This is a genomic window from Antrihabitans stalactiti, assembly GCF_012932915.1.
Lineage (GTDB): Bacteria > Actinomycetota > Actinomycetes > Mycobacteriales > Mycobacteriaceae > Antrihabitans > Antrihabitans stalactiti.
The window spans coordinates 337,012-394,180 of the sequence record NZ_VCQU01000001.1 but is presented as its reverse complement, the minus strand read 5'-3'; the positions used below and the strand labels follow the sequence as shown (position 1 = coordinate 394,180).

Here is a 57,169-nt window from a genome sequence, read left to right as displayed (position 1 = left end):
AGCAGCGCAAGCGCAGCGTCGAATGCCGCACGTGCAGCATCGATGTCGCCGCGAGCACCGAGTAGGCGACCGCGGGCGCACCCGAGGCGAGCTTGGGCGGAGCGATGACCTCGGACCGCAACGCGCGCTTCGTGCTTAGTGAGAAAACTGTCGGCATCGGCGAGCCGTCCCTCTTGGACGAGTGCGTTCGCATAGACATCGGGCCATGGCCAGAATCCGGGTTCGGCGATGTCGTTGCCCGCCCAGGGCTCGGTCAGCGGCGCAAGCGCTCTGATGACAGCGGCGTAGTCCGCGCGCGCCTCGGCGATCGCGGCGTGCGCCAAAGCCGATGGCACGCGCATGATCTCGTAGTCCCGGGCGCCTGCGTTGCCGAGCCGGGCGCTGTCCGCCGCAGCATCCCAATCGCCCCGCAAGGCGTGAATTTGCGTCGCCGTCCATTGGAGCAAGGGGCGGATCAACGCGGCTCCGGACCGCTCGACCAGGTCGGCGCCCTCCGCTACCAGGCGAAGGGCGTCGTTCCATTCGCCGGTGACGAAGTAGGTCCGGGCCAACCAGGCACGCGCCCAGAGGGATATTCGCGTCGACCCGCCCAGAAAGTCTGTAGGCAACGCCGATTCGAGCTCGGCACGAGCCAGTTCGACGTCGTCGGTTGCGAGATGAAGCCAGCCCGCGCCCATCTGTACGCGCTGCCCAACCGCACCCGTGCTCGCGTGGCCCCACAGGTCGCGATAGCTGGCCAAAGCCTCGGTGACGCGTCCCGTTCCGCCGAGTCCCAACCCGCGAATTGCTTGCGCTTCTACGGCAGTCGCGTTGTCGGCACCGACCAGCTCGACCGCCCGGTCCGCCCAGCGCACAAGGTTTTCACCGTCACAGCGGGCGAGGTTGTGCAGTACTTGACGATGGCAGATCACCGCAGCGACATCGGGCTCGTGCCTGGCCCGCACCAACTGCCACGCGCGCTCCAGACGCGCATTCGCCTCCTGCGGACGCCCGCGCAGTATTGCCAGATATCCCAAGACGGCGTTGCGCATCGGAGTCTCACGCAGGCTTTCGATTTCGGCCACATGACCGGCCGCCGTACGAACATCGCCCGCACCGATCATGGCGTCGACAGCGCGGATCATCATGTCTTGACGCTGATGTGGCTCGATGGCCGACCGACTCGAAAGCTCGAACAGTCTTGCAGCAGTAGCCCATTCGCCATGCGCGGCCCGCTCACCTGCCAGGGTGGCCAGCCTGCCGGACAGGGCGGAGTCAGGTAGCGGCTCCGCGTCTGCGATGTGCGCCAACACGTCGGCAGGATCCTCGAGAACCGCTGCCGCGTCCCGATGCAACTGCGCGCGGTCCGACCGGCTCATGGTCGCCAGGACGGCAGCCCGAGCCATCGGATCAGGTGTGTCGAGTACGGTTGCCGACGATTGCCGTTGCACCACAACAAGACCGAGTTGCTCGACGATGTCGACGACCGGCCACGGATCCCGGATGTCGGCAATCGCACAGACGATCGGGAGCGCGCAGGCACTGCCGAGCACAGCGACGGTGCACACAAGTCTGCGGGCGTCGTCGTCGCAGTTCGCGAGCGTGGCGCGGACAGCCGCGTCGACGAAAGCCGGTGCAGGCAGGTCCGGACGCACGCCTTTCCACGTATCACGTGGCAGCTCGTCGAGGAGGGCGAGGACATGCCGAGGCAGTCCGCCGGTGTGGCGGGTCAGTTCTCCCGCTGCCGACGGCGACAACACGACTCCACGACCGGCCGCCAGTTCGGCGACCTCGGTGATGGTCAGCGGACCGATGTGGACCGTTCGGTCGGCAGCGCGATCGAGGACCTCGTGAGCGCGGACGTCACCGTCGGGCCGGGGACGGCGTGCACAGACCACTGCCACGTCGTCGCTGCGATGATGGCGAATCAGCGAGGCGAGGGCCTTCAACGATTGCGCGTCGACGTCGTGGGCGTCGTCGAGAAGAATCACCGTACTTTGCTCGGTCTGCCGTAGCGCTCCGGCGATCGCGGCCGCGAGGGTCTCGTAATCCTGTTCTGCATCAACGGTATTCACTGTCGGCAGCAACTGCCGAAGCGCACCGAACGGCACCGACGATTCCCACGGAACTCCGGAAGCGTGCTGAATTCGTATGTCCGGGTTGACATCCTGCAATCGAAGCGCCAACTGCTCGAGCGTCGACGTTCGCCCAACTCCGGGCACACCGTCGACGACGACGAAGCTTGCCGCCACGCCGCTGACGGCGCCGACCAGTTCGGCCAGCACCGAAGCGCGACCGACCGGCGGAAGAACGTTCGTCACACCATCACGGTAGCGGTCCGCTAGCCCGTGTCGCCGCCGGCGACCGGAAGGATCGTGCCGGTGATGTAGGACGCCTCGTCGGAGGCTAGGAAGCAGATCGCCGCGGCCTGTTCGTCGAGCGTGCCGTACCGCTTGAGCAGGGACGACTCGACGGTCTGGTCGACGATGGCCTGGTACCAGTCTTTCTCCTGGTCCGTGGCGGGCGCGGGTCCACGAGCGACGCGACGAGGCGGGGCGTCCGTCCCGCCCGGTGCGGTCGCCACAACGCGGATTCCGTGGGGCGCGGCTTCCAACGCCAACGCCGAGGTGATCGCGTTGACACCGCCTTTGGCTGCGGCGTAAGGGACGCGGTGGACTCCGCGAGTCGCGACCGACGAGACATTGACGATGGTGCCGCCGCCGTTCTCGATCATGTGGGGGAGTACCGCCCGGCACGACCAGAGGGTCGGGAACAACGATCGCGAGATCTCCTTCTCGATCTGATCCGGTGGGTATTCGGCGAACGGTTTGGCCCAGATGGTGCCGCCGACAACGTGGATCGAGACGTCGATCCGGCCGTGGGCTGCCATTGCGGTTTCGACGGCGGCCGACGCGCCCTCCCAGGTCTCGAGGTCCGCCAACACACTGGTCGTGCTGACGGTGTCGTTGCCGAGTTCCTCTGCCAGTGAGTCGACGAGTTCCGAACGGTCGGCCAGGATCAGGCTGCCGCCCTCGGCGGCGATCCGGCGAGCGACACATTCGCCGATGCCTTGTGCTGCACCGGTGATCAGGACGGACTTGCCGGCGAACCGACCTGGACTGACGAACTTCGGGCGCTTGCTCGCAACCGTCTCCTGCATTGCCCGTTTCATCGTGATCTTCGACCGCTCCGCGTGGTCGGCGATGAGCGTCCTCGCTCGCTCCCGGTCCTGTGCCTCGAATGCGTCGACGATGTCCAGATGATCTTGCGCGCAACGAGGTTCGCACCACGTTGCGTTGCGCAACGCGTCGGCCATCGCTGCTTTGACGCCGAGTGCTTGATACGCGCGCAGCAGATGCTCGTTGCCGGTCTGGCTGAACAGGTAGTCGTGAAACGCTGCGTTCGTCTCGGTGTAGGCGGCTGCATCGACAAACCGGTCGCCCTCGACGTACCGCGTTGTCGCCTCGGCGAGTAACCGGTAGCCGGCGATCTGGCGTGAGGACAACCGGCCGATGACCAATTCCAATGCGCCCAGTTCGAGTGCTCGGCGCGCCTCGAAGACGGCGTCGGATTCGTGCACGGACGGATGCTCTTCGCCGATCTCGTAGCCATCGGAGGTCGACACTGCCTGCGCAACAACCTCGGCGCGGGGTGCGATCAGCGGCGCGATCTCTCGTTCGGTCCAGATGCATTGCCCGGCAACGGCTCGAGCATCGGGCGCTTCGACGACCCCGGCACCACGATCGAGCGGGGTCGCTTCGGCATCCGAACCGGGCTTGGCGACGCGTTGCCCGGCGATGGCTCGCATCGACGCCAATTCCTCGGTACGCGAAGCAGGTGCGCCAACGCCAGCGAGGCCGGCATAGTCGCGCCGGTCGAAGATCACGCGTCCGAACAGCGTGCGTTTCTCTGCGGAAACTGTTGTAGCGATGGGTGATTCGACGGTAGCTGGTTCGACAGTCTCGACGGCCTCTGGTGCCGCTTCCGGCTCCTCGACCTCGGTGATCGCCGCAACGGTGGTTGCTGCGGCAGGCGCGAATTTCTCGTAGTAGAAGCCGGTCGGCTCGACGCCCTGGTCGGCGAAGTAGGTGCGGACGGACTCCACCATCGGAGGCGGACCGCACAGATACACGGCCACGTCGCCGCCGTTGAGATGTTCTGGGCGAACAAGACTCGTGACGTAACCCTTGTTGGACGCCGAGGACGCGGGATCGGAAACGCAGTAGTCCCACGTGAAGGAGTCGAGAGTTTTGGCGAGGCCGGCGATGGTGTCGAGTTCGACAACGTCGTCGTCGGTACTTACGCCGTACACGAGATGGACCGGTCGAGTGCTCGAATCCTGTTCCAGCTTGCGAAGTATCGACAGGATCGGCGCCAGTCCCGTACCGCCCGCCAGTAGTAGCGCGGGACGTTCGGCCTCGCGCAGGAAGAAGCTGCCGTGCGGCCCGGTGAAGGTGACAGCCGAGCCGACCTTCGCGTGCTCGGACAAGTAGGTGGACATCAGGCCACCTGGCGTCAGCTTGATCAGGAAGTCCAGCTCGTCCGATCCCGGCGCACTGCTGAACGAATACGACCGAGTCTGGTCGCCGCCGGGGATGGTGATGTTGACGTATTGGCCTGGCAGGAACGTCAGCCCGTCCGACGGCGCCTTCACCGCGAGGCGCATCGTCGTCGGCGACAGCGTTTCGACAGCGGTCACAGTTGTCGTGTGCGACGCAGCTTTGGTCTTCGCCACTGCGGACGTACTCGCGATCTGCAACACCAGGTCCGAGCGCGGAGTCATGCTGCACGGCAGGCAATATCCGCTCGCGGCTTCATTCGCGGTGAGTGCGTCGTCGATGTAGTTTCCACCGTCGAAGTCTCCCGATTCGCACATCGCTTTGCAGGTTCCGCACGCGCCGTCGCGGCAGTCGAGCGGAATATTGATGCGTGACCGGTACGCCGCATCGGCGACGGTCTGGCCGTCGTTGCAGTCGATGAAACGAGTGACGCCGTCTTCGAAGGACAGTGCTACGCGGTGAGTCATGGGAGCTCCTCTCTCGGTGACGGCGAGGCGGTCAGAAGTGATAGATGTCGACGACATGGTGGATGTAGTCGTTCTTGAGCACGACGGTCTTGCGGCGAATCAGCGGGGTCTGCCCGGAGAAGTCGATCGTGTAGAACGAGGTGCCGTAGTACGGGTCGATCGTCTTGTATCGGAAATACATTGTGTGCCAGTTGAAACGGACATCGACGATATCGCCGCGGCGCTCGATGACCTCGACGTTGTTGATGTTGTGGCTTGTCCGAGGTTCCGGAATCGATGTGGCGCTGGACCGTTCGGTCCGGATTCGGAACACCCGGTCCTCCAGGCCACCCTTGTTCTCGTAGTAGATCAGCGAGATGTCGGTTTGTGGGTCTTCGGTGAGCAGATCGTCGTCGCCCCAGCTCGGCATCCAGTACTCGACGTCGTCGGCGTAGCAGGTCAGCCACATCTCGAACTCGCGGTCGTCGAGGTAGCGGGCCTCGCGGTAGAGGAACTGCTCGATCGTCGTCTGATCTATTACGGCCGAACGCTTTTCGGCGGTGCTCGCGGTCATCGGACAACCTCTTTCGAGTTCACGTTGTTCGTCTCCGCGGTGCGCTGCCGTTCCACGGCGTCGAGAAGTGTTCTGCGCCAATACCCGTGCTGAACGGTGAACAGCCCTTCGTCCTCGTTCTTGACGCCAGCGGAGATCACCTTGTGCATGTCGAGAGCCTCTGCAACGGGGTCGGGTCCGGTGAGCCAGTGCTCGGCGCCGCGGCTCATGTCGTTCCACGGTGCGTTGGTCGCCTGGAACGTGAGCTGGCACGAGCGGAACTCTTCGAGGTCGTCCGGCGTCGCCATACCTGATGCGTTGAAGAAGTCCTCGTACTGCCGGATCCGGTGCGAGCGTGCCGCTTTGCTCTCACCTTTCGGCGCGATGCAGTAGATGGTGACTTCGGTCTTGTTCGGCGCGATCGGGCGGAAATGCCTTATCTGTGTGCTGAATTGGTCCATCAGATACACGTTCGGATAGATGCACAGGTTGCGGGAGCCCTTGACCATGAACTCGCCTTTGGCGTCGCCGAACTTCTCTTTCAGCGCGTCCATCTGATCCCACAGCGGGCGGTCCTGCGGATTAGCCGCCCAGGTCCAGAGGCACAGGTGTCCGTTGGGGTAGGACCAGTAGCCGCCGCCGGACTTGCCCCAGCCGCCGGCGTCGAGCGCCTTGGTTGTGTTCTTCGACTGCCCGTCGTTGCGACGCGACGTCGTCGCCGCGTAGTTCCAGTGGGTTGCGGTGACGTGGTACCCGTCCGCGCCGTTCTCGGCTTGGACCTTCCAGTTGCCGTCGAAGGTGTACGAGGAGGCGCCGCGTAGAACTTCCAAACCGTCTGGCGACTGGTCGACCAGCATGTCGATGACCTTGGTGGAGTCGCCGAGATGATCCTCGAGTGACGACACATCCGGGTTCAAGCTGCCGAAGAGGAAGCCGCGGTAGCTCTCGAAGCGCGGCACCTTGGTCAGGTTGTGCGATCCTTCGACATCGAAGGTCTCCGGGTAGCCTGCGCCGTCGGGGTCCTTCACCTTGAGCAGAGTGCCGTCGTTGCGGAAAGTCCACCCATGGAACGGGCAGGTGAGGGTGGTCCGATTGTCGGTCTTTCGGCGGCAGATCATCGCGCCCCGGTGTGCACAGGCGTTGATCAGGCAGTGCAGGTCACCGTCCTTGTCGCGAGTGATCACGACAGGCTGACGACCCATGTAGACGGTGAAATAGTCGCCGGGATTGGCAAGCTGACTCTCGTGCGCGAGGTAGATCCAGTTGCCCTCGAAGATGTGCTTCATCTCGAGTTCGAAGACCTCTTCGTCCGTGAAGATGCTTCTGTTCGCACGGTAGATACCAGCGTCGGCATCCTCGATGACGGCGTTGTCGAGGGTGGCTTGTACGTGATCCAAGGTTCCGGTCATCAGGTCCTCCACAGGGGCTGTATTGCTCTTCGAACCAGCCTTACAGCCAGTGGCGACCATCACACCAGGTGTATCGCTAGGCCTTACCTAGGTCTTTATTGATTGCTGCTGCTTATCAATAGATAGGCACTACATCATTGTCAGTGATGTAACTGGCGCATACTGTGAAGCGTCATGGAACTGCGACACCTCGAGCATTTCGTCGCCGTCGCCGAAGAACTGCACTTCGGGCGGGCTGCGGCGAGACTGCGCTTGGCTCAGCCGGCATTGTCGCAATCGGTCCGCCAGCTCGAAGCAGAACTCGGCGTCACGCTCCTCGCGCGAACCACCCGCCAGGTCAGCCTGACGCCCTCTGGCGAATTCTTCTACCGCGAAACGGTCCGCAACCTGGAGAGCCTCGAGTCGAGCGCACGCGCAGTCCGCCGCATCTCCGACGGCCGAGCCGGGCTGATTCGGATCGGCTTCACCGGCACCGCATCCTTCGACCGGCTGCCGATCATCGCCCGCGCGACGAAACAACGTCTTCCTGGTGTTGCCCTCGAAATACACGGCGACCTTTTGACGCCGGGTCTGGTCGAGGGATTGCGTACGAACCACCTGGACCTCGCTGTCCTGCGACCACCTGTCGCCGGCGACGACATCGTCGTCCGGAACATTGCGACGGAGAAGCTCGTTCTGGCACTGCCGATCGACCACCGACTCAGCACGGAACCAGCCCTCGAGGTCAGCGACCTCGCCTACGACGATTTCGTCATGTACTCCGATACTCATTCCGCAGTCAACGATGTGGTGACAAGGAGTTGCCGCGCAGCGGGTTTCACTCCGCGCCGCGAGCACGAAGCCCCCGGCACGTCGGTACTGCTGGCACTGGTCGCAGCAGGGCTCGGTATCGCGCTGGTCCCTGAATCGGTGCGGGCACTGACCTTGGCCGGCGTTGTGTTCCGCGATATCAGCGGGGCCGAGACGATCGATTTGGCCTTGGCGTGGAACCGAAACCAACCGTCGACGTTGGTCGAAACACTGCTCGGTGCACTGGACGAGGCAAATGTGTTCCCGTTCTGATCGCTCGGACCAGATTTCGTGACGATGCGGCATCAAAAGCGCAGGAAAGTGTTGGAATAGGTGGGTGACGGATCCCAGTGCAACAGGAACGATCGAGATAGCCGGGCCCGCCGCGGCGGTCTACGCGGTGGTGAGTGACCCGGCGCAACTGGTCAGCGTCGCCGAAGAGACGACCAAGATCGTCCATCGGCGCGCCAAGGTTGGGCAGGTCGGCGCGCGCTTCATGGGCATCAACCGTCGGGGCTGGCATGTGTGGCCCACGTTGAGCAAGGTCACCGATGCCGACCCAGGTACCCGGTTCGCGTTCGAGGTGGGGGAGTTCGGGATCCCGGTCTCTCGATGGCAGTTCGACATCGAGCCGACTGCCACCGGGTGCCGGGTCACCGAAAGTACGTGGGATCGACGGCCGAACTGGTTCAAACCGGTCACCGCGCCGTTCACCGGGGTCAAGGATCGCCCCTCCGTGAACGAGGAGAACATCGCGAAGACCCTCGAGAGACTGAAGGCTCGGGTCGAGTCTCGAGCCTAGGCAGATGGCAAGTGCCACAACACCTGCCAGCTATTCAGCCCCGGAGTTCCTGGGCGGCGCGCAGTTCTTCGAGTTGTTTTTCCACTTCGACGAGCCGGCGGTACAGGGCCTGAATGCTGGCGATGCACACGCCGTTTGCGTCGACGGCTGAAATGGTCTTCGTCGACGAACCGAGGCCGAACGCTTCCGCGAAGTCTTGTGCCATCGGGCCTAGATGCCTGACCGACTGATGTTCGAAGCCGTATGTCCACGCGCTGACCGGTAGTTCGGCAAGGCGTTCCAAGACCTCGTTGGCGCCCGTCGGTACGGGCCTGGCGTCCGGAGCTTGGCGTCTGAGAACTCGCGATTTCGCCCACGCTGCCGGGTGCAGAAGTGTTGCCCGAATGCGTACTCGCTTGCGGTCGGGTAGTCCGTCGACGCGAGACATGAACTCAGCTCATTCAGTGAGTTCGACGATGTCGTGTTTCACCGACCTGTCACTGATCAGCAACCCGAGACCTGTCGCGAACGCGCCGATTCCCAATCCGACGATGGTGCCTGCGAAACCGATTCCGAGCCCGATAATTGTTCCGATCATGGTTTTCTCCGAGTGATTATTTGACGACTATCGGAAGCCACCCCGGCATAACTTCCGATCAATAGGACTGTTCCAGCGTCCTCCTCGCACAGCGGAGCCACAACCCTTACCCGAGGTGCAATTTCGAGAAGGTCAGCCTTCGCGGGGCCAGGGGTTGTTCTCGAGGGATTCGATCGACTGGTTGAACTTCGCGATCATGTCGTGCAGAAGGGAGACGTCGGCGTCGGACCATTCGTGCACGACGGTGCCAACGTTCTGCCTGCCGCGATCGCGGTCGTCGCGGACCATCTGCCGGCCATGCTCGGTCGCGCGGATTTTGCGAGCCACGCCACCGTCGGGGTCGGGGACACGCTCGACCAATCCGGTCCGCCGCATTGCCGCGACCTGACGGTTCAGCGTCGATACGTCGAGTCGGAACGCTTCCGCCAGTTCCTTCAAGCTCAGCGCATCGTTCTCGCCGAGGCGAATCAGGATGAGGTAGGCCGAGCGGTCCAGCTGTTGCCCGCTGCGGTGTGCGAGCGCGGAAAGGTAGTGGCGGGACAGCAGCGTCAGCTCGTGTTCGAGCCCGGCGAGCTGGTCGGTGACTGTGGTCTGCGTCGCTTTCATCGCCCACCATTATGCATGATGCACATCATGTGTATCGTACACATCGTGACTTCAGTCGACACTCACGACCAACCCGACCTGACGGTGACCGCTCGGCCTGCCGCGGTGCTCGTCGCCGTTCTGGCCGGGTGCGGCATCGTCGTCTCGCTCATGCAGACGCTGGTCATCCCGATCATCCCGTCGCTGCCGTCGTTCCTGAATACCTCGGCCGGGAATGCGTCGTGGGTGATCACGGCGACGCTGCTCGCCGGTGCCGTCGCAACCCCGATCAGTGGACGACTGGGCGACATGTTCGGCAAGCGCCGGATCCTGCTCGCAAGCTTGGCGGCCCTCGTTCTGGGTTCGCTTGTCTGCGCGATGTTTTCATCGCTGGTGCCGATGATTGTCGGACGTGCGCTGCAGGGTCTTGCGGTCGGCGCGATTCCGCTCGGCATCAGCATCCTGCGCGACGAATTGCCGCCCGAGCGCGTCGGATCCGCCATCGCGATGATGAGCGCAACTCTCGGTGTCGGCGGTGCGGTCGGCCTTCCGTTCGCCGCGGTGATCGCGCAGAACGCCGACTGGCACGTCCTCTTCTGGACCTCGGCGGGTCTCGGCGCGGTCCTTGCGGCCGTCGTCTTCGGGCTCGTGCCCGAATCTCCGGTCCGGACGCCGGGCCGATTCGATTTCCTCGGCGCCATCGGCCTGTCGATTGCTTTGACGTCGTTGTTGCTCGCGATCAGCAAGGGCACCGATTGGGGCTGGTCCAGCCCGTCGATCCTCGGCCTGTTTGCCACGGCGGTCGTGGTGCTTCTCGTCTGGGGTGCGTGGGAGCTGCGAACACGGTCGCCGTTGGTCGATCTCGCTGTCTCGTCCCGGCCGCGCGTGCTGCTCACCAATATCGCGTCCATCGCGGTCGGTTTCGCGATGTACGGCATGTCCCTTGTGGTGCCGCAGCTACTGCAAGCGCCGGAAGCGACCGGTTACGGACTCGGCCAGTCGATGGTCGCGGCGGGCCTCATCCTCGCGCCCGGCGGCTTGATGATGATGCTGCTCTCGCCGGTGTCGGCGCGGCTCACCGCAGCGCGCGGACCGAAGGTGACGCTGATCGTCGGTTGCGTCGTCATCGCAGCGGGCTACGTCACGGCGTTCCTGCTGATGAACAACCGCTGGGAAGTGATGATCGCGTCGATGATCATCGCCGGCGGAATCGGCATCGCCTACGCGGCCATGCCCGCTCTGATCATGGGTGGTGTCCCGCTGAGCGAGACCGCGGCCGCCAACGGGCTCAACGCATTGATGCGCTCGATCGGCACGTCCACGTCTGCCGCGGTCATGAGCGTGGTGCTCGCCCACATGACCATGTCACTCGATGGCCACCAACTGCCCACGCGCGACGCCTTTCACACGGCATTCGGCATCTCGATCGTCGCCGCGTTGGTCGCCATCGGCGTGACCGCATGCATCCCTATGCGGGCGAGAGAGTCTCGCGTCTAAATGGCGGGAGTGAATTCCACCAGCAAGCGCCCTCGTGAGTCTTTTTGGAGTCCCTGGACTCCAAAAAGACTCACGAGTCAGTGGCAAGATGAATTGATGGCTGGCCCGACGATTCGAGGACGCGGACGACCGCCGGGTTCGCAGGTCCAGCCCGAGCAGCGCCGCGACGAACTACTCGATGCTGCCGAGCGCAGCTTGCGTGCGCGTGGTCCGAAGTTGTCGCTCGTCGAGGTCGCGCGCGAGGCGGGTTTGACGCGGTCGGCGGTCTATGCCGCATTTCCGGACAAGGATGCGCTGGTAGCTGCGCTTGCTCGGCGGCAGACGCGTCGCATCATCGACGACGTCGCGAAAGTCGTCGGCTCTGAGGGCGACCCCCGAGCTCAGACCCGCGCGGCGGTCGATTGCCTGTGCCGGTGGGTGGACGACGAGCCGAATGTGTCCGCAGCACTTGCCTCGAGCATGCGATCAGGAGCGGTCGTCGACGATTTGGCGAACTGGCTCGAAATCGTGCTGACTGTCGGGTTCGACCAATTGGGCGGTAACCCGCGGGCGGCCGGGCCGTGGGCGCGAGCGGTGCTGGGCGCGATATCGACCGCTGTCTTCTGGTGGGCGCGGGAACGAACAATGTCTCGCGACGAGTTGGTCGACCACTTGACCGCGTTGATCTGGTCCGGCTTCGCGGGGGCGGGCGGGGCGAGCCTTGCGATGCCGATCGACGCCCCGCCGCCGGAGTAGTTGACGCGTCGCCAATAAATAGACAGACTGTCTATTATGAGCTCCGTTGAAGACTGGCCGCGTCCGCCGGAGCATTCCGGTGCGACCAACTGGGCAGAGGTTCGTCGGCACAATCCGGCTGTGGTCGACCGGTTGGCCATCAACATGTATCGCAGCGACGACGCAGCCGACCGCGCTGCCGCAGATCTGCTGGCCATCCCAGGTGGTTGGCGGCTCCTCGACCACGTGCTGAGCGATGTGCACAAGAATTGGTCCGAGGCGCCGGAATCGTTGCAGCAGTTGCTCGCTCCGCTGATCGACCCGCCGTCGTGGTATGCGCCCGAGGTCGTCGATTCAGGCGCTAGAGCATGGTGGCGGTTCGGCTCCGTGCAGGCGATCACGCTGTACCAGTCGTTGCTGTACGGCTATCAGTCGCCGGGTCTGAGCAGGCCGCTTGCGTTGACCGGGCGCCTGACCTCGGGAACCAGCGACCGGCTCGCAGAAACCGGACGCTGGATCGTCAGCGCAACCTCGCCCGGCGGCATGGCTCCTGGCGCGCGCGGTTGGGCGGCGAGCGTCCGAATCAGGATGGTGCACGCGCTCGTTCGCCGACATCTGCTGACCGCTGAGGGCTGGGACCAGCAAAGCTGGGGCGTTCCGATCAATCAGAGCTACAGCGCACTGACGATCAGCGGCGGCTTCCTCGTCCTGCCGCTTGTCGTCGCCGCAGATCTCGGGATTTCGTACTCCTCGGCGGAACTCGAAGCGATCGCCCATCAATGGCGGTGGATCGGATTCGTCATGGGTGTGCCCGATGAGCTACTCCCGCACAACTACCGCGAGGCGCAGGAGATGTTCGACATCGCTGGCCGCCTCGAGATCGCCTCCGACAGCAACTCACACGCTTTGACCGATGCTCTACTGCGCGAGGGCTATTCGTTCGATGCTCTGCCGGGTCCCGCTGCGCGCATCCTGAAAGCGATTGCCACGCCGGTACTCGCGTCGTTATTCGCGAGTGTATCGACGCGCTGGGTGCCGCCGAATGCCGCAAAGGGACTGGGGCTACGGCGAACTCCTGCGCATCATCTTGTCGTTCTCGCGCGACAAGTAGTCCGACTCCGCGAGGCCACGCGAACACTCGGCATCTTGGGTTCGGAAGACCGGCTGGCGGACCGAGAGTTGCGGTTCGTCGTCGCAAGTCTGGGCAGGTTCAGCACGAAACAGGCGCCACTTTCTCCGGAAGCTGCAGCCTGATGGGCGATTCGATCGTGCTGCGCCAGCGAGTCGCAGCGCCGCCCGCAGTGGTGTGGGAATTGCTGACCGACCCGGGCCGCATGAACGAGTGGTCGACGGCACGGATCGAGCTGATCGACGCCGGGGACGGCGGTCGTCCTGACGGCGTCGGTACCTTGCGTCGCGTGCACCTGCCTGGGCCCGGTTCGACCCGGTTGACCGAGGTGGTCCACGAATCCGAGCCGCCACATCGATTCGGATACACAGTCTTTCGTGGCGCGGCAGTCTTACGCGAACACCGAGGGGACATCACCATCGCAGCTGTTGACGGCGGTGCCGCGTCGGAAATCCGGTGGGAAGTGTTGATGCGCTTCGCAATTCCCGGAGTTGGGATAGCAGCTCGTCAATTGATCGGGGTGGAATTGGCACGGTCGTTGAAGCGGCTGGCCGACATTGCGGGAGGCTGTCGCGAGGCAGATCTGCCCGTGCCCCGGCGTATCGATGCTGTGGACCTTGCCCCTCTGCGTGCTGAGGCGGCGGCGATTCTCGCGGAGCAACGGGCAATCGCAGACCGGCTTGCCGACGCCGACGATCCGAAGCAATGGTTCGCGCGGGTGTATCAGTTCGTCACCGAAGAGCAACTCGCACACCTGGAATCGGGGCGCGTGAGCAATCCGGAGTGGGTGTTGCGCCTTATACCTCGCTTTCATGAGCTCTATGCCAAGAGTCTGTTCACCTTCGAAGCCGGGGAACCCACCGCGCCGCCGTGGCACAAGGCGTGGAGTACGGCCGAAGCCGGCGGTGCTCAGCGGTCCGCGCAGCTGATCATGAAAGCGCTGCTGCAAGGCGTCGCGGCGCATATCGAAGTGGATTTGCCTCGCGCGCTGGCGGATACGTATCTCCGCGACTTCCAAGGTCGTTGCGATTACGCCTACTTCCGTGCCGACTACATCCGCATGGCAAACATCTTCCGAACAGCCTCCGACCGGCTGATGGCGCAAATGCCGAACCAGTACCAGCCGGCGTGGTTGCGCATTGCACGCGGCGCCCTGCCGCCAGAGCTGAGCGATCAACTGATGAACCGCTACTACGACGTCGCGCGCCGCAGACTCGAGGCCTTCGAGAAGGGCGGCAAGCTGGTGCGGACGGAACTCGAGGTCAGCGAGCCGTAGGCGCGAGTTTCGTACGAAAGCGGCGGTCGGGGGTGCAGGATCGGGGCATGGCTGACATTCTGTTCGCGACGTACGACGGGGGTGGGAACCTTCCGCCCGCGTTGGGGATCGCCAGGGTGTTGCAGTCGCGGGGCCATCGGGTCCGCCTTCTGGGGCAGGAGAGCCAACGAGAGCAGTTGGCGGACTTCGAATTTCGCGCCTACGACCATGCACCCGCGTGGTCGCCCGTTGTCGCACCTGGGGTGCGTTCGACGATCGCCTTGTTGGGAGTGTTGACCAGTACCGGCATGGGTCGCGATCTACTCGCGATGCTCGACGAAGACCCCGCCGACGTGGTGGTGATCGACGTTGCGTTGCTGGGTGTGCTGGCCGCGGTCCGACAGGCAGGCGTGCGGTACATCGCCCTCGTCCATGCGTTCTTTGCCTGGTTCGACGGCGCGTTTGCGCGCGGACCGATCGGGACGCTCGCCCGTCTCCGTGGCCTCAACGCTCGAACATTATGGAACGCAGCGGATTTGGTGGTCGTGTGCAGTGACCGAGAACTCGACCCGGCGGGGGAGCGTGAAGTACCCGCGAACGTCGTCTGGTCGGGCGCGGTGTCCGACGCGCCGACCGACCGCGCAGACCGTGCAGACCTCGCACCGAGCAGGCGCGTGCTGGTCAGCTTCAGCACTCTTGCTTTCGCCGGCCAACGGAGGATCCTGCAGAAGGTACTCGACGCGGTCGCCGGGTTGGACATCGAAGTTGTAGTGACCACGGGACCTTCGCTCGACCCTGCCGACCTCGACGCACCGGACAATGCGACCGTTCACCGCTACCTCCCGCACAACGAACTGATGCCGGGTTGCGCTGCGGTGATCGGGCACGGCGGACATGCCACCACCTTCCGGGCACTGGCCTACGACCTGCCGGTCTTGGTGATCCCCATCAATCCGCTGGCGGACCAAGCCATGGTAGGCAATGCAATCGCCAAAGCGGGTGCGGGCCTGCTACTTTCGAGGAGCGCCCGACGCCGGCGAATCCGCGGAGCACTGACCGAACTTCTCGACGTGCCCAGCCATCGCCAGGCTGCGGCGAGCATCGGTGCGCGGGTCCGGGAAACCGACGGTGCCGTGCGCGGCGCGGACCGAATACTCGAGGCGGCCGAAGAGGCTTAGCGGTCAGGTCCGCAGCGTGTGACTCGGCGGACAGCCGTAGACCTTGCGGTACTCGATCGCGAACCGACCGGGTTTCGCAAATCCCCACCGCAGTGCAATCGCAGCGACCGTGTCACCTCGTGTCTGGTCGCCTGCCTGCAAGTCGAGGTGGGCGCGTTCGAGGCGGACCTGCCGTAACCGACCCATCGGCGTGATGCCGAGGTGTTGCCGGAAGCCGTACTGCAAGGCACGAGACGTGACGCCGGCATGGGCGGCGATCTCACCGATCGTGAGGCTTTGATCGGCGTTGGCTTCGATGAACGCGTCTGCACGTCGCAACACGGCGGGCGGGACGTAACCGGGGCCCGATTGGTAGTCGCGAGTCATCGTCGAGTTCGCGAACGCAGACAGCACCGTCGCCGCAGCCAGCCTCGACATCTGGTCGGCCACGAGTGGGCTGCTCATCGCCGACTCTGGTTGCAGCAGTTCGCGACCGACGAAGCCGAGGATGCGGCGCATGGACGCGTTGCTCGCTGCGGAGAGCGGTTGCATCGCCTCGAAACGCAGGTCGGCGCCGTCGATGCCCGTGAGCTCCGCAGCCACTGCACCGATCCGGGCCAGCGGGAAACGGAGTGCACAAATCTCGGGGTCGTGCCAGCGGATGGTCAGGGGAATACCCGGCGGAAAGAGATACGTGTCGCCCGGTCGTGCACGGACCCGATCGGCACGGTCCTCCACATCGACCTGGCCCTTGGTCTGCATCAGGACAAGTAGATAGTCGAAGGACTCGATGTCGATCCCGAAGTTCATCGTGGCGCGCATGTTGTCGACGGCGATAGCCGGAGTTGCGGCCGACCGAATCGCGAACTCGGTGTTTCGCACATCGACGGCGAACCGTGGCTGGTTGTCCACATAGACCCTGCGCAGGAAATCTACTGCAGTGTCGCTATCGCGAGTAGAAAACTCGTTGCGCTCGATGACCAAAGAACTTGTTTCCATCTACCACCTTCAGCCAGAGAAATGTGCGGGGTCCCGGCCGTTGCGCAGAAGATACGCCACTTTGGCCGGAATCGGAACAGACCTGCCCCGAAAACGAAGACGCTCGGCGCGGCCTGTTGATTGCGGGTCCGCAACCTGGTTTCCTACGCGCACAGCCCGGACAAGGAGGCGCAGATGACCACGATGAAGTGGCTCCCGCTGCACAGGACCACGCGGGTCCGCCGACCAGAAAAGAGCGCATCACCCCGCGTCGAGGTCACCGAGAATCGGGCACCATTGTGCGCTGCCGATCTGATGAGCTGTTCCATTCCCTTGGTGAAAGTCGGGATCCAGTTGGACGCGGCCGCACGTGTGCTGGCCAACTCGGGCGCGACGACGATTGCCGTCGTCGACGAGGCCGGTTTCCTTGTCAACGTCATCACCGCCGATTCGGTGGCGAGGACTCAGAAAGCGGTGTCGTGGGCGCTCACCGATGCCGATCACAGTGTTCTGCCCGCCGAATTGACGTCGTCGGTTCTCAACTTCGCCCTCCCGCCCTTCTGCGTCGGGCTCCGGACGCCGCTGCCGGAAATCCTGGAAACGATGCTGCAATCGGGGCTGCGTTCGATTCCCGTCGTCTACTACGGCCATCCGATCGGCATCGTCAGTTGGCCGGAGTGCTCACGCCCGAGCGGACTGGCGGGGAAGCCACGCGTCGAGTTCTTCGGCCGGTAGCGGCGGACTGTGGAAGTAGCCCTGCGTGATGTCACATCCGTAGCGGCGCAACGCTTCCAAGGTGGCTTCGTCCTCGACGCCTTCTGCGACGAGTGATGCACCGAGGCTGTGCGCGAGCGCGACGGTCGAGCGCACGATCGCGATCGAGCGGGGATCCTCGCTGAGGTGTGCGACGAACACCTGGTCTAGTTTGAGCTCGTCGACGTCCATGTCCTGCAGACGCGCCAACGACGACCAGCCGGTGCCGTAGTCGTCGATCGACAGGCCGATCCCGAGCCGTCGCAGCCCTTCGACGACGCTGTGCGACCGCAGCGAATCGGTGGACAGCACGCTTTCGGTGATCTCGAGGATGAGCGTGCTGGCGGGCATCCGATGGATGCGCAACAGGCGGTTGATGTCGGTGACCAGGTCGACGTCGAGCAAGTTCGTCACCGAAAGATTGACCGCGACCGACAGGTCGTTGCCCTGGTCGTGCCAGCTCCGCGCCTGGCTCAGCGCGAGGTCGAGGACCGTCGTTGCCAACGGACGCATCAAGCCACCCTGCTCGGCCAGGGCGAGGAACTGGTCCGGAACGAGTAATCCGCGGACCGGATGGTTCCACCGGACCAAGGCCTCGACGCCGTGCACCTGCCCGTCGGCGGCGCTGACCTTGGGTTGGTAGTGGCAGGTGAGTTCGCCTTCGGCGATGGCGGTGCGGAGTTCCTCTATGGTCTGTCTGTCGTCGGTCGGGTCGTCAGCCGAGTCGTAGACCGCAATCCGGGTCGGGCTGCGCTTCGCGAGATACATCGCCGCATCCGCACGTTGCAGCAGGTCCTCGGGGTGCGGGCAGTGCTGTGGGCACAGGGCGATTCCGATGCTCGCCTCGACCTGCACGGCCATCTCGTCGAGCTCGAACGGTCGCTGCAGGGCGGCGATGAGTCGATCGGCTTGCGTGCGGGCGGCGGGGAGGTCGGCGCCGGCAGGCAGCAGGACCGCGAACTCGTCCCCGCCCAATCGAGCAAGCAGATGCGACGGTCGTACCGACTGCGAAAGGCGGTCGGCAACTTGGCACAGCAGTTGATCGGCGACGTGATGTCCGAGTGCGTCGTTGATGTCCTTGAAACGATCCAGATCGATCAACAGCAGTCCCGGACCCGACCGCTCGTCGCCTGCATCTTTTGCCGAGTATTCGAATGCTGCGGCGGTCAACGCTGTTGCCATCGCGCGTCGGTTGGCGAGGGTGGTGAGGTCGTCGGTCATGGCCTGGCGGTGACTGTCGGCAAGCGCGGTGACTTCGCGGAACGTCACTGCAAATCGGGCGGTGACGGCGATGAGGGTGAGCGCGGCAAGGACGACAGCGAGCCGCGGTAGCGGCGAATCATGGTCGAGGACAAGCAGTGTCACCGCGGTAGCCGTGCACAACATCGGCGGTGCCCAGATCGCCAGCTCGGACCTCGACCGTGCTGGGCGTCGCGTGGTGGCACGCCAGGCGGCGACTGCGACGAGCAACGATGCGACCGGCCACAGCGTGTCGATCGTGCTGCCCTCGGTGTATCTGCCTCCCGCGGTCGCAAAGAGGTAAGCGGTGTCTGCAGCCGCATACGAAATGAACCCGGCGACCAACAGGCCCCACCGCTGCTCTGCGCGCCAGCCCAATACCGCCAGTGCGCCGACCGCGAGGGCCAGCAACAGCAGGTCGCCCATCGAATAGGCGAGCCCGACGACCACCGTGAGGGGGGTCCCGATCGTCGCCGCGTGAATCGGTCCATATGCGATTGCGGCGGCCACCGCGGCGAGCGTCAGACCAGCCGTGACGCTGTCCAGCCAGATTGCCATCGGCAGACGGCGTAGCCGCGAACGCAGCAGCAACGCCAACCCGGCGTAGACGACCGGGTAGAACGCCAGGTAGAACGGATCAGCGATCGACGGCGACTGACCTTCAGGAACAAACACCGCCAAGACGACGTCGCCGAGAGCCGAACTCGCCATTCCTGCGGAGACGAGCGACCACGCTGCGCGTTCGCTCGATACCAACCAGGCTCGCGCAGCGACGAGCGCCGCCGCGCCAAGCATCAGTCCGTCGAAGAGCCAACTGTCGAACAATGCAAGGCGGCCCGCATGGTCGCGAATCTGCGTCGAGCCGCCATAGATCAGCACGCCGATCAGCAAGAGCCCCAACATGATCGGCACACTTCGCGCGGACGGAACAGTCGAGGACAACCAATGCGCCCGGACCGAGCGAAGCGACTCCGACGCCGCCGAGGGCAACGGGTCCTGACCTGTCGCGGCGGTGGTGGCCGGCATCGCCATTCGTGCAGCGAGGGGCGGCGGTGAGCCAGGGACATGGCTGCGCAGGCAACCGCCGCCGGCGTTCTTGGCTGCGATGAGAGCAACGTCAGCCTGCGAGAGCAGGCCCTCGGTTGTCGTATCGACGGCTGCGGCGCTCGCCACGGTCACACCGATGCTCGGGCGAATGCTCAGCGCGGCACCATCGAAGACGAATGTGCGGGTGAACGACTCGAGCACTCGATCTGCGGCGACCAGAGCGTCCTCGACGGGTCCCTCGATCAGCGCGGCGAATTCGCCGCCCTGGAAACGAGCCAGGGAGTCGGTGCTGGTCAAGCAGCCGGTGAGCCGTTCGGCGACGCGGATCAGCACCTCTTCTCCGGCGGCGTGCCCCAGTCGGCTGGTGACAGCCTCGAAATCGTCGAGGTCCAAGCGCAATACCGTCAGCGGCGTCAGTTCCATCCGCTGGCGTTGCACCGCCTGCTCGAGTCGGTCGAGGAACAAGGTCCTGCTGGCGAGTCCGGTGAGCCGGTCCCGCAAGGTCTGCCGTGAGACGGTCACCGTGAGGCGCCGGTTCTCGGCCAGCACGACGAACTGCCGGACCAAAACGGCGACCAACAGGATCACCGCGACGGCACGGAGCGGACCGGAATGCACGCTGTGCCACATCGCTCCGACCCCGATGCCCGCGGCCAACAGCAACGGCACGTAGGGCAACCACAGACGAGCGTGCACCGGAACCGTGCGCGGTGATGCCGATGCGGGCTCGCCACCGCTCGAGAGCGCAGCTATTCCCAGCACTCCGAAAGCAACGATGCAGCCGAGATCGATCCAGCCATCGAGCTGCTGTTCGCCTCGAGCGCTGGCGAAGGCAATTGCGCTGTCCGCCAACGCCATCAACATGATTCCGGCCGACAGTAGGCCGAGGGTACGGAGCGGCGCGTTGCCGGCGCGGACCCAGACCATGATCGCGGTTGTCGCAATCAGGACGTCGGCGACGGGGGAGGCAACAGCCAATGTGTAGGCCAGGCGAGTGTCCGCGTCTGTGCGGTAGACGCTCCCGAGCACGCTGACCCACGACACCACGAACAGTGACCCGGCAACAATCGTCGCGTCGAGCAGCAGTTGCGCGCGCGGCGTCGGGTCCGGACTGACCGGGAAACACAACAAAGCTGCACCGGCGCCGACAGCGAAGAGCAGAAGCGCGGTGTGGGGAGGCAAGGATTCGTAATAGGTCGAGACGACCGTGCCGACCGTCCAGGCTCCCAGACCGCAGGCCAACGCCAACCAGGTGCGGCGTCGAGAGTTGCCGTCGCGAAGCCAAGCCCAGACGGCCGACGCGGTTGCAAAGCCGGCGAATACCAGCACCGCCAGATCGTCGAGCAACGCGCGCTACCTCCGCCCCTCAAATATGTCCGGTCGCTCAAAGCCGTAGTAAACCTACTTGTAGTTTGTTTACCACCGGGCGGTATTAGGGGATTTGGTCGCGGTTTTGCTAGGGGATCGCGCTGTTTTTACTAGGCGCTCGGGTCGAGCACGATCTTGACCGCGCCATCGGTCTTCTCTTGGAACATCTTGTACGCCTCGGGTGCCGAAGCCAGCGGAAGCCGATGCGTAGCAAAGGAATCGACGCCAAGCGGATCGTCATCGGTGAGCAGCGGCAAGATGTCGTCGACCCAGTGCTTGACGTTCGCCTGACCCATCCGCAGCTGGATTTGCTTGTCGAACAGGATCCGCATCGGCATCGGATCGACCATCCCGCCGTACACCCCGATCAGCGAGATCGTGCCGCCGCGACGAACGATGTCGATGGCGCTGAGCAGCGCACCCATTCGATCGATTGCAGCCGCGTCGAACACCTTCACAGCGACAGGATCGGGGAGAAGGCCGCCAGCCTTCTGGGCAACCGCGCCGATCGGCGAACCGTGCGCTTCCATGCCGACCGCGTCGATCACCGAATCGGTGCCGCGCCCGTCGGTCATGTCGCGGATCGTGTCGGCAAGGCCGTCGCCCACCTGATCCATGTTGATCGTCTCGATCCCGCGTGCGGCTGCTCGCGCAAGTCGCTCCGGTACGCGGTCGACGCCGATGACGCGGTACCCCTGGTGCGCAGCCACCCGGCACGCCATGTCGCCGATCGGACCCAAGCCGAGGACGGTCAGCGAACCGCCGTTGGGAACTCCTGCATAAGCGACGGCTTGCCACGCTGTGGGGAGCACGTCGGAGAGATAGAGGAAGCGCCCGTCGTCTGGGCCCTCGGGCACCTTGATATGTGTGAAATCCGCGTACGGGACGCGCAAATACTGTGCCTGACCGCCCGGGACCTGACCGTACATCTTGGAGTACCCGAACAACGCAGCGCCGCTGCCTTGGTCCCGGACTTGCGTTGTCTCACACTGGGTTGTCAGTCCGCGTTTGCACATGAAGCACGTCCCGCAGCTGATCTGGAACGGAATGACGACGCGATCGCCGGCGCGGATGTTGGACACCTCGCTGCCGACCTCTTCGACGATGCCGATCGTTTCGTGGCCGAGAATGTCGCCAGTGCTCATGTACGGACCGAGCACTTCGTAAAGGTGGAGGTCGGACCCGCATATACCGGTCGACGTCACGCGAATGACGGCGTCGGACGGTTGCTCGATGACGGGGTCGGGGACCGTATCGACGGAGACTTTTCGGCGGCCCTGCCACGTAACAGCTTTCATCGCACGTCCCTCGATTTCGATTGGTATCAGTTCGATCAATGCGAAAACCATTGAATTGCTTCGCATTGGAACTACCCGTTCGGGCCATGCGGAAAACGTCTTCGGACGCTACCTCTTACTGAGCCTCGCGCTTGTCGGATTCGTCGCCTTCGATTTCCTCGGGCTGCGCGGTCGAGTGGCCTGGCTTGTATCGCTGTAAGAGGTCGACCGACAGCCGTTCCGGAATCAGGTCCTCATACCCGGACCTGACGGCTTTCAGGTACAGATGTGCGCGATTCAGATCGCGCGTCAGCCTCGTCTTGACCGAGCCCTCGACCTCGTCGATTACCCGCTGCAGTCGATGCTCGATTTCTCCTACGATCCATTTCAGGTCGTCGGTTCCCACCATGATGTGATTGTGCACCTTCAGCCACTACGCGAGTACCCGTAGTGGCTGATTTGATCGCGTCGCGACCGAATTCAGGCTTCGGCGACGGCGAATCGTGGAAGGGCGCGTTCTCCGGAAGCCGCAGGAATGCGCGAGACCTGCGTGCTGAGGAACCGTGCGACGGCTACAACTGCCGAAACCACCGGTGGAACGAGCATCGGTGCGAAGACGAATGCGTAGATGGTGAGGTAGATGTACAGTTGCATGAGATTCCTATCGTATTCGGTTGCGGCACTTCATTTCCGAAGTCTTTGTGCTGCTGACTACGTTAGGGAGATCGACGCGCAGGTCCCATGTACGCCCGCTATGAAGTTCGCGCCGGCCTTTGTGCTCGCGCTACGAGAATCAGCTTTCGCGCAGAACCGCGGGGCCGAGAAGTTGACACAGCATCAGCGCTACTTCGACGTCCAGTCGGTCGTCGTCGATCGCGCGGCCGCGTCGCTCGACCGCCCGACCCACGCGATAGCGGACAGTATTGAAATGCAGATGTAGCTCGGTCGCCGCGGCCGTGAAGCTCGATCCGCTACGCAAGAACAGGCGGAGCGTGTCACGCAATCGTTCGTCGTTCTCCGTCGCGTTCGCGAGCGGGCCGAGCACTTCGCCGACCCATCGGCGTGCTGAGTCGATGTTCTCCTCGAGCAAACCCGCGAGCAGTATGCCCGGCTCGCTCGCTTCGATGACGCGGTCGGCGCGGGTATTGTCGCTGAGTGCAACCCGGCGAGCCTCCAGCGCCTGCTGGTGTGAGCGACGGAATCCGGCCACACCGGGTAGTGGGCGGCCGATGGCAACGAACGGTGAATCATCGCTTCCCGCAACGATTTCACGGATCCTCGCCATGCTGGTCGGCGGGTTGTCAGGTGGAAAAGGAATCCATGCCCACGCAGTCAATCGATCATCGGGAATGTAGAGGCACGCCTCGCCTGCACCGATCGCCTTCGCCAGCCGCTGAATGAACTGCTCGAGCAGAACGGTCTCGTTGCCTCTGGATGACTCGCGACACCAGGCGACGAGCGCGAGATGGATCCGCTGCAGCGGGTAACGGATCGCCATCGTCGCCGCATCGATATCGACATCGCCGTCGGCTAACAAGTCTCGAACATGCGATGCGCGAACGTAGTTGCGGCTCTCGTTCCAACGGTCTCGTTCGTCCTGATAGGTCGTGATGACGCGTTGCGAGATCCAATCGATGTATTCGAACGTTCCGGACGTCATTCTGACTGTCGCATCGAGGGCGGCTTCTGCGTCCAGCTCGCAGGTCCGGAGCTCGGTGAGCATGGTTTCGAGGATTGCTTGATGCCCGATTCGGTAGGCCCGCACCAGTACGTTCGACGTCACGTCGCGTTGTGCGAGGCGGCGCGCGTATTCGAGCGCCATCGCGGGCGGCTCGATCTGTTTCAGCGGAATATCGTTGCGCATCGCGGCGAAGACGGTCTCGACATTCGCCGTTACGGTGTCGCCGAGGAGCTCCAATAGCTTTGGGTCCGTGCGAAGTTCGGTGATCTCGCCGACAAGGATCCGTTGCGTGTGTCGCGTCAACTCGGGCATTCGGCCTTGGAGCCGACCGATGATATCTGCGACCGTAGTTGCGACAACAGTGTCGCGGTCGGAATCGCTTTCCGCCATCCTCGAAAGACTAGTCGTAAACCGACCGATGGGTTCCAGGAATCACAAGGATTTGCCGTTCTACGTAACAGAATGCCTCGATACGCGCCTGAAGTTTGTAGCGGGGATACAACAGCTCATCGAAACTTGGTAGGTCGCGTACATCGCCGCTGGTAGGGCTGGGTCAGTAGCGTCATTCGCGGGTCAGAACCGAAATGCGTTCAGATGCAGGATATTCCAACGAGAGGGTCGATACGCGATGTCGCTAGTCGCTAGCAGAGAGGTCCGGCCGATGATCACTGACTGGACGGTCCTGATCGATTCGTTGATCGAGGAGCGCGACGCCATTGTCGAGCGGGTTCGCAACGCTCTGCGAGTCGAGCATTCCGCGAACCGCGCTCTGCGGTCCGAAGCGCTGCACAGCCAGATGGCACGCGACGTCGTGCGAATCCTGTCGGCATCGCGCGAGGGTGGTGGGGAGTCGAGCGGTGACGACGTCGCCGATCTCGCGGCCGCCGGTGAAGCGTGGGCTCGCCAAGGCGTACCTGTCGACGAGATGCTGCGTGCCTGGCAGATCGGGGTCGAGATCGTTGTCGGCTACGTTCGGCAGGTAGGACGCCGACGTGGTGTCGAAGACGCCGACCTGCTCGAGTTCGTTCAGTCCGCTTTGGCGTGGTCGGACATCGCAGTCGTGAGCGCTGCCAAGGGTCATCGCAGCGCCGAGATCGCTCGCGCGATCGCAGAAGAGGAACGGCGCACTGCATTCGTGCGCGGTGTGCTGTTCGGGACGGTGCCGTCTTCCGACCTCCGAATCACCGCGGAGGCGCACGGAATCGACCCGACCGGTGACTACGTCGCGGTGCGGGCTCGGCTCGGCGACGGCGTCGAACAGCGAAAGCTGGAGCAGGCAATGGGATTTCACGATTCCTCCCAACGCAGGCGGGGACTGTGCGCAGTGGTCGACGGCGCAATCGCCGGCTTCCTGAGCGAGCCACCAGCCAAAATCGGCGACGGTCTCGTCGGGGTCGGCGCGCCGAGGCCGTTGAAATACGTTGCGGAATCGTACCGTCAGGCGACCCGCGCCCTGATGACCTTGCAGGCGTGCGGTCTGCGCGGTGCACACGATTTGGAATCCCTCGGTCTGCGCGCGGCGGTAGCGATGGACAGCGACGTCAGCGACATCATTCGTGCGCGCTACCTCGATCCGTTGTCTGGCGACTCGGCCCGCGAGCTGATCGCCACACTGCGGGCATACCTCGCGTGCGACATGCACGTGGAGCGGACCGCGACGCGACTTTTCGTTCACCAGAACACCGTGCGATACCGCATTGCACGCTTCGAGGAATTGACCGGTGCCAACTTGCGCGAGACGCGGGTGGTCGTCGAAGTGTGGTGGGCACTTGCGCTTTCGGAAATGAGTTTGTGAGTCGTCGCTGATCGGCCTGGACGGTAGGGAGAAGTCGGTGAGCAACGTGTCGCTCGAACTGATCGAGACCGCCCGCAGGCAACCGGACGACATTGCACTTCGCTTGGAAGACGCCGAAGTGTCGTTCGCAAACCTGGATGCGGCGAGTGCTCGCCTCGCCGGCCTGCTGGTCGCGCGCGGTCTCCGTCCGGGCGACAGGGTCGCCATCATGCTTCCGAATGTCCCGTATTTTGCGATCGTGTACTACGGCGCACTGCGAGCCGGCGGTGTCGCGGTGCCCTTGAACGTGTTGTTCGACAGCCGCGAGACGGCAGTTCATCTCGCGGCTTCGGCCGCCTCGTTCGTCTTCGTTTCGCCGGCGTTCGCGCTGGCTGCGCGTTCCGGCGCCGATGCGGCCGGCGCGGCGTTCGTGCTCGTCACGCCAGGGGACTTCGAGGAGCTGCTGGCGGAGTCGGATGCTCTTGACGAACCTGTGGCACGTGCCGACACTGAGACTGCCGTGATCATATACGCGCCAGGCAGCACCGAAGCACCGGAAGGTGCCGAACTAACCCACGCGACGTTGCGCGGGAATGTCGCTGTGGTCGTCGACAGGTTGGGACTCACTGCGTCGGACGTCATCTTGGGTGCACTGCCCCTCTTTTACGCAATCGGTCAGACCGCGGAACTCAACGCCGCCGTCGCTGCAGGCAGTTGCCTCACCTTGATTCCCCGGTTCACACCGGAGACAGCGCTCGAGATCATCGAGCGCGACGGGGTCACCGTATTCGAGGGTGTCCCGGCGATGTTCGCTGCGCTGCTGCGCAGCAGCGCGCGCAATTCGGGAACGTCGCTGCGGCGCTGCGTGTCTGGCGGCGCCACGTTGGCGATCGACGTCATGCGCGAGTTCGAGGAAGCGTTCGGATGTGCGGTCCTCGAGCGCGATGAAATTCGCTGAATCTCAACCGAAAGAGAGAACGATGAGCAGGAATCTGCAGAATCTCGACACCGTCGATTGTGCCGATCAGCGCGGAACCAGGAGGTCCTCGTCATGACCCAGTCAACCAAGGCTGTCTATCGCGAGGTCGAGGTCGACCTCGTGGTGCGGCGACGCGAGGTGGTTGCCGACGGCGTAGTGACCCTGACGCTCGCCGATCCTGGTGGTGCGGACCTGCCCGAATGGGCGCCGGGAGCCCACATCGACCTGATGCTCGAATCGTCGCTCGTGCGCCAGTATTCGCTGTGCGGCAAGACTGCGGATCGGTCCGAGTGGCAGGTCGGCATCTTGCGCGATCCCGAGAGCCGCGGCGGATCGCAGTACGTCCACGACAAGCTCCACGAGGGCGACAAGGTGCGAGTCCGCGGGCCGCGCAACCACTTTCCCTTGGTGGGCGCGAGACGCTACGTCTTCATCGCGGGTGGGATCGGCATCACCCCGATCAAAGCGATGATCGATGCTGCTGTCGCCAAAGGCGCTGATTGGCACCTGTATTACGGCGGGCGGTCTCGCGCGACGATGGCATTCCTCGACGAACTCGAGCAGCACGGCGAACGGGTGTCGATTTTCCCGCACGACGTGACCGGCAGGTTCGATCTCGGCGAGATTCTCAGCGGCCCCGACCCCGAAACAGCCGTGTACTGCTGCGGTCCGGGAGGCCTGCTCACCGCTGTCGAGGACGCGTGCCAGAGCTGGCCGGACGGGAGCCTGCACATCGAGCGGTTCGCGGCGAAGGAAGTCGAAACCGGACCTGACGGCGACACCGAATTCGTCGTCGAGTGCCAGAGCTCCGGCGTGGATGTCACTGTGCCAGCGGATAAAACGATCTTCGACGCGCTCGAAGAAGCGGGAATCGATGTCCTCGGATCCTGCATGGAAGGCATTTGCGGCACCTGCGAGTGCGACATTTTGTCGGGTCTCGGCGACCACCGTGACTCCGTATTGAACGACACCGAAAAGGCGGCGAACCAATCGATCATGATCTGCGTTTCGCGGTCCCGTTCAGAAAGGTTGGTGCTGGACATATGAGGGCCAACTATCCATTCAATTGTTGGTACGTCGCGGCGACCAGTGACGAGGTCTCCGACGGTCTCTTCACTCGACGTCTGCTGGGCAAGCACGTCCTGCTCTACCGGCGTGCGTCCGGCGAGCTCGTCGCCATGGAGGACCGTTGTGTCCACCGGCCGCACCCGCTCTCGACGGGCAGGCGCGACGGCGACCGCGTCTCATGCGGCTACCACGGCTTCACCTACGACCCGGACGGAACGCTGGTCGTCGTACCGTCGCAAGAAAACGTTCCGCCGGGTGCGCGAGTGCGGACCTACCCCGTTCGCGAGCAGGCTCCCTTCATCTGGGTCTGGTTGGGCGAGCCGGGAGCCGCGGACTTGCGGCAGCCACCGAAGCTGCCGTGGCTGGGCACGGGAGACTGGGCGAGCTCGATACACAAGGCCGAGATCAAGGCCAACTATCTGCTGCTTCACGAGCACTACCTCGACCTGACCAATGTGTTCCACATGCACCCGGAGGCGGTCCCGCCGGACCTGCACAGGCTGCCTGCTCTCGACGAGGTCGAGGTGTCCGAGCGATCGGTCTCCTACTCCCGGTTGACGATTGCCACGCGGCCCGCCGCCTGGGAGAAGGACGCGAGCGGCGTGGCAGCCGACGCGGAGTCGCCTCGCCTCGAAGAAGGGGTGTTCGTCTCGCCGGGCCTCCACGTCCAGCGATATGTCATCGATCCGCACGGCGAGCGGCCACTATCGATGCTGCGGATACAGGGGTTCACACCCGAATCCGAAGGCGTGACACACGCTTTCGTCCGGATCGCGCGCGACTATGCCACCGACAATCCCGACATCACCGAGTACTTGCGCGCGATGTTCTCCGAGATGACGGTGCGTGATGCCGCCGCGTTGGAGGCGATGCAGGTCCGGATCGACGAAGAAACCGAGCCGCGACGCAATATCAACGTCAAGGCAGATCGCGCCGCATTGCGAGCTCGTCGAATCGCGCGCGACATGGTCGACGAAGAATCCGGGTACCGAACCTGGGCGTAATCGCTCCAGCTGCACTGTGAGCTTTCAGGAGTCTTTGGACTCCTGAAAGCTCACAGTGCTTTTTTGTGTGGAAATGCGCGTTGGAGCGCACTCCAATGCATGTCCGAAATGTTCGGGGAAGGCTCCGTTGCTCCGCACCTGAACCGGCGGAAGACTCCTCAGTAACAACCTCCGATTGCCCCGATTCACGAATCTCGTGTCGGCTCTTGCAGTTTCAAGAACGGGAGTTACGTCCACGATGTCATCACCACGCATCGACGCCCGGTCGTGGGTGATCCGCGGGCTGGTTCTGGGTGGCGTATTCGTCGTCGCGCGGGCCGTCGTCGGCGACACCACCAAGGCGTGGCCGACGCATGGCACCGCGTTGCGGATGCTCGGTCTGGTCGTCGTCCTCGCGGTCGCGGCCGCATGGGGTTTCGTGGACGGAAGGCGTGATCGCACACAGCATCCCGACCCTGAACTCGGCGGCGAGGATCTGACCGTTCGGTGGCTGGCGGCTGCCGCTCTCGCGGGGTTCGCCGGCGGTCTGGTGGCGTGGCTCAGCGGGAAGGTCGGGTTGGAGCTGGGGGATAAGTCGTTGCTCTTCGAACTGACGTCAGGCGCGGCATGGACCGTCTTGCTCGTGTTCATCGCCGCGCTTGCGGGCAAGGCCCTCGGCGCGACGCTCGCGACGCGCTCCTCCGCGCCGGCCGAAAGGTAGACGAATGCCTGCTGTGACAAAGACACTTCTCAAGCCGCTGGGATCCATAGGCGAGTTCTTCGCCATGTCGGCGGAGGCGTTTCGCGGAATGCTGGTCTGGCCGTTCCAGTGGCGCGAGTTCATCGATCAATGCTGGTTCATCGTCCGGGTCTCTCTTGTCCCCACTTTGCTTGTTGCACTGCCCTTTACAGCCCTGATCAGCTTCACCTTCAACATCTTGGCCGCAGAGTTCGGCGCGTCCGATATCGCGGGTGCGGGCGCGACGTTGGGTGCGGTGACCCAGATCGGCCCGGTGGTGACGGTGCTGGTGGTCGCCGGTGCGGGGGCGACCGCGATCTGTGCGGACCTGGGGTCGCGCACGATTCGCGAAGAGATCGACGCGATGGAGGTCCTCGGTATCGATCCGATCGTGCGGTTGGTGTCGCCGCGGATCCTGGCGTCGACGCTGGTCGCGTTCCTACTCAACGCCATGGTGTGCGCGATCGGCATCGTCGGCAGTTTCGTGTTCTCGGTGTTCTTCCAGAACGTCACCCCCGGTGCGTTCGTCGACGGCATTCCCTTGTTGACCGGGTTGCCCGAGTTGGTGATCTCCGAGGTGAAGGCGGGCGCGTTCGGCCTGATCGCGGCATTGATCGCGTGTTACCGCGGGCTGACTGTGAAGGGCGGGCCGAAGAGTGTCGGGCAAGCAGTCAACGAGACGGTTGTGTACGCCTTTATGGCGTTGTTCGTGGTCAACGTCGTGATGACGGCCATCGGAATCAGAATGACAGCAGGTAAATGATGACTATTGCCAGTCGTCGCTCAGGCGCAATGGACCGAATCCGGTTGAAAACGGCTGCGCGGGCCAAGAGTTCGAAGAAGTCGCTCGACGAAATCGGCCGTCAGGCGATCTTCTATCGCGACGCGATGCTCGACATCCCGATCGCCATCAAGCATTTTCCGCGCGAGACGTTGCGGTGCGTTGCCGAGGTCGCACTGGGGTCCGGAGCGTTGGCGCTGATCGGTGGCACGGTCGTGATCTGCGGGTTCTTGACGCTGTCGGCAGGCGCGGTTGTCGCGCTACAGGGCTACGCCACGCTCGGCGATATCGGTGTCGAAGCGTTGACCGGATTCTTCGCGGCGTACGTCAATGTGCGCATCGCAGCGCCGGTGATCGCCGGCGTCGGGTTGGCAGCGACGATCGGCGCCGGTGCGACAGCGCAACTTGGCGCAATGCGGATTTCCGAGGAGATCGATGCGCTGGAAGTCATCGGCGTGCGGTCGGTCCCGTATTTGGCGTCGACGCGAATCGTGGCGGGGATGATCGCGATCATCCCGGTCTACGGCGTCGCAGTCGTGGCGTCGTTCATCGCCAGCCGCACGATCACGATCGTGGTGTGGGGGCAGTCGGGCGGTGTCTACGACCATTACTTCACCTCGTTCCTCAACCCGACCGACCTGTTGTGGTCGTTCCTGCAGGCGATTCTCATGGGCCTTGTCGTCATGCTGATTCACACCTACTTCGGGTACAACGCCTCCGGTGGACCCGCCGGTGTGGGTGAAGCCGTCGGACGTGCGGTCCGGGCGTCGCTGGCCGCGGTCGTGTTCGTCACTCTTGCCGTCTCCCTGGCCGTCTACGGCGTGTCGGGCAACTTCAACTTCGCAGGATGAGCGGCCGGTCGTCGGGGCGAAGTGCGCCCCACTACACATTCGACGGGGTCTTGTTCATTTTGTCGTTGGTGCTGGTCGCGGCGTTCGTCGCGCTGCAGTTTCGCGGCAAGTTGACGCCGAGCGTCGACGTCGACCTGCTTGCGCAACGGTCGGGGCTCAATCTCGAACCCGGAACGCGGGTGAAGCTGCTCGACGTGCAGGTCGGCCGGATCGCGAAGGTCGAGGAGGTCGACGGCTTTGCGAAGATCGCGCTGGACCTGTTTCCCGACCAAGTCGGATCGATCCCGGCCAATGTCGATGCGACGATCGACTCGACGACGGTGTTCGGTGCCAAGTACGTCAACTTGCACTTGCCGAAAGACCCCTCGAACAAGTCGATCTCCGCTGGCGACACGATCGATGCTCGCCACGTCACGCCGGAGTTGAACTCGTTGTTCGAGCGGTTGACCACTGTGCTGAAAGCGATCTCGCCCGAAGACTTGAACGCCACCTTGACCGCGGTATCCGACGCGTTCCGCGGGCGGGGTGAGCAGGTCGGCAACACGCTGGTCAATGCCGATGCGTATCTGAATGCGTTGCGGCCCAGCCTCGACAATCTGCAGCGCGACGTCCGTGCGACCGCGGATGTCACCAACATCTACGCGGACGCTGCGCCGAGCTTGCTGGGCAGTATCCAATCGCTGACGACGACGGGCAGCACGATCGTCGAGAAGTCCGGCGATCTGGACCGGTTCTTGCTGGCGGCAATCGATTTCGGCAACTCGGGCAGCCAGGTCCTTACCGACAACGAGAAGGTGATCGCGGATCTGATGCGCAACTTGGTGCCGACGACGGAGCTGCTCGACGAATACTCGCCGGTGTTTCCCTGCTTCTTCCAAGGGTTGGACGAAGCACGCGCCGGGGTGGAGAAGGCGGTCGGTGGCACTGTTCCCGGCTTCAACATCAGCGGCACTTTGCTCGCCGGCGATATGCCGTACCGCTACCCACGCGACGTCCCGGTCGTCGCTGCCAGTGGTGGGCCACGCTGTGGTCGGTTGCCATCGCTCGACATGGCGGACGGTCCGGCGCCGTACCTGGTGACGAATACCGGGGTCAATCCGTTCGCGCCGACCGGGCGGCCCGCGCAGCTCAACGTCCTCGATTTCATGCTGTACGGCGTGCCGGGAGGCCTGCGATGAGCAAGTCTGCGGTCAAGTTCGCTGTGTTCGGCGTGGCGATGCTGTGCGTGTTGGTGTTGCTGATTCTGGTTCTCGGGCAGTTGCGCCTGGACAGCCGAACCGAATACAACGCGGTGTTCGCCGATGCGTCCGGACTTGGCGCGGGGCAACCGGTCCGTATCGCCGGCGTCGACGTCGGGCGTGTGCAAGCGGTCGAATTGGACGGTCGCACAGCGAATGTGACGTTCGACGTAATGGATGACGTCCACGTCACTCCGGACGCCACACTCCAGGTGCGGTACCAGAACTTGCTCGGCGACCGGTACCTGGAAGTCACCAACGGGGCGAACATCGCCGATCCGTTGGGCAAAGGGGGCACGATCCCGATCACCCAAACGAAACCGGCGCTGGATATCGATGCGCTGCTCGGCGGTTTGGCGCCGTTGACTCGGTCACTGGACCCCGCACAGATCGACCGTCTCTCCGGTGAGTTGCTGAGCGTCTTGCAAGGCCAGGGCGGCACCGTGACCGGGATCCTGCAGCAGGTTGCCGCGCTCACGAGTCGCCTCGCCGATCGTGACGCGTTGATCGGTGCGGTGATCACCAACCTCGGGTCCGTGTTGACGACGGTGGGGGACGAGAGCGGCGCGTTGAAAAACATCATCGACCAGCTCCAGGGGCTGGTGTCGCATCTGTCGGAGCAAAGCACGCCGATCACCAACGCGTTGGTGTCGATCAACACCGGGTCGGCGACGTTGTCGGACCTGCTGCTCGACAACCGTCCGGTGGTCAATCGCGATATCTCCGAATTGAACCGAACCGCAACGGTTCTCGATGACGGAAGCGCGCAGATCGAAGCCGTGCTGACCGAGCTTCCCGAAGCCTACAAACGATTGAGTCGGCTCGGCTCCTACGGCAGCTTCTTCAACTTCTACCTCTGCGCGGTCACCCTCGAGGTGGACGGACCCGGTGGAGCCCCGATCATCGCCAAACTCGTGCAGCAGCAACAGGGCAGGTGTGTGACGCCGCAATGATCAGCTTCAAGAAGACGAACACCATCCGGTCCGGCGCGATCGGCATGGCATTGATCGCGGCCACGGTCGCCGCCGTATTCAATTACGACACTCTGCCATTCGTGGATGCCAAGCACGAGATCAAGGCCATCTTCGCCGACGCGAGCGGAGTCAAGACCGGCGACAAGGTCGAGTTCATCGGGGTGAACGTCGGCAACGTCAGCGACATCGAATTGCGTGGCACCGATGTCGAGATCACGATGTCGGTTCGGGGTGATCTCGACCTGGGCGAGGCGCCGAGTGCGCAGATGAAGACCCGGGCGGTGCTCGGTGAGAAGGCTGTCGTGCTGGTCCCGAGCAACGACGACGGCACCTACGATTCCGATGTTCCCATCCCGCTCGAACGCACGCGGGCTGCCTACGACCTGCCGAAAGAACTCGGCAAGCTCGCCGCCAACGTCGAAGACATCAATACCGATCAGTTGTCGGACGCTTTGCATGCCACCTCCGACGTGCTGAAGGAGACGGCCCCGGATGTGCACACGGCACTCGATGGAGTGGCGCGGCTGTCGGACACGCTCGGCTCCCGCGACGAAGCGTTGCGCAAGCTGCTCCACGACGGTGCAGGTGTGAGCGGCGTGCTGGCCGAGCGCAGCAGCCAGATCAACGCGCTGCTCGTCGACGGTAATGCGCTGTTCGCTGCGATCGACGCCCGCCGGTCGGCATTGGAATCGTTGACGACGAATTTGGCCTTGGTTGCCCAGCAGATCAGTGGATTCATTGCCGACAACCGCCAGCAGCTTGCGCCGACTCTGGAACGAGTGAACCGGGTACTGGCGCTGTTGGAGCGCAACAAGGCCAATCTCGACGAGGCGATCCCCGGTTTGGCCAACTACGCGCGCACCCTCAATGAGGCACTGGGCAGTGGCCCGTTCTTCCAGGCCTACGTCGCGAATCTCGTTCCCGGCCAATTTATTCAGCCGTTCATCGACGCCGCGCTCGGTGACGGCAGGGTGCCTTCCCCGCCCGCCGCCCCAGCCCCGATAGCCACGGACGGACCACGATGAACAAGAAGACGATCTCGATTGCTGCCGGCGTCGCGCTGCTGGCCCTCCTAGCCGTGTTGTCCTACGTCATCTACCCGAAGCTGACGAGCAACAAGGTCACCGCGTACTTCCCGGCCGCGGTCGCACTGTTCCCCGGTGACGTGGTCCGCATTCTGGGAGTGGATGTGGGTTCGGTGGAGAAGGTCACGCCGGAAGGCACCCGGGTCGCTGTGGAGATGCGGGTCGACAAGAAGTGGGACCTGCCCGAGGACGTGCAGGCAGTGATCCTCGCGCCGACTCTCGTGACGACCAGGTCGATACAGCTCACTCCCGCTTACACCGGCGGGCCGACGCTCGGCGACGGCGGGACGATCCCAGAAGATCGCACGGCGATGCCAGTCGAATGGGATGTCATCAAGGAGCAGCTCACCCGATTGACGAAACGCCTTGGACCCCAAGGTGCCAACCACGACCAGACCGGCACGTTGAGCGAGTTCGTCACCGACGCGGCGGCAAATGCCCGCGGCAACGGCGGGACCATGCACGACGCCCTCGACAAGCTGGCGCGAACCACGACGGCGTTGTCGGACGGTCGCGACGACCTGTTCGCGACCGTCCGCAACCTGTCGATGCTCGTCGACGCGCTCTCGGCGAGTCACGAGCAGATCGTGCAGTTCAACGGGCACCTGGCGTCGGTGACCCAATTGCTCGGCGACAGCGAGACCGCGTTGGGTGACTCGGTCGCCGATCTGGATCAAGCGGTCATCGACATCGCGTCGTTCGTTCGGGAGAACAAGGACGGCATCGGGACCGCGGTCGACAAACTCGGCGCCGCGACGCAGGCCCTGGTGGACAAACGCCATGACCTCGAGCAGGTGATGCACATTGCGCCGACGACGCTGGTCAATCTCGGCAACATCTACCAGCCCGCGCAGAACTCTTTGACCGCCGCTCCTGTGCTGTCCAACACCGCCAATCCAGTGCAGTTCATCTGTGGTGCGATCGCCGGTGCAGGGGAGAAGGGCGCGGAGGAAGCGACGAACCTATGCATCCAATACCTCGGTCCGCTGCTGAAGACGTTGGCGTTCAACTACATTCCGCTGGGGACAGTGATCGGCAACTCCGTCGGCGCGTTGCCCAACCAAATCGAGTACAGCGAGCCGGGGTTGGAGGGTCCGGTCAACAGCGGCGCGGATTCACAGCTTCGGATTCCGCCGTCGCTGCCCACCCTGCCCGCGATGTCGGGGCTGCCGGGCTTGCTACTGCCGAATCTGCCGTCGCTGCCGGGGGTGGCTCCACGATGAGACGAACCGCAATTGCTTTGTGCACCTTCGTACTTGCCGGTTCGTTGACCGGTTGCGGTTGGACCGGCCTGAACCAGTTCGCCTTGCCGGGTGCCGCAGGCGAGGGTGAAGGTGCGTGGACGGTGAATGTCGAGATGCCCGACGTGTCGACGCTGACCGAGAACGCCCGCGTGCGCGTCGACGACGTCAACGTGGGGACCGTCCGCAAGATCGAAGTGGAAAACGACCACGCCTTGGTGACGGTGACGTTGGAGAAGGAAGTGACGCTGCCTGCGAATACGACCGCGAAGGTGGGGTCGACCAGCCTGCTCGGTTCCGCGCACCTGGAATTGTTGCGGCCCACCGACGCGAAGGGTGAACTGCACAACGGCGACCGGATTCCGCTGGATCGTGGCGGCGCCTACCCGACCACCGAGCAGACGTTGTCGACGTTGTCGTTTTTGCTCAACGGCGGTGGTGCAGGCAAACTCGACGAGATCAACCGCGAAGTCAACCAGGCCTTGGCCGGACGCGAAAATGTGGTCCGAAATCTGTTGAGCAACATCGAAGATTTCACCAGTCGCCTCAACGATCAACGCGACGACATCATCCGCGCTCTCGAGGGACTGGACCGGTTTTCCAAGATCGTCTCCGACGACCGTGCCGTGGTGGAGGCCGGGTTGAAGACCCTGGATCCGGCGCTGACCACGCTCAACGCGCAGCGGGCCGACCTGACCAGTGCGTTGAACGCGATCGGCGATTTCGCCGGCGCGGCCGACCGGGTGATCACGGGTAGTAGGACGGAACTGGATACCAATCTGCGTGCGCTGGAGCCGACTCTGCGCGGGTTGGCTGATGCCGGCCCGGCGTTGCCGTCGTCGCTGTCGTTCCTGGCGACGATCCCGTTCCCGCTCAACACCTACAAGAACGCGATGCAGGGCGACTACGCGAATCTGTTCTTGAACCTCGACCTGACCACGAAGCGAGTCGACACCGCGTTGCTCACCGGCACGCCTGCCGCAGGCATGTTGGCCAACCTCGGGGGGTTGATCGGGCAACTGCCGCCGATCCCGCCGATCACCGGCAACCCGCTGATCACTCCGCTGAACGTCCCGGGCCCAGGGGGCAACTGATGCTATTGACCAAATTCGTTCGCTACCAACTGTGTGCGTTCGCGGTCATCGCCGTGGTGTTCATCGCCTGGATCGCGATCTCGTACATGCGCGTGCCGTCGATGCTCGGACTCGGGCGCAACACCGTCGAACTCGTGCTGCCCTCCGGTGCCGGTCTCTACCCGAAGTCGAACGTCACCTACCGGGGTGTGCACGCCGGGACCGTGCACGATCTGCGCATCGAGGGCGACAAGGTCGTCGTCACGATGTATCTGGACAACAGCCTGCACATCCCGACCGACCTGGCCGCCGAAGTGCACAGCCGCTCGGCCATCGGGGAGCAGTACATCGAGTTGCTGCCGAGAACCGATTCGGGTCCGTATCTGGCCGATGGTGACCGGATCGACAGCACACTGGTCCCGACCTCGACCGCCGACATGGTGGACTCGGTCGAACTGGCGTTGAAAGACGTGTCGCGAGACGATCTGCACCTGTTGATCAACGAGAGCGGCACCGCATTCCGCAACTCCGGCAACAACTTGCAGCAAATCCTCGACGGGCTGGACAAGTTCCTCGCCGAGGGGCAGAAGAACTTAGCGCCCACGCTGAACTTGATCGACAACGCCGGTCCGCTGCTGGACACCCAAATTCAGTCCGCGGGCAGCATCCGCGAATGGACCCACTACCTCGACCTGGTCACCTCCTCGGTGGCCAGCAACGACGCGGCGGTGCGGGGACTGCTGGACAACGGTCCTGACGCGGGCGCCGAAGGTACGGACCTGTTCAACCGAATTGCGCCGACTTTGCCGACCGCCCTTGGGAATCTGAACTCGGTCGCCGACGTGCTGCGGATCTATCACATGAGCCTCGAACAGATCCTCGTCGTTTATCCGCCGTTGGTCGCCGGCGCACAAAGCGTGGTCAAGGGTGCGAAGCCTGGCATGGTCAATCTCGACTTCAACCTCGACATCAATGCGCCTCCGCCGTGCCTGACCGGGTTCGTTCCGGCCGACCAGCGCCGCTCGCCCGCCGATCCCACGATCGTCGACAGCCAGACACCGAACTACTGCGCTGTCGCCGACGGCGACCCCTTCGTCGTTCGCGGCGCGCGCAACTTTCCGTGCGCTGAAATCCCGGGCGTCAGCGCGGCCGATGTTGCCGATTGCCGCAAAGGCGGTTCTTTCCCGCTCGGCACGAACCCACCCATCGGAGGCAATTGATCATGAAGCTGTTACCCACCCCTCGTGAGTCTTTTCGGAGTCTCTGGACTCCTAAAAGACTCACGAGCGTTGTCTTGATCATCGTGGCGGCCACATTCACCGCATTCGCAGGTGTATTGCTGCGCGATCACCACGACGCGTCGGATCAACGCGGCCAAGACGCGGCAATACTGAGCGCCGCCAATTCCGGTGTCACCGCCATGATCTCGGTTCGCGACAGTTCCGCCGCCGACGATGTCAACAAGGTGCTGGACCTGTCCACGGGCACGTTCAAGAAGGACTTCGAGGCTCGATCGCGATCGTTCATCGGGATCGTGCAACAGGCAAAGGTTGTCACGCAAGGGCAGGTCGTCGCTGAAGGTATCGAGAGCCGCGATGGCGATTCGGCGACGGTCCTGGTGTCGGCAACATCGTCGGTGTCGAATGCGGCCGGCGCGAACAACGAGAGCCGAAGTTGGCGATTGCGGGTCACCATGACCGACGACGGCGGCCAGTACAAGATGTCGAAGGTGGATTTCGTCGCATGAAAACCCAAGAGCTGGAACCAGAAACGATCGTTATCGACGAGATCATCGACGAAGAGCCGCCGCCGCGTCGAAACTGGGAGAGCGTGCGGTCGCTGCTCGTCCTACTGCTCGCGGCAGCGTCGGTCGCCGGATGGGCGTACCTGTTCTTGGTCGTGCGCCCCGACGACCAGGCACTGGCACCGGACCGACAGCAAGCCGCTGTCGACGCGGCCGCCGACGCCGCGGTCGCGATCTTGAGCTACAAGTCCGACACCGTCGACACCGACCTCGCCGCTGCGAACAGCCGGGTGACCGGCACGTTCGGTGACTACTACAAGACGTTCACCCGCGACGTCGTCGCCCCGGCGGCGAAAGAGAAGAAGATCAGCACGTCGGCAACCGTTGTCGGCAAGTCGATTTCGGAATTCAGTGCCGACCGAGCGTCGGTTGTCGTGTTCCTGAACCAGTCGACGTCCACCGCCGATATCGCCCAGCCGACGGTCACCTCCACCACCCTTCGGATCGAAGTCGAGCGCCACGGCGATACCTGGCTCGTCTCGAAGTTCGACCCGGCGTAAGGACGACTCAGCCATGATCATCGACCTCGTCGGACCGATCGAATACATCGTGAAAGCGATTGCGTACCTATTGTTCCGCGGACAACTACCCCCGCCGTAATGCGTACCGACGATCCCCGCCACGGAACAATCAACGGCTATATCAACCTCGGCTGCCGGTGCCCACGTTGTCGGGATGCCAACCGTATCCAGCACGCGCACTACATCATTCGCCTGCGCTCGGAGGGCAGGACGATTGGGCGACACGGCAGCAGCGCGGCCTACGAAAGTGGTTGCCGCTGCGCGATATGCACCCGAGCCAACACTGTCAAAGCACGAACGCGTCGAAGAAGGTAGTCGAATCAATGGGAGTCGAAGTCAGGACCGAGAACGTCTCGAAATCATTCGGCAGGCAGAACATCTGGCAGAACGTGACGCTGACCCTTCCGCCGGGTGAGGTCAGCCTCATGGTCGGTCCGTCCGGCACGGGTAAGTCGGTGTTTCTGAAGACGTTGATCGGGCTGTTGAAGCCGGAAGAGGGCCATATCTACATCGATGGCACCGATATCACGACGTGCTCGAACAAAGAGCTCTACGAGATCCGCAAGCTGTTCGGTGTGCTGTTCCAGGACGGCGCGCTGTTCGGCTCGATGGACTTGTTCGACAACGTCGCGTTCCCGCTTCGTGAGCACACGAAGCGCAACGAGTCCGAGATCAAGCGCATCGTGATGGAGAAGCTCGAGCTGGTGGGCCTTCTCGGTGCCGAGAACAAGCTGCCGGGCGAAATCTCCGGTGGTATGCGCAAGCGCGCCGGACTCGCCCGCGCCCTCGTGCTCGATCCGGAAATCATCCTCGTCGACGAGCCCGACTCCGGTCTGGATCCGGTTCGTACGACCTACATCAGCCAGTTGTTCCTCGACATCAACGCGCAGATCGATGCGACGTTCCTGATCGTGTCGCACAACATCAACCTCGCCCGTACGGTGCCCGACAACATCGGCATGCTGTTCCGTCGCAACCTGGTCATGTTCGGACCGCGTGAGGTGCTGCTGACCAGCGATGAGCCGGTGGTGCGGCAGTTCCTCAACGGTCGGATGATCGGCCCGATCGGTATGTCGGAAGAAAAAGACGAAGCGCAGATGGCGCAAGAGCAGGCGATGGTCGACGCGGGACACCATGCAGGCGGCGTCGAAGAGGTCGAGGGCATTGTTCCGCAGATGGTCGCGACTCCCGGCATGCCCGAGCGCATGGCGATAGGGCGGCGGCAGGCCCGCGTGCGCGAAATTCTGCATACGCTTCCGCACAATGCTCAGGTCGCGATTCAGGAGGACATGGCAGCGACAAATCCATTGCCTCAGCACGCAATTCGATGAAATTCCAGCAGCCGGTGATCGAGAGATCGCCGTGCGCGCCAAGGATGAATGTCTTCTAGGGAGTACCCGAATGGCACAAGATCGGGATTCGAAAACGGCAGGCGAGTCGTTCCGCCAGGCAGTGCACGAATTCGGCACAGCAGCCGACGCTGTCGGCGAAAAAGTCAGGCCGGTTGCATCACTCGGGGTCGATACAGTCGAGGGAATCGTCAACGCAGTCGAATCTGCAAATTCAGCCAGAAGACGCCTATGGACGGCGCTGACCAACTTCAGCGAGCGAGCGCGGGAGGACGAAGAGTCGGCCACCCGGACCGTAAAGTCGCTGGGCTCCAACGAACTCGCTGGCGCTGCATCCGATGTCGTTGCGTCGGCGGCATCGGCAAAGGTCGCTGCGAGCGGTATTTGGAAGACGCTGACCGACATCGCACCATCGAGCGCGGGTAACGACGGCGAACGACGGTCCGCATTGGATCCACGTCGCTGGGTGTCGGAGTCGCCGGGCGTGGTGAAGAACGTCGCCGGCTCTGTGGGCGGACTCCTTCCGGGCAAGGAAGATTCAGATGATGCACTGCGCTCGCGCGGTGAGAAACTCATCGCGCGGTCGCAAATCCCCGACTACACATTCGGCGGTAGGCATCCGGCGTTCTCATACATCCTCGAGCAGATGAACCCCGACGAAGCCCGGATCGTGCGGTTTCTCTACAAGGCCGGTGTGCAACCCGCGATCGATATCCGCACGAAGACGCTGTTTCAGATCGGCTCGGAACGGATTCTCGGTGGTGTGAACCTCATTGCGCTGCAGGCGAGTTGTCGATGGCCGAAGGCAGGTCGGGAATACCTCGCGAATCTCAATCGGCTGGGGCTGGTTCGCTTCTCGGCGGAGCCTGTCGCGGACATCCGCCGGTATTCGGTGCTCGAGGTACAAGACGAGGCGATGGACGCTATCGAGTCGGTGAAATCTGCTATCTGCATTTACCGCAGCATCTACCTGTCTCAATTCGGTCGGCAATTCGCTGAGATCTGCTTCGACATGACCAGCTACAACGCCGGTGGCTGGGATACCGACGGTCGCCACGACAAGATCCTTGGTTCTGGACCGCCGAAGCCGAAGCACAAGCACTGATGTCGGCTTCCAGTACCCACCATCAACAGATGCGAGAATGACATGTCCACTTTGGCCGCGGGGGTGTTCCTCGACTGGGAAGAATTGACCGGTCAGTCGAAATTTGTCGTCGACCTCATCAGTATTCCTATCTTCAGCGCATTCGCCGGCCTGATCACCAACTGGACCGGCGTGATCATGCTGCTCGCGCCGATCCATTTCACCGGCTTCTATCTGCCGGGGGTGAAACGGATATTCCCGTTCTTGCCGCGCAAGCTCCAGATTCTTCCGTGCTGGGCACCGGACGGCATCATCGGATTTCAGGGCTTCATCCCATGCCGCGCCGAGAAAATGGCGAGCATCATCGTCGACAAGGCGATCTATCGGATCGGCGGAATTTCCGACTTCTACAAAGAACTCGACCCTGACGCCCTTGCTGACTCCATCGCCGAGAAGGCACGCCCAGATGTCCGGCGGCTGGCGACCGATGTGATCGAGAAAGAACACAAAGCGCTCTGGAATACGCTGCCTGGTCCGGTGAAGAATCAGGTCATGGATGTCGTCGACGCCGAGCTGCCCGCGGTGTCTCGCCGGGCGTTCAAGAAGATCGGCGAGAATATCGATGAGCTCCTCGACGTCAAATTGATGACAATCCAATACCTACGTTCCAACCCTGACATTCTGGTGTCGATCATCAAGAACATGGCGGTGCCGGAGCTGCGGTTCATGGTCCGGATCGGCATGCTCGGCGCGCCGTTCGGCGTGATTCTCGCGCTGTGGCTGTCGTTCCTGCATTACAGCGGGGAGCACGCGAAGCACGCACACGAGCTCGATCCCAGTGCCGCCTACATCGCCTTGCCGGGGTTCCTGGACTCTGCTCTGCACTTCTTCCCGGCTTGGCTGTGGGTGCTGCTCGGCGGTGCAATGATCGGAATCATCGTCAACATCATTGCGATCAAGGTGGTATTCGAACCAGGTGATCCCCAGCCGCGGTACAAATACCTTTGGAAACAGGGCCTTTTCGCGCGTCGCCAGCACGAAGCCGCAGCCGAGACCGCGCAGCAGCTTTCCGTCGAGGTCCTCACGGTTTCCAACTTCACGAACGAAATGCTCAACGGGTCCGGTGCGGACAAGACGCGGGCGTACGTCGAGGCCGCGGTCGCCGAGGAAGCGAATCGGATCCTCGGACCCTTTATGACGATGGCAAAGAATTCATTCGGCTTCGTCGATGTCGACGAACTGGAGCGAGGTGCTGGCGTCGCCGTCATCGATTTCGCGCCGTCGGTTCTGTACAGCGACGAGCTGAACAAAGAGAAATCGAAAGCCATCGAAACCTTTGCCACCGAGAAGTTCCGCGCGTTGAAACCGGACGACTTCGGCGAAATGTTGTACTCCGCAATCGAACAGGACGCGTGGCTCCTCTACGCACACGGCGGCCTCCTCGGCATCATCGTGGGCGCGATACACATCCTGATCTTCGGAGCCTGATGCGATCGATACCGAGCGAGAGGAACCACAATGACCAGCTACGCGAGGATCGTCGTCGGCTCGGACGGTTCGGAGGCTGCACGGGACGCGATCGCGGTCGCAGGTGCTGTCGCCGCCCGCCTGGCGGTCCCGGTCACGGCCGCCACAGTGTGGAAGCAGAGCATCGAAGTGCCCGGCGCGCGCGACGAGACGTGGGCACAGCGCACGACCACCGGAGCCGACGTCGACCTCTACGCCCAGGGCGTGCGCGACGTCGTCCGGATCGCGGTCGAGGGGGACCCGAGTGACGCGCTGATCGAGATCGCCTCGCAGGTCCCCGACACCCTCATCGTCGTCGGGGCGCATGGGCTCGGTAGCGCGACGAGTCGTATGACGGGCAGCGCGTCGAATCAGTTGTCGCACTCCAGTCCGGTCGATGTGCTGTTCGTTCGCAATCGGGTGCCCAAGGTCGAATCGGTGGCACTGGCGACCGACGGATCCGAGACGGCGCTACTCGCCGTACGCCGAGGGTTCGAATTCGCGTCCGCGCTGGGAGCGCGAGTCTCGTTGATCACCGTCGCGGACTCGCTCAGCGCAGGTGAGCAGATACTCGAAAACGTTGAGCAGCAACTTGTTACCGAGTATCCCGACGCGGTCGTCGAACGACGACCCACGACCGGCGACGTGGCGGATGTTCTCGCGAGCGACGCAGGTCGATATGACGTGCTCGTGATCGGTAACCGGGGGATGAGTGGGTTCGCGCGCGTCCTCGGCTCGACCGCAAACACGGTCACCCACAAAGCGTCCTCGAACCTGCTGCTGGTCAACACGACTCGCACACCACCGGTTGCCGAATCGAGTAACTAATCCGCCGATTGGCAACTTCTCGTGACAGTCGATTGCGTCGAGCATGGATTGCACACGACAACGAAGGAGCTGGCAGATGGTGATTCCACTTCGCATCACGCGTGGCCTCATCCGTGCTGCGGTCCGCCCGACACTCGGCCCGACCGTGCCAGTCCGAAAGCAGCGCCGGATCCTCGACGTGCTCGCGCGAATCGCCGTGCTCCCGCGCGGGGTGCGCAGCAGCGAAGTCAGGTTGGGCGGCCGGAGCGCCGAGCGGATCGATGTACCGGGTTCGGATTCGGCGCGCGCAGTGCTGTTCCTGCACGGTGGCGGTTACACAGTCGGATCGGCGGCCACGCACCGCGCCCTTGCCGCGCATTTGGCCGCCGCGGCCGGTGCGCCGGTGTACATACTCGACTACCGACTCGCGCCTGAAGACCCGTTTCCAGCAGCCTTGGACGATGCCGTCGATGCGTACGACGCCCTCGTGGCCAGCGGCGTACCGCCGCAGCGACTTTCGATTGCTGGTGACTCGGCCGGTGGTGGGCTCGCCGTCGCGTTGGCCGTGCGCATTCGTGACACGCGCCGCACATTGCCTGCCGCAATCGCCTTGGTCTCGCCGTGGACGGACCTGACGCTTGCCAACGTCGTAGACGATCGCCGCGATCCGATGCTGACGGTCGGCTGGCTCCGGGCCTGTGCGATTCGGTACGCCGGCGCCGACCTCGCTGCCGCGGAGGTTTCCCCATTGAACGCGGACCTGAGCGGACTGCCTCCGCTGATCGTGCACGGTAGCGCCGACGAAATCCTCCTTCCCGATATCGAACGATTCGTCGTACGAGCGAGGGCCGCTGGGGTCGACGTCCGGTATCGCCGATTGGAGCGCATGTGGCATGTCGCGCACCTGCAGGCGGGATTGACGACAGCAGCAACGTCCGCGGTCACTGAACTCGGTGCCTTCCTTCGAGAAACTATGGAGAAAATCTATGTCTAGCAACGTAATTGGGATAAGTCGGCCAAGTCTGCCTACCTCGCTCACCGCCGCCCATGTGCGTCGGCTCACCGCTGGTGTCGTCGCTGCTGATCGTGAAACCACGGTCACTGGTCGTGCCCCGTACACAGGCGACCCCATGGCAGACCTCCCCGTGTCGTCGCCCGGAGACGTCTCGGCTGCGTTCGTCGCTGCCCGTCGGGCGCAAAAGCACTGGGCTGCAACGCCGGTCCGCGAGCGCGCACGGATCATGCTGCGCTTCCACGATCTGGTACTGGCGCGCCAAAATGAAGCACTAGACCTCATTCAGCTGGAGAACGGCAAGACACGTCGCGACGCGTTCCTCGAAGTTGTCGACATTGCGATGACCGCTCGCTACTACGCACGAACCGCGCGGAAGCTGCTCGGAGCGAAGCGGCGTGCGGGAGCGGTTCCGATACTGACCCGCACCAGGGAACTCCGGCATCCGAAGGGCGTCGTGGCGGTGATCTCGCCATGGAACTACCCGCTCAGTATGGCTGCGGGGGATACCATTCCAGCTCTGCTGGCCGGCAACGCAGTCGTGCAGAAACCCGACACCCAGACTGCGCTCACCGCGCTGTGGGCGCACTCGCTGCTGCGCGAGGCGGGATTGCCTGACGACGTCTGGCAGATCGTCATCGGATCGGGCGGCAGCATCGGAAAGCCCCTGATGGACAACGCAAACTTTGTGATGTTCACCGGTTCGACCAGCAGCGGACGACGAATCGCCAGTGCTGCAGGCGAGCGACTCATCGGCGCTTCGCTGGAACTCGGTGGCAAGAACGCGATGCTGGTGCTGGCAGACGCCGACCTCGACCGCGCAGCAGCCGGGGCAATCGATGCCTGCTTCCCATCCACCGGCCAATTGTGCGTCTCGATGGAGCGCATCTACGTGGACAAGTCCGTGCGCGACGAGTTCGTCGCGAAGTTCATTTCCCGGGTCGAGAACCTGAAGCTCGGTGCGGGCTACGACTACGGCTACGACGTCGGTTCATTGACCAACGAGGCCCAACTATCCACTGTTGCAACACATGTGCAGGACGCCGTCGAGCGTGGCGCGACCGTGCTTGCCGGCGGGCGTGCCCGTCCCGACCTCGGTCCGTTCTTCTACGAGCCGACCGTTCTCACCGACGTCACGCCGGATATGACCGTGTATCGAACGGAAACGTTCGGTCCCGTCGTCTCGGTCTACACCGTCGGCTCGGACGACGAAGCCGTCGCGATCGCAAACGACACCGTGTACGGACTGAACGCCAGTGTGTGGAGTCGCAGCCGGCGGGGCGACGCCGTCGCCAAGCGATTGCACGCGGGCACCGTCAACATCAACGAAGCATTCGCCGCGGCCTGGGGGAGTCTCGACTCGCCTATGGGCGGAATGGGCGACTCCGGCCTCGGCCGCCGCCACGGTGCCGACGGCCTCCTCAAATACACCGAAGCGCAGACCGTCGCGCGGCAACGTGTGCTCGGCTTCACCCCGCCTCGCGCAATCGCTTACCCGGTCTGGGCCAAAGGATTGACCGTGGCGCTCAAGGTACTGAAAGGAGTTGGGCACAAATGAGTTACGACTATGACGTGTTGGTCATCGGGTCCGGATTCGGAGGCTCGGTCTCGGCCCTGCGGCTGACCGAGAAAGGCTACAAGGTCGGTGTGCTCGAAGCCGGGCGCCGTTTCGAACCGGACAGCTATCCCAAGACGTCGTGGAACATACGTCGCTTCCTGTGGGCGCCGGCACTCGGCTGCTACGGCATTCAGCGGATCAACCTGCTCGACGACGCGGTCATCCTGTCCGCGGCGGGTGTCGGTGGCGGGTCGCTGGTGTACGCCAACACCTTGTACGAGCCGCTCGCACCGTTCTACGACGACCCCCAGTGGTCGCACATTGCGGACTGGCGCGCCGAACTCGCCCCCTACTACGACCAAGCTAAACGGATGCTCGGTGTCACCGAAAACCCCGTCGTGACACCGTCGGACGAAGTGATCATGGAAGTCGCCGAGGAAATGGGCGTCGGCGACACCTACCATCCGACACCGGTCGGCGTGTTCTTCGGCGGTCCGGACGTAGCGCCCGGTGCGAAGGTCGCGGACCCCTTCTTCGGTGGTGTAGGACCAGATCGCAACGCCTGCACCAACTGTGGATCGTGCATGACCGGCTGCCGCTTCAACGCGAAGAACACCCTGGACAAGAACTACCTCTACCTCGCCGAACAGGCTGGGGCCGAGGTGCATCCGCTGACGACCGTCACCGCCGTCCGGCCCCTGCCAGACGGCGGCTACGCGATCGATACCGTCCGCACCGGAAAGTCGGCGCAGCGCAAGAAGAATCGACGGATGTTCACCGCGCAGCAGGTGGTCTTCTCTGCAGGCACGTACCAAACCCAGAAGTTGTTGCACCGCATGCGCGACAGCGGCGACCTGCCGAACGTGTCCGAGCGGCTCGGGCTGCTGACGCGCACCAACTCCGAGTCGATCCTCGGTGCGAAATCGCGAAACCGCAAGTCGGACTACACCAAAGGTGTGGCGATCACGTCGTCGTTCCATCCAGACGAGCACACGCACATCGAGCCTGTCCGTTACGGCAAAGGCAGCAACGCGATGGGACTGCTGCAGACCTGGCTCACCGACGGTGACAAGAAGTATCCGCGCTGGGTCGGCTGGGTGCTCGAACTACTCAGGGATCCGCGCAACCTCACCTGGCTGTCGGTTCGACGCTGGTCGGAGAAGACGGTCATTTTGCTGGTCATGCAGACGCTCGACAACTCGATCACCGTGTCCGGCAGAAAGACCCGGTTCGGTCGATACAAGCTCGAGTCCAAGCAAGGGCACGGCGCGCCGAACCCGACCTGGATACCCTCGGGCAACGACGCCGCGCGGCGGATCGCGAAGCGCATCGACGGCCGAGCAGGCGGGACAGTCGGCGAGATCGCCAACATTCCGATGACAGCTCATTTCATCGGCGGCTGCGCGATCGGCGACAGCCCCGAAACGGGTGTCATCGATCCATGGCAGCGCGTCTTCGGCCACGAGGGCCTCCATATCGCCGACGGCTCGACCATCTCGGCCAACCTCGGCGTGAACCCGTCGCTGACGATCACCGCCCAAGCGGAGCGAGCGATGTCGTTCTGGCCGAACAAGGGATCCGACGATGAACGCCCGGCGCTCGGGTCGAAGTACCGACCCGTGAAGGCGGTTTCGCCGACGCGGCCGGCGGTGCCCGTCCACGCCTCCGCAGCGTTGCGGTTGCCCTTGTTTGTCTTGCATGAATCAGCGAAAGAACTTGTCTAGTAATGAATATCATCGAAGTTGTTCGGTCCGCGCGCGGTGTGCTCGGCGGACTCGCGCAGCAGATTCCCGTGGTGGGTGCCGCGGCACAGCGTGATCGCATCGACCTGGATGGCAAGGTCGTCTTCATCACCGGCGCCGCCCGTGGCATCGGTGCCGAAATCGCGCGACAGGCATATGCAAAGGGTGCCTACGTCAGCCTCGTCGGACGGACGATGGCACCGCTGGAAGAATTGGCAGCGCAATTGGGCAGCCGCGCAGCGGCATTCAATGCCGACGTGTCGGATTTCGAAGCGTTGGAGAAAGCAGCCGCGGCGACAATTGCGCAGTTCGGCGGAATCGACGTGGTGGTAGCGAATGCCGGGATTGCGCCCCCTCCCGACACGTTGCTCACGATCGATCCGAAAGAGTTCGAACGTGGCATCGACATCGACCTGATGGGCCAATGGCGCACCATTCGCGCGACATTGCCCGCAGTAGTCGAGAACCACGGCCACGTCGTCGTTGTCTCGTCGATCTACGCCTTCTTCAACGGCGCCCTCAATTCGCCTTATGCCGCAAGCAAAGCCGCAATCGAACAACTCACGAGAGCATTGCGGGTCGAACTTGCCCCGCACGGCGCGACCGCGGGCGTCGCCTATCCCGGATTCGTCAAAACCGACATGGCTGATTCGACGTTTGCGATCGATCACGTCGACGAGGCACGAAAGGCGTTGCCAGGCTTCGTCACCGATCCCATCCCGGTCGAGCAGATCGGCTCCGCAATCATCGGTGGCATCGAACGCCGATCGGCCAAGGTTGCCTCACCCTGGTGGGTTCTCCCGATGCTGCAAGCGCGCGGGGTCGTCACCACGGTCATGGACGAGTTCATGATCCACAACGCAGGTTTGTCCAAAGCGATTCTGCGTGCCGAAGCCACACATCGGGACCCGTCATGACCGGAAAGAAGTCGATGTCGATCGCTGACGCGTTCTGGACCTGGGTCGACTCTCCCGACACTCCGATGCAGGTCGCTTCGCTGATGATTTTTCGCCCGGCGGAACCCGCAGTCGAGTTCGCCCGCAGGCTCGTCGCGGCATGGAGTGCCTATCCTGCGACCAGTCGGCCGTTCAACTACCTGACCCATCCGCGGCCGGTGCCGCTGCCGGGGACACGCGAGGTCATCACTGATGTCGACATCGACTATCACCTTCGCCACTCCGCGCTGCACAGTCCGGGCGGTCAACGCGAACTCGGCGTCCTCGTCTCGCGCTTGCACTCGGCGCCGCTGGACCCACGTCGGCCGCTGTGGGAGATGCATGTCATCGAAGGGCTGGAAGACAATCGAATCGCGGTGTACCTGAAGGCACACCATTCCTTGTTCGATGGCGTCGCAGGCATTCGGCTGCTGGCCGAAACCTTTACCACCGCACCGACCGCAGAGTTTCCGCCGCCGCCATGGGCGCGCGAGCTACCGAAGCGGTCGCCGCGGCGAACTGTCGGTCGAAGCCTCGGCCAACGGGTGATCGACGCGGTCAAAGTGCCACGAGCGTTGAGCACGTTCGCACTCGGCGCAGTTCGACGCAACGATCCGCTGGTCGGACCCTTCCAGGCGCCGCCGTCGGCGTTGAACGCTGCAATCGGACCCCAACGCCGCATCTCGACCGCGGTGCTGGACCTCGGGGAAATCCGCGCATTGGCCAGGAGCAGCGCCACTACTGTCAACGACATCGTGCTCGCCTTGTGCTCGACCGCGTTACGCCGATATCTGGCTGACCTCGGAGAACTGCCCGATGTGCCGTTGACTGCGATGTGCCCGGTGTCGGTCCGCGCGGCGGGCGACGACGACGGCAACGCGGTCAGTCTCATCCTCGCCGATCTCGCGACGAACGAGCAGGATCCGCTCGAGCGGCTCGCCGCAATCAGTGCCTCGACGACGGCCGGCAAGAATCACCTGCAGTCGTTGGACGCAGGCGTGCTGAGCGACTACGCGATCCTGGCCGGCGCACCTTGGCTGGCGAAGCAGATCGTGCCGGGGGCCTCGGCGGTCCGCCCGATGTTCAACCTGGTGATCTCGAACGTCCCAGGTCCACGGACCGCGCTGTATGCGGGCGACGCTCGGATGGAGGAGTTCTACCCGATGTCGTTGCTGTCCAAGAACGAGGCACTGAATATCACCATTCTGTCCTACGACGGGAAATTGAACTTCGGCTTCACCGCCTGCCGCGACGTACTCCCGCACGTCCAGGATGTCGCCGTCTACACCGTCGAAGCGCTCGACGAACTGGCCGAAGCGATCGGTGAAGGAGCCCTGACATGAGTTCTACGCGGTTCAGTGTCGACGTGGTGGCACCGCTCGTCGAGCGTCACGAAAAGACGCTCACCGCAGACGATTTGACGCGTGTGATGGATGAAGCCGGTCACATCGGATTGCTGGCGAGCGACACGGGCGACGGGTTGTGGGGGTCGTCCGGCTCGTTCGAATCCACGGTAGACACGCTCCGATCGGTGGCCGCTGTCAACGGGGGAGTGGCGTTCGGGCTTCATCGGCAGGCGCTCGGGACCTGGTTGCGGGCGCGGCTCGGGCTGGCGGATACGAACGTGGCGACCGCGGTATCGCTGCTCGGCCACTACGGGATGGGCAGACATGCGCTACCCAGACTGCTCGGCGGTCGCGAGTTGGACGACACCGATTCGGCATTGTTGACCGATTACTTCGATCTCGCTGCGCATTCACGCGTTGTGGTGGGCAGCGTCTGGAAGTCGTTGTTGGCGGCGGGATTCGACGGCGAGAACATCGTGTGGCACGTCGTCGATCGCCATGATTGCACTGTCGAGACACGCCGACACAGCCATGGTTTCGACGAGTTGGAGACCGCGACGGTGAGTTGCGCGGGCGCGGCGGTTGCAGCGACCGACACGGCGGCGTATGTCGAGGCTCTCTACCTCGATCATCTCGGAATGACTGCGATCGCAGCGGGACTGGTCGATCACAGCCTCTCGCTTGCGCGCGCGTATGCGCGTGTTCGCCGCCAAGGCGGAAAGACGATCGAGGAGTTTCCCGCCGTCGCGCAGATGTTGGGGAACATCTCGTCCACGGCGCGGTCGGCCCGTCACTATCTCGCCGGCTTCGCAGCGAAAAGGCCAGGGGCAGAGCCGTTCGCAGAGTTGTGCGGCGTGCGTTCGACGTTTCACCTTGCCTGCTGCGTAGCGACGAACAACGGCATGCAAGTGCTGGGTGGTCGCGGTTATATGCAGGACGAAGGACTGGAGAAATTGGTGCGAGACGCCAATGCGCTGCGGCTGCTCGGGGGTACGCCGGTGGAGTTGTCGATGTTCGTTGCGGAATGGGAGCGTGCGTGATGAGTGCCGGAATTGCATTGGACGGTTTCGTTGCGCCCTCGGACCCGTTGTCGCCGCGGACAGCGTTCGCCGGGCTGAACCCAGTGTCACGACGGATCGTCGGCTATGACCCGAAGACGCTGTGGGAGCGCGACACCGCCAGGTTGCCGCGGTCGCTCGCGTCGTTGCGAGAGCGTGCGCGTGAGTTCGCCGATCTCGTACTGGTGCCGGTGTCCCTCGAGTTGGACGTCACTCCGCAACCGCCGCTCACGCAATGGAATCCGCTCTTGCGCCAGGCCATCGTCGCGGCCGGGCGAGAGGGGTTCATGACCGACATGGTCTTGCCGCGACCGTTCGGCACCGCCATTGTGTCGGCCGGGCATCATCCCGTCTGGGCGCTTGCGGTGAAAGTCGAGGAGTTCGCCCGCGGGTGCGGCGGGCTCATGTTGAGCCTGATGGTGCCCGCGCTCGGGCAGTGTCCCTTGCTGTTCTCCGGTGATCCCATGGCAATCCGGCGGTTCATTCTTCCTGCGTTCCGTGAGATCAAATCCGGTGAGCCGCATCCATTCTCGTTTGCGATCACCGAACCGACCGCCGGGTCGGACGTCGAAGAGGGTCATGGCGCCGAACAGTACGAGCCGGGAATGGTCGCGTCGCGCGTCCCCGGCGGCTGGCGGCTCAACGGTCGCAAGCGGTTCATCGGCGGCGGCGATCTGTCGAAGACGATTTGTGTGTTCGCCGCATTGGAGGGCGAGGGAATGGCGTCGTGGACCTGCTTTGTCGTCCAACCGCCCACGCCGGGGTTCACGCCCCTGCGAAAAGAGCACAAGATGGGCATGCGCGCCTCGGGCACTGCCGAATTCGAGCTCGATAATGTGTTCGTTCCCGAAGCCAACGTTGTCGGCGGACTCCGTCAGGGTTGGGCACTCAACCGGGCCACCTTGAACGTATCGCGCATTCCAGTTGCCGCCATGGGCGTCGGCTTTGCGCGAGCGGCGATGGAGGCCGCGCTCGAGTTCGCCTGCAGCACCACTCTGGCAGGTAAGCCTTTGGTGAACTACCAAGAAGTTCAGTTGCAACTCGCCGACATGGTCGCTGAGACGGCCGCGATTCGCGGCATGGTGTGGGACCAGGCGCGGACCTTCATACCCACGCAGGCGGCCGCTTCGATGACGAAGCTGTACTGCACCGACCGTGCGCTGAATGTGTGCAACACAGCAATGGATCTGATCGGCAATCACAGCCTGCTGCACGCGAATCGTGCCGAGAAAGCATTCCGCGACGCACGGCTACCCATAATTTTCGAAGGAACGAACCAGATCAACCGCCTCGCGGTGATCGAGGATATTCAGGAAGAGGTATTGGCGAAATGTCGACCATAGTCCCCGCTCGCTATGCGACCGAACCGTTTTTCGCGGTACCGACCAAGACAGTGCAGACATCGGCAGGCGATGTCGACCTGCCGATTCTGTACTACGACAACTCGAACGTCTTCGCGCTCTTCGCCGCTGACCCAAGCGCCGTGGCGGACAAGCTCGCCGGGACCGGCATGCGGCCTGCACTTCATGTCGGCAAGAAGCCCGTCGTCGCTGTCGCGCTCTACGAGTACCGGGAAACGTCGATCGGTCCGTACAACGAAGTCGGCGTCGGGATACTCGTCTACCCGGAGGGGACGAAGAAGCGGCCACCGCTCCTCGGTTGGACGCAACTGCTGCGAAGCCCAGATCGGCGTGAACAAGGGGCGTACATTCTCGATCTGCCGGTTACCACCGAGGCGGCGTTCGCCGCCGGATCCGAGATCTGGGGATATCCGAAGTTTGTTGCGCCGATCAGTTTCGATCTCGGCGGTGGACGGTTCTCGAGCATCACCGAGGATCCGAGCGACGGCTCGACGATCATGGAGCTTTCGGGGCGAGCGCGACCGGTCTTCCCGACTCCGCCCATGCCGCTGGTGCTGTATTCACAGCACCACGGGAATGTGCTCAGGACCAATGTCGACCTTCGAAACGGCATGTCAGCCCACCTGCCGGGTGGGCTGACGCTGCGGGTCGGTGAGTCTCGCCATCGTATGGCGAACAACCTGCGTGACCTCGGGCTGGACGGTGCGCGGCCGGTTGCCGTCGCGTCGACGAATCAGTTCCAGTCCCGGTTGAACGCAGGCGTTCCGTTCCGCGCTGCGTCGGCGTAACGGTCAGCGGCGCGCGGGTAATCGGGCGTTTCGGTAGGCACGGGGTCCCATGCCGTTCCAGCGGCGAAACGCCTGGGAGAAGCTGGACAGTTCGACGTAGCCGAGCCGCTGGGCGGTTTCGGCGACGGTCAGCCTGCCGGAGACGAGCATCTCTTCGGCCAGCCGCTGCCGAACCTCGTCGAGAAGGTCGCGAAACGAGGTCCCTTCGGCCCCGAGCCGGTGCCGCAACGTCCGGGAGCTCATGTTCAACTCGTGGGCGACTTGCTCGGCGCTCGGCGGCGCGGCAGGGTTCGCGAGTAGGAGGTCGCGGACCCGCCCGGCCAGGCCCGCACGTTCGTTTCGCTGCTGCAGCATGTCGCGGCATTGCGCTTGTGCCAATGCCGCTGTGTGCTCGTTTGCTTGCGGTAGCGGCAGATCCAACAGGGCTGGCGGCAACGCGAGGATGTTCTCCTGTGCGCCGAATTCCGGTGTGACACCGAATGTTTCGATATACGGACCGACGTCGTCGGGCGCTGGATAGATGAAGCTGGCCCGCTCGACGGGGGTCGGTGCGGCGAACAGTTCCCGCTCGAGTAACCGAATCGCGGACGCATCGCGTTCGACGGCGAACCGCTGCAGCGGGACGGGAATGCCCGGCGTATCGAGGACGAACTGAAACTCGCCGTTCTGTTCACGGGTGTGGATGTGCGTGAATGCAAAGGTGAGGTCGAGGTAGCGAAGCCCGACGTCGATCGCGCTGCGCAACGTGGGGGAGCTGATCAGTGCGAATCCCCAGATTCCGTACGTCGTGAGGTGATACCGGTTGCCTGCTTCGACGCCGAGCCCGGCTCGGTTCCCGAGGGCATCGAGCAGGTTCGCAATGACCAGTTGTTCGTCGCGTCCAGTGACCTCCGCGTTGGGTTGCTGGAGTCGGTCCGCGCGAATCCCGGTCCCGCGCAGGCACACCTGGGCGGGCACGTCGTGATCGGCGGCGAGGCGGAGAAGCACCAAAATGCTCGTCGGCGTTCGCGGAAGGTCCCAGTCCACGGTCATCAGCCTAGAAGCGAGCGACCAATGTCGTTGCCGAATCTAGTAACTCTTCGGCCGCGAACCATGGCTGGTCGGCCGGTCGCCGCGCGGATCATTAAGTCCACACCACAAACACGGAAAGGGCGAGAACATGGCACACACCCCATCGGTTGCAATCATCGGAACGGGCTTCGGTGGCCTCGGCATGGCGATCCACCTGAAGAAGGCCGGCTACACCGACATCACGATCTTCGAGAAGGCCGGCGATGTCGGTGGCTGCTGGCGGGACAACACCTACCCCGGCGCGGCGTGTGACGTGCCCTCGCACGTGTATTCGTTCTCGTTCGAGGAGAAGACCGACTGGTCACGGCGGTTCGCGCCGCAGCCGGAGATCCTGCAGTACTTGCGCGACACGGCAACCAAATACGACGTCCGCCGCCACATTCGGTTCAACACCGAGGTGGTGGAGGCAGCATTCGACGAGGGTGCAGGCAGCTGGCACATCACGCTGGCGGACGGCAGCACGCACGACGCCGATGTGCTCGTCGCAGCGACTGGACAGCTGAATCGTCCTGCCTACCCACGCATTCCGGGAATGGACACCTTTGCAGGCGAATTGTTCCACTCGGCCCGCTGGAACCACGACTACGACCTTCGCGGCAAGCGCGTCGCGGTCATCGGCACTGGTGCGTCCGCGATCCAGTTCGTACCGCAGATCGCCAAGAACGTGGCAAGTCTCGAGCTGTTCCAGCGCGACGCGGCCCATGTGATCCCGAAGCCGGACTACGCCTATCACCCGATCGCACGCAAAGCGTTTGCCGCTGTGCCCGGGCTGCAACGCCTTTCACGCTGGGCGACCTACTGCCAGCTGGAACCGCGCGCGGCGGGGTTCACCACGTTCCCGCAGCTGATGGCACCGTACGCGGCACGATTCCGGCGTTACCTGCGCGACGAAGTCACCGACGTCACCCTGCGCGAGAAGCTCACGCCGAAGGATCCGATGGGCTGCAAGCGAATTCTGATCTCGAACGACTACTACCGTGCCATGGTCCGCGACAATGTCGATGTGGTCACGTCAGGCATCACGGAGGTTCGAGCTAACGGCATCGTCACCGCCGATGGCGCGTTCCACGAGGTCGACGCGATCATTCTCGGCACAGGCTTCCAGGCCACCGAGTTGCTGGCTCCGATGCACATCACCGGTCGCGACGGTGTCGTCTTGCGCGACGAGTGGCGCGAGGGCGCGCAAGCGTACCTGGGCATGAGTGTTGCGAAGTTCCCGAATCTGTTCGTGCTCTACGGTCCGAACACCAACCTCAGCCACAGCTCGATCGTGTTCATGCTCGAGTCGCAGATTGGCTACGTCATCCAGGCCGTGCGGCGCCTTGCGAAGGGTGACGTGTCCTGGATCGACGTCCGTGAGGGTGTCCAGGACGCATTCAATACCAAGCTGCAGGAACGCATCCGAGCATCGGTATGGAGTCAGGGCTGCAGCAGCTGGTACAAGACCGCGTCCGGCACGAACCCGATCAGCTGGCCCGGCTTCACGTTCGAGTACCGCCAGCGGACACGGAAGCTCGACGAGTCCGACTACCACCTCGCACCCGCGCGCGTGCCTGTCACAGTCGTCTGAACATTCGAAAATCACCGAAAGCGAGTCGTGATGCAGTCGTTTCCCGTCGCCGGAAAATCCGTTCTTGTCACCGGCGCAGCACGCGGAATAGGTGCAGAAATCGCGCGCCGGCTTCATTCTGAGGGCGCCAGAGTGAGTCTCGTCGGGCTAGAGCCGGAACTCCTGGCGGCCTTGGCCGACGAACTCGGCGAGCGGGCACGATTCTCGACAGCAGACGTCACCGACGCAGCGGCGCTCGAAGCTGCCGTTCGCGACACGGTCGAGGAGTTCGGGGGCATCGACATCGTGATCGCGAACGCAGGAATCGCGCCACCGACCACGTCTGTATCGACCATCGCCGTCGCCGACTTCGAGCGGACCGTCGACGTCAATCTCTACGGCGTCTGGCGCACAGTGAAATTCGCGCTGCCCCACGTCATCGAGTCTCGGGGACACATCGTGCTGGTGTCCTCGATCTACAGCTTCTTCAACGGTGCGCTCAACGCGTCTTACGCGGTGAGCAAGGCAGGCGTAGAGCAGCTCGGGCGCGCAATGCGAGTCGAATTGGCACAGCACGGGGTCACCGTCGGAGTTGCGTATTTCGGCTTCATCGGCACCGACATGGTCGAGACCGCATTTGCCAGGCCGAGTGCTGCATTGTTGCGCAAGGCATTTCCCGCCTTTCTCACCCGACCGGCCCCGCTCGGCACAGCGACGGCGGCGCTCCTGCGCGGAATAGAACATCGCTCGCCGCGGATCATCACACCGGGCTGGGTCAGGCTCGCACTCGTACTGCGCGGGCCGCTCGGTGGGCTGGACAGAATCTTGGCCGCGGACCGTCGTGTGCGCGCGGCGGTGGAAGTGGCGGAGTCGGCGTAGCGGCTCACCGATACCAGGCAGGCAGGGGAGTGGGACGCAGGTCGGTTGGATCGCCCGGTCGGGTGAGAGTGAGGACCGCTCGCTCGATTTCCGGCCGCTCGTGGACGGCATTGGCGATGGCGGCGAGGCGCGCGGCCACGTCGGACTCCGGCGCATCCCCGACCAGGTCGACCGCAGCGACCAGGAAGATCCTGTCGGCGCCGACCCACTCCATGTGCA

General features: G+C 63.6%; 52 protein-coding genes (2 of these 52 running past the window's edge). 37 read left to right on the top strand and 15 right to left on the bottom strand.

The annotated features are described in order from the left end of the window. The 4 genes in view from FGL95_RS32830 to benA are tightly spaced (at most 31 nt apart) and all read right to left on the bottom strand, a layout consistent with a single transcriptional unit that may run on beyond the window. Positions 1-2,300 carry the 5' portion of a LuxR C-terminal-related transcriptional regulator gene (locus FGL95_RS32830; RefSeq protein ID WP_169584491.1) on the bottom strand. It extends 406 nt beyond the left edge of the window, so the window shows 2,300 of its 2,706 coding nt (coding positions 1-2,300); its start codon is at positions 2,298-2,300; its stop codon lies beyond the left edge, outside the window. Between the two features lie 20 nt (positions 2,301-2,320). Continuing rightward, a complete protein-coding gene (benC, locus tag FGL95_RS01955) occupies positions 2,321-5,005 on the bottom strand; it encodes a benzoate 1,2-dioxygenase electron transfer component BenC (RefSeq protein WP_169584490.1) in 2,685 nt (894 codons plus the stop codon). A 31-nt stretch (positions 5,006-5,036) separates the two neighbouring features. Further along, positions 5,037-5,558: a benzoate 1,2-dioxygenase small subunit gene (gene benB, locus FGL95_RS01950; protein ID WP_169584489.1), complete on the bottom strand. Its 522-nt coding sequence runs from the start codon at positions 5,556-5,558 to the stop codon at positions 5,037-5,039. Further along, positions 5,555-6,946 carry a benzoate 1,2-dioxygenase large subunit gene (gene benA, locus FGL95_RS01945; protein WP_169584488.1) on the bottom strand — a complete coding sequence of 464 codons (1,392 nt, stop codon included), beginning with the start codon at positions 6,944-6,946 and terminating at the stop codon, positions 5,555-5,557. Before benA ends, benB begins: the two co-directional genes overlap by 4 nt. Positions 6,947-7,120: 174 nt before the next feature. On the opposite strand from benA, the gene FGL95_RS01940 reads away from it, so the two are divergent. After that, entirely contained in the window at positions 7,121-8,008 is an 888-nt protein-coding gene (locus FGL95_RS01940; protein ID WP_169584487.1) for a LysR substrate-binding domain-containing protein, read from the top strand. A gap of 64 nt (positions 8,009-8,072) precedes the next feature. Beyond that, a complete protein-coding gene (locus tag FGL95_RS01935; RefSeq protein ID WP_169584486.1) occupies positions 8,073-8,537 on the top strand; it encodes an SRPBCC family protein in 465 nt (154 codons plus the stop codon). A gap of 34 nt (positions 8,538-8,571) precedes the next feature. Here FGL95_RS01935 and FGL95_RS01930 read toward each other — a convergent pair whose 3' ends face one another. The 3 genes from FGL95_RS01930 to FGL95_RS01920 form a co-directional block, all read right to left on the bottom strand. Next, entirely contained in the window at positions 8,572-8,964 is a 393-nt protein-coding gene (locus FGL95_RS01930; RefSeq protein ID WP_169584485.1) for a tail fiber domain-containing protein, read from the bottom strand. Between the two features lie 9 nt (positions 8,965-8,973). Then, the gene (locus FGL95_RS01925) at positions 8,974-9,114 is read right to left on the bottom strand and encodes a hypothetical protein (RefSeq protein WP_169584484.1); all 141 of its coding nucleotides are present in this window, start codon (positions 9,112-9,114) and stop codon (positions 8,974-8,976) included. A gap of 132 nt (positions 9,115-9,246) precedes the next feature. Beyond that, complete coding sequence (locus FGL95_RS01920; protein WP_169584483.1) at positions 9,247-9,720, bottom strand: MarR family winged helix-turn-helix transcriptional regulator; 474 nt, start codon at positions 9,718-9,720, stop codon at positions 9,247-9,249. Between the two features lie 27 nt (positions 9,721-9,747). On the opposite strand from FGL95_RS01920, the gene FGL95_RS01915 reads away from it, so the two are divergent. From FGL95_RS01915 to FGL95_RS01895, 5 genes are all read left to right on the top strand, one after another. Then, positions 9,748-11,196 carry an MFS transporter gene (locus FGL95_RS01915; RefSeq protein ID WP_169584482.1) on the top strand — a complete coding sequence of 483 codons (1,449 nt, stop codon included), beginning with the start codon at positions 9,748-9,750 and terminating at the stop codon, positions 11,194-11,196. Positions 11,197-11,292: 96 nt separating this feature from the next. Continuing rightward, positions 11,293-11,931 carry a TetR/AcrR family transcriptional regulator gene (locus FGL95_RS01910; protein ID WP_169584481.1) on the top strand — a complete coding sequence of 213 codons (639 nt, stop codon included), beginning with the start codon at positions 11,293-11,295 and terminating at the stop codon, positions 11,929-11,931. A 36-nt stretch (positions 11,932-11,967) separates the two neighbouring features. Then, positions 11,968-13,164, top strand: a complete 1,197-nt coding sequence (locus FGL95_RS01905; RefSeq protein ID WP_169584480.1) for an oxygenase MpaB family protein — start codon at positions 11,968-11,970, stop codon at positions 13,162-13,164. Then, entirely contained in the window at positions 13,164-14,315 is a 1,152-nt protein-coding gene (locus FGL95_RS01900) for an SRPBCC family protein (RefSeq protein WP_169584479.1), read from the top strand. Before FGL95_RS01905 ends, FGL95_RS01900 begins: the two co-directional genes overlap by 1 nt. A 47-nt stretch (positions 14,316-14,362) precedes the next feature. Continuing rightward, positions 14,363-15,472 (top strand): nucleotide disphospho-sugar-binding domain-containing protein, encoded by a 1,110-nt coding sequence (locus tag FGL95_RS01895; protein ID WP_169584478.1) that lies wholly within the window; start codon positions 14,363-14,365, stop codon positions 15,470-15,472. A 3-nt stretch (positions 15,473-15,475) separates the two neighbouring features. Here FGL95_RS01895 and FGL95_RS01890 read toward each other — a convergent pair whose 3' ends face one another. Continuing rightward, positions 15,476-16,450 carry an AraC family transcriptional regulator gene (locus FGL95_RS01890; protein ID WP_169584477.1) on the bottom strand — a complete coding sequence of 325 codons (975 nt, stop codon included), beginning with the start codon at positions 16,448-16,450 and terminating at the stop codon, positions 15,476-15,478. Between the two features lie 174 nt (positions 16,451-16,624). On the opposite strand from FGL95_RS01890, the gene FGL95_RS01885 reads away from it, so the two are divergent. Further along, positions 16,625-17,164 (top strand): CBS domain-containing protein, encoded by a 540-nt coding sequence (locus FGL95_RS01885; protein WP_169584476.1) that lies wholly within the window; start codon positions 16,625-16,627, stop codon positions 17,162-17,164. Here FGL95_RS01885 and FGL95_RS01880 read toward each other — a convergent pair. The 5 genes from FGL95_RS01880 to FGL95_RS01860 all read right to left on the bottom strand — a co-directional run bounded on the left by FGL95_RS01880 (position 17,111) and on the right by FGL95_RS01860 (position 24,184). Next, positions 17,111-20,815, bottom strand: coding sequence for a diguanylate cyclase domain-containing protein (locus FGL95_RS01880; RefSeq protein ID WP_169584475.1), 3,705 nt, complete (start codon positions 20,813-20,815; stop codon positions 17,111-17,113). The two genes, FGL95_RS01885 and FGL95_RS01880, sit on opposite strands and share 54 nt — an antisense overlap. Before the next feature lie 131 nt (positions 20,816-20,946). Continuing rightward, positions 20,947-22,134, bottom strand: a complete 1,188-nt coding sequence (locus FGL95_RS01875; RefSeq protein ID WP_169584474.1) for a zinc-dependent alcohol dehydrogenase — start codon at positions 22,132-22,134, stop codon at positions 20,947-20,949. 115 nt (positions 22,135-22,249) lie between these two features. After that, on the bottom strand, positions 22,250-22,522 hold the full coding sequence (locus FGL95_RS01870; RefSeq protein ID WP_169584473.1) for a hypothetical protein: 273 nt from the start codon (positions 22,520-22,522) through the stop codon (positions 22,250-22,252). A gap of 71 nt (positions 22,523-22,593) precedes the next feature. Further along, positions 22,594-22,767 (bottom strand): hypothetical protein, encoded by a 174-nt coding sequence (locus tag FGL95_RS01865; RefSeq protein ID WP_169584472.1) that lies wholly within the window; start codon positions 22,765-22,767, stop codon positions 22,594-22,596. Between the two features lie 139 nt (positions 22,768-22,906). Continuing rightward, positions 22,907-24,184, bottom strand: a complete 1,278-nt coding sequence (locus FGL95_RS01860; RefSeq protein ID WP_169584471.1) for a PucR family transcriptional regulator — start codon at positions 24,182-24,184, stop codon at positions 22,907-22,909. Positions 24,185-24,455: 271 nt separating this feature from the next. On the opposite strand from FGL95_RS01860, the gene FGL95_RS01855 reads away from it, so the two are divergent. The 27 genes from FGL95_RS01855 (at position 24,456) to FGL95_RS01725 (ending at position 53,451) form a co-directional block, all read left to right on the top strand. Continuing rightward, entirely contained in the window at positions 24,456-25,589 is a 1,134-nt protein-coding gene (locus FGL95_RS01855) for a PucR family transcriptional regulator (RefSeq protein WP_169584470.1), read from the top strand. Between the two features lie 37 nt (positions 25,590-25,626). Next, positions 25,627-26,526, top strand: coding sequence for an AMP-binding protein (locus FGL95_RS01850; RefSeq protein ID WP_169584469.1), 900 nt, complete (start codon positions 25,627-25,629; stop codon positions 26,524-26,526). 93 nt (positions 26,527-26,619) lie between these two features. Continuing rightward, the gene (locus FGL95_RS01845) at positions 26,620-27,594 is read left to right on the top strand and encodes a PDR/VanB family oxidoreductase (protein WP_169584468.1); all 975 of its coding nucleotides are present in this window, start codon (positions 26,620-26,622) and stop codon (positions 27,592-27,594) included. Then, the gene (locus FGL95_RS01840) at positions 27,591-28,619 is read left to right on the top strand and encodes a Rieske 2Fe-2S domain-containing protein (protein ID WP_169584467.1); all 1,029 of its coding nucleotides are present in this window, start codon (positions 27,591-27,593) and stop codon (positions 28,617-28,619) included. Before FGL95_RS01845 ends, FGL95_RS01840 begins: the two co-directional genes overlap by 4 nt. A gap of 238 nt (positions 28,620-28,857) precedes the next feature. Beyond that, positions 28,858-29,319 (top strand): B-4DMT family transporter, encoded by a 462-nt coding sequence (locus FGL95_RS01835; protein WP_169584466.1) that lies wholly within the window; start codon positions 28,858-28,860, stop codon positions 29,317-29,319. 4 nt (positions 29,320-29,323) lie between these two features. After that, a complete protein-coding gene (locus FGL95_RS01830; RefSeq protein WP_169584465.1) occupies positions 29,324-30,100 on the top strand; it encodes an MlaE family ABC transporter permease in 777 nt (258 codons plus the stop codon). 29 nt (positions 30,101-30,129) lie between these two features. After that, positions 30,130-30,969 carry an ABC transporter permease gene (locus FGL95_RS01825; RefSeq protein WP_240962692.1) on the top strand — a complete coding sequence of 280 codons (840 nt, stop codon included), beginning with the start codon at positions 30,130-30,132 and terminating at the stop codon, positions 30,967-30,969. Further along, positions 30,966-32,147, top strand: a complete 1,182-nt coding sequence (locus FGL95_RS01820) for an MCE family protein (RefSeq protein WP_169584463.1) — start codon at positions 30,966-30,968, stop codon at positions 32,145-32,147. Before FGL95_RS01825 ends, FGL95_RS01820 begins: the two co-directional genes overlap by 4 nt. Beyond that, positions 32,144-33,160, top strand: coding sequence for an MCE family protein (locus FGL95_RS01815; RefSeq protein WP_169584462.1), 1,017 nt, complete (start codon positions 32,144-32,146; stop codon positions 33,158-33,160). The genes FGL95_RS01820 and FGL95_RS01815 overlap by 4 nt, the downstream gene beginning before the upstream one ends. Then, the gene (locus FGL95_RS01810; RefSeq protein WP_169584461.1) at positions 33,157-34,206 is read left to right on the top strand and encodes an MCE family protein; all 1,050 of its coding nucleotides are present in this window, start codon (positions 33,157-33,159) and stop codon (positions 34,204-34,206) included. The genes FGL95_RS01815 and FGL95_RS01810 overlap by 4 nt, the downstream gene beginning before the upstream one ends. Beyond that, positions 34,203-35,489, top strand: a complete 1,287-nt coding sequence (locus tag FGL95_RS01805) for an MCE family protein (RefSeq protein WP_169584460.1) — start codon at positions 34,203-34,205, stop codon at positions 35,487-35,489. Before FGL95_RS01810 ends, FGL95_RS01805 begins: the two co-directional genes overlap by 4 nt. Further along, positions 35,486-36,601, top strand: a complete 1,116-nt coding sequence (locus FGL95_RS01800) for an MCE family protein (RefSeq protein WP_169584459.1) — start codon at positions 35,486-35,488, stop codon at positions 36,599-36,601. Before FGL95_RS01805 ends, FGL95_RS01800 begins: the two co-directional genes overlap by 4 nt. Then, entirely contained in the window at positions 36,601-37,800 is a 1,200-nt protein-coding gene (locus FGL95_RS01795; RefSeq protein WP_169584458.1) for an MCE family protein, read from the top strand. The genes FGL95_RS01800 and FGL95_RS01795 overlap by 1 nt, the downstream gene beginning before the upstream one ends. 83 nt (positions 37,801-37,883) lie before the next feature. After that, a complete protein-coding gene (locus tag FGL95_RS01790; protein ID WP_169584457.1) occupies positions 37,884-38,327 on the top strand; it encodes a hypothetical protein in 444 nt (147 codons plus the stop codon). Continuing rightward, positions 38,324-38,884 carry a twin-arginine translocation pathway signal gene (locus FGL95_RS01785; RefSeq protein WP_169584456.1) on the top strand — a complete coding sequence of 187 codons (561 nt, stop codon included), beginning with the start codon at positions 38,324-38,326 and terminating at the stop codon, positions 38,882-38,884. The genes FGL95_RS01790 and FGL95_RS01785 overlap by 4 nt, the downstream gene beginning before the upstream one ends. Before the next feature lie 344 nt (positions 38,885-39,228). Then, positions 39,229-40,236: an ABC transporter ATP-binding protein gene (locus FGL95_RS01780; RefSeq protein WP_169584455.1), complete on the top strand. Its 1,008-nt coding sequence runs from the start codon at positions 39,229-39,231 to the stop codon at positions 40,234-40,236. A 70-nt stretch (positions 40,237-40,306) separates the two neighbouring features. Beyond that, complete coding sequence (locus tag FGL95_RS01775) at positions 40,307-41,359, top strand: Abi-alpha family protein (RefSeq protein ID WP_169584454.1); 1,053 nt, start codon at positions 40,307-40,309, stop codon at positions 41,357-41,359. A 42-nt stretch (positions 41,360-41,401) separates the two neighbouring features. Next, positions 41,402-42,826, top strand: a complete 1,425-nt coding sequence (locus FGL95_RS01770) for a DUF445 domain-containing protein (RefSeq protein ID WP_169584453.1) — start codon at positions 41,402-41,404, stop codon at positions 42,824-42,826. Positions 42,827-42,856: 30 nt separating this feature from the next. Continuing rightward, positions 42,857-43,672, top strand: coding sequence for a universal stress protein (locus FGL95_RS01765; protein ID WP_169584452.1), 816 nt, complete (start codon positions 42,857-42,859; stop codon positions 43,670-43,672). A gap of 76 nt (positions 43,673-43,748) precedes the next feature. Beyond that, positions 43,749-44,645, top strand: coding sequence for an alpha/beta hydrolase (locus FGL95_RS01760; RefSeq protein ID WP_169584451.1), 897 nt, complete (start codon positions 43,749-43,751; stop codon positions 44,643-44,645). Further along, on the top strand, positions 44,638-46,221 hold the full coding sequence (locus FGL95_RS01755; RefSeq protein ID WP_169584450.1) for a succinic semialdehyde dehydrogenase: 1,584 nt from the start codon (positions 44,638-44,640) through the stop codon (positions 46,219-46,221). The genes FGL95_RS01760 and FGL95_RS01755 overlap by 8 nt, the downstream gene beginning before the upstream one ends. Then, the gene (locus FGL95_RS01750) at positions 46,218-47,945 is read left to right on the top strand and encodes a GMC oxidoreductase (protein ID WP_169584449.1); all 1,728 of its coding nucleotides are present in this window, start codon (positions 46,218-46,220) and stop codon (positions 47,943-47,945) included. Before FGL95_RS01755 ends, FGL95_RS01750 begins: the two co-directional genes overlap by 4 nt. 2 nt (positions 47,946-47,947) lie before the next feature. Next, positions 47,948-48,880, top strand: coding sequence for a short-chain dehydrogenase/reductase (locus tag FGL95_RS01745; protein ID WP_169584448.1), 933 nt, complete (start codon positions 47,948-47,950; stop codon positions 48,878-48,880). After that, on the top strand, positions 48,877-50,241 hold the full coding sequence (locus FGL95_RS01740) for a WS/DGAT/MGAT family O-acyltransferase (RefSeq protein WP_169584447.1): 1,365 nt from the start codon (positions 48,877-48,879) through the stop codon (positions 50,239-50,241). Before FGL95_RS01745 ends, FGL95_RS01740 begins: the two co-directional genes overlap by 4 nt. Then, complete coding sequence (locus FGL95_RS01735; RefSeq protein WP_169584446.1) at positions 50,238-51,284, top strand: acyl-CoA dehydrogenase family protein; 1,047 nt, start codon at positions 50,238-50,240, stop codon at positions 51,282-51,284. The genes FGL95_RS01740 and FGL95_RS01735 overlap by 4 nt, the downstream gene beginning before the upstream one ends. Then, positions 51,284-52,645: an acyl-CoA dehydrogenase family protein gene (locus FGL95_RS01730; RefSeq protein ID WP_169584445.1), complete on the top strand. Its 1,362-nt coding sequence runs from the start codon at positions 51,284-51,286 to the stop codon at positions 52,643-52,645. The genes FGL95_RS01735 and FGL95_RS01730 overlap by 1 nt, the downstream gene beginning before the upstream one ends. Next, on the top strand, positions 52,633-53,451 hold the full coding sequence (locus tag FGL95_RS01725; protein ID WP_169584444.1) for an acetoacetate decarboxylase family protein: 819 nt from the start codon (positions 52,633-52,635) through the stop codon (positions 53,449-53,451). Before FGL95_RS01730 ends, FGL95_RS01725 begins: the two co-directional genes overlap by 13 nt. A gap of 3 nt (positions 53,452-53,454) precedes the next feature. Here FGL95_RS01725 and FGL95_RS01720 read toward each other — a convergent pair whose 3' ends face one another. Next, entirely contained in the window at positions 53,455-54,477 is a 1,023-nt protein-coding gene (locus FGL95_RS01720; protein ID WP_338079678.1) for an AraC family transcriptional regulator, read from the bottom strand. Between the two features lie 133 nt (positions 54,478-54,610). On the opposite strand from FGL95_RS01720, the gene FGL95_RS01715 reads away from it, so the two are divergent. Together FGL95_RS01715 and FGL95_RS01710 are read left to right on the top strand one after the other, a co-directional pair. Continuing rightward, positions 54,611-56,092 (top strand): flavin-containing monooxygenase, encoded by a 1,482-nt coding sequence (locus FGL95_RS01715; RefSeq protein WP_169584442.1) that lies wholly within the window; start codon positions 54,611-54,613, stop codon positions 56,090-56,092. 30 nt (positions 56,093-56,122) lie between these two features. Further along, on the top strand, positions 56,123-56,950 hold the full coding sequence (locus tag FGL95_RS01710; protein ID WP_169584441.1) for a short-chain dehydrogenase/reductase: 828 nt from the start codon (positions 56,123-56,125) through the stop codon (positions 56,948-56,950). Between the two features lie 4 nt (positions 56,951-56,954). On the opposite strand, the gene FGL95_RS01705 is transcribed toward FGL95_RS01710, so the two are convergent. Further along, on the bottom strand, positions 56,955-57,169 hold the 3' end of the coding sequence (locus tag FGL95_RS01705; protein WP_169584440.1) for a cation diffusion facilitator family transporter. Its footprint extends 772 nt past the window's final position; 215 of the gene's 987 nt are visible here — the last part of the coding sequence; its start codon lies beyond the right edge, outside the window; the stop codon is at positions 56,955-56,957.

What these genes read in the sequence shown, in the direction of transcription:
- benC (WP_169584490.1), bottom strand. Translation starts at nt 5,005, where the DNA reads ATGACTCACCGCGTAGCACTGTCCTTCGAAGACGGCGTCACTCGTTTC.
- benB (WP_169584489.1), bottom strand. Translation starts at nt 5,558, where the DNA reads ATGACCGCGAGCACCGCCGAAAAGCGTTCGGCCGTAATAGATCAGACG.
- benA (WP_169584488.1), bottom strand. Translation starts at nt 6,946, where the DNA reads ATGACCGGAACCTTGGATCACGTACAAGCCACCCTCGACAACGCCGTC.
- FGL95_RS01940 (WP_169584487.1), top strand. Translation starts at nt 7,121, where the DNA reads ATGGAACTGCGACACCTCGAGCATTTCGTCGCCGTCGCCGAAGAACTG.
- FGL95_RS01930 (WP_169584485.1), bottom strand. Translation starts at nt 8,964, where the DNA reads ATGTCTCGCGTCGACGGACTACCCGACCGCAAGCGAGTACGCATTCGG.
- FGL95_RS01925 (WP_169584484.1), bottom strand. Translation starts at nt 9,114, where the DNA reads ATGATCGGAACAATTATCGGGCTCGGAATCGGTTTCGCAGGCACCATC.
- FGL95_RS01920 (WP_169584483.1), bottom strand. Translation starts at nt 9,720, where the DNA reads ATGAAAGCGACGCAGACCACAGTCACCGACCAGCTCGCCGGGCTCGAA.
- FGL95_RS01915 (WP_169584482.1), top strand. Translation starts at nt 9,748, where the DNA reads ATGTGTATCGTACACATCGTGACTTCAGTCGACACTCACGACCAACCC.
- FGL95_RS01910 (WP_169584481.1), top strand. Translation starts at nt 11,293, where the DNA reads ATGGCTGGCCCGACGATTCGAGGACGCGGACGACCGCCGGGTTCGCAG.
- FGL95_RS01905 (WP_169584480.1), top strand. Translation starts at nt 11,968, where the DNA reads ATGAGCTCCGTTGAAGACTGGCCGCGTCCGCCGGAGCATTCCGGTGCG.
- FGL95_RS01900 (WP_169584479.1), top strand. Translation starts at nt 13,164, where the DNA reads ATGGGCGATTCGATCGTGCTGCGCCAGCGAGTCGCAGCGCCGCCCGCA.
- FGL95_RS01895 (WP_169584478.1), top strand. Translation starts at nt 14,363, where the DNA reads ATGGCTGACATTCTGTTCGCGACGTACGACGGGGGTGGGAACCTTCCG.
- FGL95_RS01890 (WP_169584477.1), bottom strand. Translation starts at nt 16,450, where the DNA reads ATGGAAACAAGTTCTTTGGTCATCGAGCGCAACGAGTTTTCTACTCGC.
- FGL95_RS01885 (WP_169584476.1), top strand. Translation starts at nt 16,625, where the DNA reads ATGACCACGATGAAGTGGCTCCCGCTGCACAGGACCACGCGGGTCCGC.
- FGL95_RS01875 (WP_169584474.1), bottom strand. Translation starts at nt 22,134, where the DNA reads ATGAAAGCTGTTACGTGGCAGGGCCGCCGAAAAGTCTCCGTCGATACG.
- FGL95_RS01870 (WP_169584473.1), bottom strand. Translation starts at nt 22,522, where the DNA reads ATGGTGGGAACCGACGACCTGAAATGGATCGTAGGAGAAATCGAGCAT.
- FGL95_RS01865 (WP_169584472.1), bottom strand. Translation starts at nt 22,767, where the DNA reads ATGCAACTGTACATCTACCTCACCATCTACGCATTCGTCTTCGCACCG.
- FGL95_RS01860 (WP_169584471.1), bottom strand. Translation starts at nt 24,184, where the DNA reads ATGGCGGAAAGCGATTCCGACCGCGACACTGTTGTCGCAACTACGGTC.
- FGL95_RS01855 (WP_169584470.1), top strand. Translation starts at nt 24,456, where the DNA reads ATGATCACTGACTGGACGGTCCTGATCGATTCGTTGATCGAGGAGCGC.
- FGL95_RS01845 (WP_169584468.1), top strand. Translation starts at nt 26,620, where the DNA reads ATGACCCAGTCAACCAAGGCTGTCTATCGCGAGGTCGAGGTCGACCTC.
- FGL95_RS01840 (WP_169584467.1), top strand. Translation starts at nt 27,591, where the DNA reads ATGAGGGCCAACTATCCATTCAATTGTTGGTACGTCGCGGCGACCAGT.
- FGL95_RS01835 (WP_169584466.1), top strand. Translation starts at nt 28,858, where the DNA reads ATGTCATCACCACGCATCGACGCCCGGTCGTGGGTGATCCGCGGGCTG.
- FGL95_RS01830 (WP_169584465.1), top strand. Translation starts at nt 29,324, where the DNA reads ATGCCTGCTGTGACAAAGACACTTCTCAAGCCGCTGGGATCCATAGGC.
- FGL95_RS01825 (WP_240962692.1), top strand. Translation starts at nt 30,130, where the DNA reads ATGGACCGAATCCGGTTGAAAACGGCTGCGCGGGCCAAGAGTTCGAAG.
- FGL95_RS01820 (WP_169584463.1), top strand. Translation starts at nt 30,966, where the DNA reads ATGAGCGGCCGGTCGTCGGGGCGAAGTGCGCCCCACTACACATTCGAC.
- FGL95_RS01815 (WP_169584462.1), top strand. Translation starts at nt 32,144, where the DNA reads ATGAGCAAGTCTGCGGTCAAGTTCGCTGTGTTCGGCGTGGCGATGCTG.
- FGL95_RS01810 (WP_169584461.1), top strand. Translation starts at nt 33,157, where the DNA reads ATGATCAGCTTCAAGAAGACGAACACCATCCGGTCCGGCGCGATCGGC.
- FGL95_RS01805 (WP_169584460.1), top strand. Translation starts at nt 34,203, where the DNA reads ATGAACAAGAAGACGATCTCGATTGCTGCCGGCGTCGCGCTGCTGGCC.
- FGL95_RS01800 (WP_169584459.1), top strand. Translation starts at nt 35,486, where the DNA reads ATGAGACGAACCGCAATTGCTTTGTGCACCTTCGTACTTGCCGGTTCG.
- FGL95_RS01795 (WP_169584458.1), top strand. Translation starts at nt 36,601, where the DNA reads ATGCTATTGACCAAATTCGTTCGCTACCAACTGTGTGCGTTCGCGGTC.
- FGL95_RS01785 (WP_169584456.1), top strand. Translation starts at nt 38,324, where the DNA reads ATGAAAACCCAAGAGCTGGAACCAGAAACGATCGTTATCGACGAGATC.
- FGL95_RS01780 (WP_169584455.1), top strand. Translation starts at nt 39,229, where the DNA reads ATGGGAGTCGAAGTCAGGACCGAGAACGTCTCGAAATCATTCGGCAGG.
- FGL95_RS01775 (WP_169584454.1), top strand. Translation starts at nt 40,307, where the DNA reads ATGGCACAAGATCGGGATTCGAAAACGGCAGGCGAGTCGTTCCGCCAG.
- FGL95_RS01770 (WP_169584453.1), top strand. Translation starts at nt 41,402, where the DNA reads ATGTCCACTTTGGCCGCGGGGGTGTTCCTCGACTGGGAAGAATTGACC.
- FGL95_RS01765 (WP_169584452.1), top strand. Translation starts at nt 42,857, where the DNA reads ATGACCAGCTACGCGAGGATCGTCGTCGGCTCGGACGGTTCGGAGGCT.
- FGL95_RS01760 (WP_169584451.1), top strand. Translation starts at nt 43,749, where the DNA reads ATGGTGATTCCACTTCGCATCACGCGTGGCCTCATCCGTGCTGCGGTC.
- FGL95_RS01755 (WP_169584450.1), top strand. Translation starts at nt 44,638, where the DNA reads ATGTCTAGCAACGTAATTGGGATAAGTCGGCCAAGTCTGCCTACCTCG.
- FGL95_RS01750 (WP_169584449.1), top strand. Translation starts at nt 46,218, where the DNA reads ATGAGTTACGACTATGACGTGTTGGTCATCGGGTCCGGATTCGGAGGC.
- FGL95_RS01745 (WP_169584448.1), top strand. Translation starts at nt 47,948, where the DNA reads ATGAATATCATCGAAGTTGTTCGGTCCGCGCGCGGTGTGCTCGGCGGA.
- FGL95_RS01740 (WP_169584447.1), top strand. Translation starts at nt 48,877, where the DNA reads ATGACCGGAAAGAAGTCGATGTCGATCGCTGACGCGTTCTGGACCTGG.
- FGL95_RS01735 (WP_169584446.1), top strand. Translation starts at nt 50,238, where the DNA reads ATGAGTTCTACGCGGTTCAGTGTCGACGTGGTGGCACCGCTCGTCGAG.
- FGL95_RS01730 (WP_169584445.1), top strand. Translation starts at nt 51,284, where the DNA reads ATGAGTGCCGGAATTGCATTGGACGGTTTCGTTGCGCCCTCGGACCCG.
- FGL95_RS01725 (WP_169584444.1), top strand. Translation starts at nt 52,633, where the DNA reads ATGTCGACCATAGTCCCCGCTCGCTATGCGACCGAACCGTTTTTCGCG.
- FGL95_RS01715 (WP_169584442.1), top strand. Translation starts at nt 54,611, where the DNA reads ATGGCACACACCCCATCGGTTGCAATCATCGGAACGGGCTTCGGTGGC.
- FGL95_RS01710 (WP_169584441.1), top strand. Translation starts at nt 56,123, where the DNA reads ATGCAGTCGTTTCCCGTCGCCGGAAAATCCGTTCTTGTCACCGGCGCA.